This window comes from Nonomuraea rosea (genome assembly GCF_039539705.1).
Taxonomy (GTDB): domain Bacteria; phylum Actinomycetota; class Actinomycetes; order Streptosporangiales; family Streptosporangiaceae; genus Nonomuraea; species Nonomuraea rosea.
This window is the reverse complement of sequence record NZ_BAABDQ010000013.1, coordinates 248,079-302,100: the sequence shown is the minus strand read 5'-3', so window position 1 is coordinate 302,100 and position 54,022 is coordinate 248,079. Positions and strand designations below refer to the sequence as shown.

The 54,022-nt window shown below is 69.7% G+C and carries 60 protein-coding genes, 1 tRNA gene and 1 riboswitch (2 of these 62 only partly in view); of the genes, 29 read left to right on the top strand and 32 right to left on the bottom strand.

Annotation, left to right across the window (positions count from 1 at the left end):
* Positions 1-116 carry the start of a HAMP domain-containing sensor histidine kinase gene (locus tag ABEA43_RS29450; RefSeq protein ID WP_345566797.1) on the bottom strand. The gene continues 1,345 nt to the left of window position 1, outside the view, so the window shows 116 of its 1,461 coding nt (coding positions 1-116); the start codon lies at positions 114-116; the stop codon falls past the left edge of the window.
* 6 nt (positions 117-122) lie between these two features.
* Complete coding sequence (locus ABEA43_RS29445; RefSeq protein ID WP_345566796.1) at positions 123-806, bottom strand: response regulator transcription factor; 684 nt, start codon at positions 804-806, stop codon at positions 123-125.
* A 176-nt stretch (positions 807-982) separates the two neighbouring features.
* On the opposite strand from ABEA43_RS29445, the gene ABEA43_RS29440 reads away from it, so the two are divergent.
* From ABEA43_RS29440 to ABEA43_RS29430, 3 genes are read left to right on the top strand one after another with little or no spacing between them, the layout of a single operon-like run.
* Positions 983-2,017, top strand: a complete 1,035-nt coding sequence (locus ABEA43_RS29440) for a tripartite tricarboxylate transporter substrate-binding protein (protein ID WP_345566794.1) — start codon at positions 983-985, stop codon at positions 2,015-2,017.
* 1 nt (position 2,018) lies between these two features.
* Positions 2,019-2,480, top strand: coding sequence for a tripartite tricarboxylate transporter TctB family protein (locus ABEA43_RS29435; protein WP_345566792.1), 462 nt, complete (start codon positions 2,019-2,021; stop codon positions 2,478-2,480).
* 20 nt (positions 2,481-2,500) lie between these two features.
* Positions 2,501-4,006, top strand: coding sequence for a tripartite tricarboxylate transporter permease (locus ABEA43_RS29430; protein ID WP_345566791.1), 1,506 nt, complete (start codon positions 2,501-2,503; stop codon positions 4,004-4,006).
* Positions 4,007-4,059: 53 nt separating this feature from the next.
* On the opposite strand, the gene ABEA43_RS29425 is transcribed toward ABEA43_RS29430, so the two are convergent.
* From ABEA43_RS29425 to ABEA43_RS29410, 4 genes are all read right to left on the bottom strand, one after another.
* A complete protein-coding gene (locus ABEA43_RS29425) occupies positions 4,060-4,260 on the bottom strand; it encodes a hypothetical protein (protein WP_345566790.1) in 201 nt (66 codons plus the stop codon).
* A 255-nt stretch (positions 4,261-4,515) separates the two neighbouring features.
* Positions 4,516-4,644, bottom strand: coding sequence for a hypothetical protein (locus ABEA43_RS29420; RefSeq protein WP_345566789.1), 129 nt, complete (start codon positions 4,642-4,644; stop codon positions 4,516-4,518).
* Positions 4,641-5,078, bottom strand: coding sequence for a hypothetical protein (locus ABEA43_RS29415; RefSeq protein WP_345566788.1), 438 nt, complete (start codon positions 5,076-5,078; stop codon positions 4,641-4,643). The genes ABEA43_RS29420 and ABEA43_RS29415 overlap by 4 nt, the downstream gene beginning before the upstream one ends.
* Positions 5,079-5,160: 82 nt before the next feature.
* Positions 5,161-5,535 (bottom strand): nitroreductase family deazaflavin-dependent oxidoreductase, encoded by a 375-nt coding sequence (locus tag ABEA43_RS29410; protein WP_345566786.1) that lies wholly within the window; start codon positions 5,533-5,535, stop codon positions 5,161-5,163.
* A gap of 101 nt (positions 5,536-5,636) precedes the next feature.
* Between ABEA43_RS29410 and ABEA43_RS29405 the strand changes: the two genes are divergently transcribed.
* On the top strand, positions 5,637-6,293 hold the full coding sequence (locus tag ABEA43_RS29405; protein WP_345566784.1) for a TetR/AcrR family transcriptional regulator: 657 nt from the start codon (positions 5,637-5,639) through the stop codon (positions 6,291-6,293).
* Here the strand turns inward: ABEA43_RS29405 and ABEA43_RS29400 are convergent.
* Together ABEA43_RS29400 and ABEA43_RS29395 are read right to left on the bottom strand one after the other, a co-directional pair.
* Positions 6,290-7,156, bottom strand: coding sequence for a CPBP family intramembrane glutamic endopeptidase (locus ABEA43_RS29400; protein WP_345566782.1), 867 nt, complete (start codon positions 7,154-7,156; stop codon positions 6,290-6,292). The genes ABEA43_RS29405 and ABEA43_RS29400 overlap by 4 nt on opposite strands.
* Positions 7,157-7,297: 141 nt before the next feature.
* Positions 7,298-7,876 carry a dihydrofolate reductase family protein gene (locus tag ABEA43_RS29395; RefSeq protein WP_345566781.1) on the bottom strand — a complete coding sequence of 193 codons (579 nt, stop codon included), beginning with the start codon at positions 7,874-7,876 and terminating at the stop codon, positions 7,298-7,300.
* A 148-nt stretch (positions 7,877-8,024) separates the two neighbouring features.
* Between ABEA43_RS29395 and ABEA43_RS29390 the strand changes: the two genes are divergently transcribed.
* Together ABEA43_RS29390 and ABEA43_RS29385 are read left to right on the top strand one after the other, a co-directional pair.
* Entirely contained in the window at positions 8,025-8,606 is a 582-nt protein-coding gene (locus tag ABEA43_RS29390) for an RNA polymerase sigma factor (protein WP_345566779.1), read from the top strand.
* Positions 8,599-9,768, top strand: coding sequence for a CU044_5270 family protein (locus ABEA43_RS29385; protein ID WP_345566777.1), 1,170 nt, complete (start codon positions 8,599-8,601; stop codon positions 9,766-9,768). Before ABEA43_RS29390 ends, ABEA43_RS29385 begins: the two co-directional genes overlap by 8 nt.
* Positions 9,769-9,812: 44 nt before the next feature.
* On the opposite strand, the gene katG is transcribed toward ABEA43_RS29385, so the two are convergent.
* The 3 genes from katG to ABEA43_RS29370 are packed head-to-tail and all read right to left on the bottom strand — an operon-like array spanning position 9,813 to position 13,789.
* The gene (gene katG, locus ABEA43_RS29380; RefSeq protein WP_345566775.1) at positions 9,813-12,041 is read right to left on the bottom strand and encodes a catalase/peroxidase HPI; all 2,229 of its coding nucleotides are present in this window, start codon (positions 12,039-12,041) and stop codon (positions 9,813-9,815) included.
* A gap of 33 nt (positions 12,042-12,074) precedes the next feature.
* Complete coding sequence (locus tag ABEA43_RS29375) at positions 12,075-12,512, bottom strand: Fur family transcriptional regulator (protein WP_345566773.1); 438 nt, start codon at positions 12,510-12,512, stop codon at positions 12,075-12,077.
* Positions 12,513-12,568: 56 nt separating this feature from the next.
* The gene (locus ABEA43_RS29370; protein ID WP_345566771.1) at positions 12,569-13,789 is read right to left on the bottom strand and encodes an MFS transporter; all 1,221 of its coding nucleotides are present in this window, start codon (positions 13,787-13,789) and stop codon (positions 12,569-12,571) included.
* Positions 13,790-14,043: 254 nt separating this feature from the next.
* Between ABEA43_RS29370 and ABEA43_RS29365 the strand changes: the two genes are divergently transcribed.
* The gene (locus ABEA43_RS29365) at positions 14,044-15,135 is read left to right on the top strand and encodes a Glu/Leu/Phe/Val dehydrogenase dimerization domain-containing protein (RefSeq protein ID WP_345566770.1); all 1,092 of its coding nucleotides are present in this window, start codon (positions 14,044-14,046) and stop codon (positions 15,133-15,135) included.
* A gap of 9 nt (positions 15,136-15,144) precedes the next feature.
* Here the strand turns inward: ABEA43_RS29365 and ABEA43_RS29360 are convergent, their stop codons facing one another.
* The 3 genes from ABEA43_RS29360 to ABEA43_RS29350 are packed head-to-tail and all read right to left on the bottom strand — an operon-like array spanning position 15,145 to position 17,816.
* Positions 15,145-16,104, bottom strand: a complete 960-nt coding sequence (locus ABEA43_RS29360; protein WP_345566769.1) for a hypothetical protein — start codon at positions 16,102-16,104, stop codon at positions 15,145-15,147.
* Positions 16,101-16,436, bottom strand: a complete 336-nt coding sequence (locus ABEA43_RS29355; RefSeq protein ID WP_345566767.1) for a PadR family transcriptional regulator — start codon at positions 16,434-16,436, stop codon at positions 16,101-16,103. The genes ABEA43_RS29360 and ABEA43_RS29355 overlap by 4 nt, the downstream gene beginning before the upstream one ends.
* 42 nt (positions 16,437-16,478) lie before the next feature.
* Positions 16,479-17,816 carry a hypothetical protein gene (locus ABEA43_RS29350; protein WP_345566765.1) on the bottom strand — a complete coding sequence of 446 codons (1,338 nt, stop codon included), beginning with the start codon at positions 17,814-17,816 and terminating at the stop codon, positions 16,479-16,481.
* Between the two features lie 172 nt (positions 17,817-17,988).
* Here ABEA43_RS29350 and ABEA43_RS29345 point away from each other — a divergent pair, with 172 nt between their 5' ends.
* From ABEA43_RS29345 to ABEA43_RS29315, 7 genes are all read left to right on the top strand, one after another.
* Complete coding sequence (locus ABEA43_RS29345) at positions 17,989-19,812, top strand: flavin-containing monooxygenase (RefSeq protein ID WP_345566764.1); 1,824 nt, start codon at positions 17,989-17,991, stop codon at positions 19,810-19,812.
* 48 nt (positions 19,813-19,860) lie between these two features.
* Positions 19,861-20,313, top strand: a complete 453-nt coding sequence (locus ABEA43_RS29340; protein WP_345566763.1) for a hypothetical protein — start codon at positions 19,861-19,863, stop codon at positions 20,311-20,313.
* A 183-nt stretch (positions 20,314-20,496) separates the two neighbouring features.
* On the top strand, positions 20,497-21,141 hold the full coding sequence (locus tag ABEA43_RS29335; RefSeq protein ID WP_345566761.1) for a TetR/AcrR family transcriptional regulator: 645 nt from the start codon (positions 20,497-20,499) through the stop codon (positions 21,139-21,141).
* A gap of 3 nt (positions 21,142-21,144) precedes the next feature.
* Positions 21,145-21,573 carry an acyl-CoA thioesterase gene (locus ABEA43_RS29330; protein WP_345566760.1) on the top strand — a complete coding sequence of 143 codons (429 nt, stop codon included), beginning with the start codon at positions 21,145-21,147 and terminating at the stop codon, positions 21,571-21,573.
* A gap of 157 nt (positions 21,574-21,730) precedes the next feature.
* Positions 21,731-22,123: a hypothetical protein gene (locus ABEA43_RS29325; RefSeq protein ID WP_345566759.1), complete on the top strand. Its 393-nt coding sequence runs from the start codon at positions 21,731-21,733 to the stop codon at positions 22,121-22,123.
* A gap of 132 nt (positions 22,124-22,255) precedes the next feature.
* Complete coding sequence (locus ABEA43_RS29320) at positions 22,256-23,419, top strand: sensor histidine kinase (RefSeq protein ID WP_345566758.1); 1,164 nt, start codon at positions 22,256-22,258, stop codon at positions 23,417-23,419.
* Positions 23,410-24,051 carry a response regulator gene (locus tag ABEA43_RS29315; RefSeq protein ID WP_345566756.1) on the top strand — a complete coding sequence of 214 codons (642 nt, stop codon included), beginning with the start codon at positions 23,410-23,412 and terminating at the stop codon, positions 24,049-24,051. Before ABEA43_RS29320 ends, ABEA43_RS29315 begins: the two co-directional genes overlap by 10 nt.
* Positions 24,052-24,058: 7 nt before the next feature.
* Here the strand turns inward: ABEA43_RS29315 and ABEA43_RS29310 are convergent, their stop codons facing one another.
* Entirely contained in the window at positions 24,059-24,490 is a 432-nt protein-coding gene (locus ABEA43_RS29310) for a VOC family protein (protein ID WP_345566755.1), read from the bottom strand.
* Positions 24,491-24,520: 30 nt separating this feature from the next.
* Here ABEA43_RS29310 and ABEA43_RS29305 point away from each other — a divergent pair, with 30 nt between their 5' ends.
* Both ABEA43_RS29305 and ABEA43_RS29300 read left to right on the top strand, forming a co-directional pair.
* Entirely contained in the window at positions 24,521-25,312 is a 792-nt protein-coding gene (locus tag ABEA43_RS29305) for an MBL fold metallo-hydrolase (protein WP_345566754.1), read from the top strand.
* Between the two features lie 43 nt (positions 25,313-25,355).
* Positions 25,356-26,315, top strand: a complete 960-nt coding sequence (locus tag ABEA43_RS29300; RefSeq protein ID WP_345566752.1) for a GNAT family N-acetyltransferase — start codon at positions 25,356-25,358, stop codon at positions 26,313-26,315.
* Here ABEA43_RS29300 and ABEA43_RS29295 read toward each other — a convergent pair.
* The 3 genes from ABEA43_RS29295 to ABEA43_RS29285 are packed head-to-tail and all read right to left on the bottom strand — an operon-like array spanning position 26,302 to position 28,899.
* Positions 26,302-26,697 carry a Rieske (2Fe-2S) protein gene (locus ABEA43_RS29295; protein ID WP_345566751.1) on the bottom strand — a complete coding sequence of 132 codons (396 nt, stop codon included), beginning with the start codon at positions 26,695-26,697 and terminating at the stop codon, positions 26,302-26,304. The genes ABEA43_RS29300 and ABEA43_RS29295 overlap by 14 nt on opposite strands.
* A 46-nt stretch (positions 26,698-26,743) precedes the next feature.
* The gene (locus ABEA43_RS29290) at positions 26,744-28,231 is read right to left on the bottom strand and encodes a sensor histidine kinase (RefSeq protein WP_345566749.1); all 1,488 of its coding nucleotides are present in this window, start codon (positions 28,229-28,231) and stop codon (positions 26,744-26,746) included.
* Entirely contained in the window at positions 28,228-28,899 is a 672-nt protein-coding gene (locus tag ABEA43_RS29285; RefSeq protein ID WP_345566748.1) for a response regulator transcription factor, read from the bottom strand. The genes ABEA43_RS29290 and ABEA43_RS29285 overlap by 4 nt, the downstream gene beginning before the upstream one ends.
* A 136-nt stretch (positions 28,900-29,035) precedes the next feature.
* Here ABEA43_RS29285 and ABEA43_RS29280 point away from each other — a divergent pair, with 136 nt between their 5' ends.
* On the top strand, positions 29,036-29,545 hold the full coding sequence (locus tag ABEA43_RS29280) for a hypothetical protein (protein WP_345566747.1): 510 nt from the start codon (positions 29,036-29,038) through the stop codon (positions 29,543-29,545).
* 6 nt (positions 29,546-29,551) lie between these two features.
* On the opposite strand, the gene ABEA43_RS29275 is transcribed toward ABEA43_RS29280, so the two are convergent.
* Both ABEA43_RS29275 and ABEA43_RS29270 read right to left on the bottom strand, forming a co-directional pair.
* Entirely contained in the window at positions 29,552-30,628 is a 1,077-nt protein-coding gene (locus tag ABEA43_RS29275) for an Rv3169 family protein (protein ID WP_345566746.1), read from the bottom strand.
* Positions 30,629-30,728: 100 nt separating this feature from the next.
* Entirely contained in the window at positions 30,729-31,124 is a 396-nt protein-coding gene (locus tag ABEA43_RS29270; RefSeq protein ID WP_345566744.1) for a hypothetical protein, read from the bottom strand.
* 263 nt (positions 31,125-31,387) lie between these two features.
* Here ABEA43_RS29270 and ABEA43_RS29265 point away from each other — a divergent pair, with 263 nt between their 5' ends.
* Together ABEA43_RS29265 and ABEA43_RS29260 are read left to right on the top strand one after the other, a co-directional pair.
* A complete protein-coding gene (locus tag ABEA43_RS29265) occupies positions 31,388-31,924 on the top strand; it encodes a peptidylprolyl isomerase (protein ID WP_345566743.1) in 537 nt (178 codons plus the stop codon).
* A 133-nt stretch (positions 31,925-32,057) separates the two neighbouring features.
* Positions 32,058-32,945 carry a rhomboid family intramembrane serine protease gene (locus ABEA43_RS29260; protein WP_345566742.1) on the top strand — a complete coding sequence of 296 codons (888 nt, stop codon included), beginning with the start codon at positions 32,058-32,060 and terminating at the stop codon, positions 32,943-32,945.
* A 34-nt stretch (positions 32,946-32,979) separates the two neighbouring features.
* Here ABEA43_RS29260 and ABEA43_RS29255 read toward each other — a convergent pair whose 3' ends face one another.
* On the bottom strand, positions 32,980-33,225 hold the full coding sequence (locus ABEA43_RS29255; protein ID WP_345566826.1) for a cell division protein CrgA: 246 nt from the start codon (positions 33,223-33,225) through the stop codon (positions 32,980-32,982).
* Between the two features lie 99 nt (positions 33,226-33,324).
* On the opposite strand from ABEA43_RS29255, the gene ABEA43_RS29250 reads away from it, so the two are divergent.
* The 3 genes from ABEA43_RS29250 to ABEA43_RS29240 are packed head-to-tail and all read left to right on the top strand — an operon-like array spanning position 33,325 to position 34,710.
* Positions 33,325-33,981, top strand: coding sequence for a class E sortase (locus ABEA43_RS29250; RefSeq protein ID WP_345566740.1), 657 nt, complete (start codon positions 33,325-33,327; stop codon positions 33,979-33,981).
* 1 nt (position 33,982) lies between these two features.
* Entirely contained in the window at positions 33,983-34,141 is a 159-nt protein-coding gene (locus ABEA43_RS29245; RefSeq protein ID WP_345566738.1) for a hypothetical protein, read from the top strand.
* Positions 34,138-34,710 (top strand): anthranilate synthase component II, encoded by a 573-nt coding sequence (locus ABEA43_RS29240; protein ID WP_345566736.1) that lies wholly within the window; start codon positions 34,138-34,140, stop codon positions 34,708-34,710. Before ABEA43_RS29245 ends, ABEA43_RS29240 begins: the two co-directional genes overlap by 4 nt.
* 207 nt (positions 34,711-34,917) lie before the next feature.
* Here the strand turns inward: ABEA43_RS29240 and pknB are convergent, their stop codons facing one another.
* From pknB to ABEA43_RS29205, 7 genes are all read right to left on the bottom strand, one after another.
* Positions 34,918-36,768, bottom strand: coding sequence for a Stk1 family PASTA domain-containing Ser/Thr kinase (pknB, locus tag ABEA43_RS29235; protein ID WP_345566734.1), 1,851 nt, complete (start codon positions 36,766-36,768; stop codon positions 34,918-34,920).
* A gap of 83 nt (positions 36,769-36,851) precedes the next feature.
* Positions 36,852-38,210: a serine/threonine-protein kinase gene (locus ABEA43_RS29230; protein ID WP_345566732.1), complete on the bottom strand. Its 1,359-nt coding sequence runs from the start codon at positions 38,208-38,210 to the stop codon at positions 36,852-36,854.
* A gap of 21 nt (positions 38,211-38,231) precedes the next feature.
* The gene (locus ABEA43_RS29225; RefSeq protein WP_345566730.1) at positions 38,232-39,689 is read right to left on the bottom strand and encodes a peptidoglycan D,D-transpeptidase FtsI family protein; all 1,458 of its coding nucleotides are present in this window, start codon (positions 39,687-39,689) and stop codon (positions 38,232-38,234) included.
* Positions 39,686-41,074, bottom strand: coding sequence for an FtsW/RodA/SpoVE family cell cycle protein (locus ABEA43_RS29220; protein WP_345566729.1), 1,389 nt, complete (start codon positions 41,072-41,074; stop codon positions 39,686-39,688). The genes ABEA43_RS29225 and ABEA43_RS29220 overlap by 4 nt, the downstream gene beginning before the upstream one ends.
* Positions 41,075-42,379 carry a Stp1/IreP family PP2C-type Ser/Thr phosphatase gene (locus ABEA43_RS29215; protein ID WP_345566727.1) on the bottom strand — a complete coding sequence of 435 codons (1,305 nt, stop codon included), beginning with the start codon at positions 42,377-42,379 and terminating at the stop codon, positions 41,075-41,077.
* Positions 42,376-42,846, bottom strand: a complete 471-nt coding sequence (locus tag ABEA43_RS29210) for an FHA domain-containing protein FhaB/FipA (protein ID WP_345566726.1) — start codon at positions 42,844-42,846, stop codon at positions 42,376-42,378. The genes ABEA43_RS29215 and ABEA43_RS29210 overlap by 4 nt, the downstream gene beginning before the upstream one ends.
* A gap of 17 nt (positions 42,847-42,863) precedes the next feature.
* Complete coding sequence (locus tag ABEA43_RS29205; RefSeq protein WP_125640997.1) at positions 42,864-43,604, bottom strand: FHA domain-containing protein; 741 nt, start codon at positions 43,602-43,604, stop codon at positions 42,864-42,866.
* A gap of 199 nt (positions 43,605-43,803) precedes the next feature.
* Between ABEA43_RS29205 and ABEA43_RS29200 the strand changes: the two genes are divergently transcribed.
* Positions 43,804-43,886, top strand: a tRNA-Leu gene (locus ABEA43_RS29200).
* A 451-nt stretch (positions 43,887-44,337) separates the two neighbouring features.
* Here the strand turns inward: ABEA43_RS29200 and ABEA43_RS29195 are convergent.
* Both ABEA43_RS29195 and ABEA43_RS29190 read right to left on the bottom strand, forming a co-directional pair.
* A complete protein-coding gene (locus ABEA43_RS29195) occupies positions 44,338-45,351 on the bottom strand; it encodes a hemolysin family protein (protein ID WP_345566725.1) in 1,014 nt (337 codons plus the stop codon).
* Positions 45,348-46,694 (bottom strand): hemolysin family protein, encoded by a 1,347-nt coding sequence (locus ABEA43_RS29190; RefSeq protein WP_345566724.1) that lies wholly within the window; start codon positions 46,692-46,694, stop codon positions 45,348-45,350. Before ABEA43_RS29190 ends, ABEA43_RS29195 begins: the two co-directional genes overlap by 4 nt.
* Positions 46,695-46,937: 243 nt before the next feature.
* On the opposite strand from ABEA43_RS29190, the gene ABEA43_RS29185 reads away from it, so the two are divergent.
* Positions 46,938-48,206 (top strand): LCP family protein, encoded by a 1,269-nt coding sequence (locus ABEA43_RS29185; protein ID WP_345566722.1) that lies wholly within the window; start codon positions 46,938-46,940, stop codon positions 48,204-48,206.
* A 65-nt stretch (positions 48,207-48,271) separates the two neighbouring features.
* On the opposite strand, the gene ABEA43_RS29180 is transcribed toward ABEA43_RS29185, so the two are convergent.
* Complete coding sequence (locus tag ABEA43_RS29180; protein WP_345566720.1) at positions 48,272-48,925, bottom strand: GOLPH3/VPS74 family protein; 654 nt, start codon at positions 48,923-48,925, stop codon at positions 48,272-48,274.
* Positions 48,926-48,948: 23 nt separating this feature from the next.
* Between ABEA43_RS29180 and ABEA43_RS29175 the strand changes: the two genes are divergently transcribed.
* Both ABEA43_RS29175 and ABEA43_RS29170 read left to right on the top strand, forming a co-directional pair.
* Positions 48,949-49,554 carry a TenA family protein gene (locus ABEA43_RS29175; RefSeq protein WP_345566718.1) on the top strand — a complete coding sequence of 202 codons (606 nt, stop codon included), beginning with the start codon at positions 48,949-48,951 and terminating at the stop codon, positions 49,552-49,554.
* Between the two features lie 30 nt (positions 49,555-49,584).
* Positions 49,585-50,463 (top strand): Fpg/Nei family DNA glycosylase, encoded by an 879-nt coding sequence (locus tag ABEA43_RS29170; RefSeq protein WP_345566716.1) that lies wholly within the window; start codon positions 49,585-49,587, stop codon positions 50,461-50,463.
* Positions 50,464-50,466: 3 nt separating this feature from the next.
* Here the strand turns inward: ABEA43_RS29170 and ABEA43_RS29165 are convergent, their stop codons facing one another.
* Complete coding sequence (locus ABEA43_RS29165; RefSeq protein WP_345566714.1) at positions 50,467-51,882, bottom strand: MFS transporter; 1,416 nt, start codon at positions 51,880-51,882, stop codon at positions 50,467-50,469.
* 122 nt (positions 51,883-52,004) lie between these two features.
* Here ABEA43_RS29165 and ABEA43_RS29160 point away from each other — a divergent pair, with 122 nt between their 5' ends.
* From ABEA43_RS29160 to ABEA43_RS29150, 3 genes are all read left to right on the top strand, one after another.
* Entirely contained in the window at positions 52,005-52,397 is a 393-nt protein-coding gene (locus ABEA43_RS29160; RefSeq protein ID WP_345566712.1) for a winged helix-turn-helix transcriptional regulator, read from the top strand.
* Positions 52,394-52,717 (top strand): rhodanese-like domain-containing protein, encoded by a 324-nt coding sequence (locus ABEA43_RS29155; protein WP_345566710.1) that lies wholly within the window; start codon positions 52,394-52,396, stop codon positions 52,715-52,717. The genes ABEA43_RS29160 and ABEA43_RS29155 overlap by 4 nt, the downstream gene beginning before the upstream one ends.
* Positions 52,718-52,771: 54 nt before the next feature.
* A riboswitch (TPP riboswitch) is annotated at positions 52,772-52,886 on the top strand.
* Positions 52,877-54,022: the 5' portion of a purine-cytosine permease family protein gene (locus ABEA43_RS29150; RefSeq protein WP_345566708.1), read on the top strand. 189 nt of this gene lie beyond the right edge of the window; the window shows 1,146 of its 1,335 coding nt (coding positions 1-1,146); the start codon lies at positions 52,877-52,879; its stop codon lies off the right edge, out of view. Its footprint overlaps the riboswitch before it by 10 nt.

Genomic DNA, 54,022 nt, shown 5'->3' with positions numbered 1-54,022 from the left:
TCGACGTACGTCTCCTGCATCTCCCGCTCGGCCACCGAGACGCTGAGCGGCACCCCGAGCGCCGCGACGAGCAGCACCGCGAGGGGCACCAGGACGATGAGCAGGCGGCGGCGCACGGCGCGTCAGCCGATCAGCTCCGGCTGGTCGGCCAGGAGCCGATAGCCGACCCCGTGGATCGTGCGGATGAGCACGGCCGGCCCGAGCTTGTGCCGTAACGCCGCGATGTGGGTGTCGAGGGTGCGGCTGGAGGACTCCCAGGTCGCGCCCCAGATCTGGTCGAGGATGACGTCGCGGCTCACCACGTTCGGGGCTCGCCTGGCCAGGAGCAGGAGCAGCTCGAACTCCTTGCGGGTCAGCGCCACGGGCGTGCCGGTGACGGTGACCTCGCGGGTGCCGACGCCGATCCGCATCGGGCCGAGGACGAGCGGCTCGTCCGGGTGGGTCAGGGCACGGGCCACCCGGGTGCGCCGCAGGACGGCGTCGATCCTGGCCAGCAGCTCCGGGATGCCGAACGGCTTCACGATGTAGTCGTCGGCGCCGGCGCGCAGGCCGCGAACCCGTTCGTGCTCCTCCGATCGCGCGGTCACCGCGATGACGGCGGTCTCCGGACGGTCACGCAGCTTGCGGATCACGTCGAGTCCGTCGCCGTCGGGCAGGCCGAGATCGACGAGGACCACATCGGACGGCGCGGCACGCACGGCCTCCGCGGCGGTGGCGATGCGGTGAACCTCGAAGCCCGCTTGGGCCAGGACGGTCATCAGACCCCGCGCCACGCGGTCGTCATCTTCGATGATGGTGATCCGCATACCGGCGGATTGTACGGGCCGGATCGGCGCTCGTGTGAGCTCTTCAGTTCTTGGGATTCTTCTGACATATACCGCATTCCTTGGGATTACTCTGACACCATCCGCGTCCCTGCCAGCCGAGACTGAGGCCGAGCACTCACCGACAAATGCGCATGCGCTGACGAGGAGGCCGCGATATGAGAACGACCAGCAAGTACCGCGCCGCACAAATGATCACTGCGATCGGCGTGGTTTCGCTCATCGCCGCCTGTTCCGGAAACGGCGGCACCGCCGGCGGAAGCGCCACCAGCACAGCCAGTGCCGGCGGCTATCCGGACCAGAACATCACGTTCGTCGTCCCGTTCAGCGCCGGCGGCCCCACGGACACCGTCACCCGCATGATCGCCGAGCCGATGGCCGCCAAGCTCGGCGGCAAGATCGTCGTCCAGAACGTCGAAGGCGCGGGCGGCACGGTCGGCGCCGGTCAGGTCGCGCGGGCCCAGCCCGACGGCTACACCGTGCTCATGCACCACATCGGCATGTCGACGGCTCCCGCCCTGTACAAGAGCCTGGGCTACAAGCCGCTCGAAAGCTTCGAGATGGTCGGGCTCGTCACCGAGGTGCCGATGACGATCGTCGCCCGCAAGGACTTCCAGCCCGCCACGCTCCAGGACCTCGTCACCTACGTGAAGGCGAACGCGAACAAGGTCACCCTGGCCAACGCCGGCATCGGCGCGGCGTCCCACCTGTGCGGCCTGCTGTTCCAGACCGCCGCCGGGGTCAAGCTCCAGGAGGTCCCGTACGAGGGCACCGGGCCCGCGCTGACCGACCTCGTCGGCGGCCAGGTCGACTTCATGTGCGACCAGACGACCAACACCAGTGGCCAGATCACCGCGGGCGAGGTCAAGGCATACGCGGTCACCACGCCGGAGCGGGTGAAGAGCCTGCCCGACGTGCCCACCACGACCGAGGCGGGGCTGCCCAAGCTCCAGGTCAGCGTGTGGCACGGCCTCTACGTACCGGTCGGCACGCCGAAGGAGGTCGTCCAGAAGCTGTCGGAGGCGCTGAAGGTGGCACTGGCCGACCAGAAGGTCATCGACCAGATGGCCAAGCTCGGCACCGCGCCGGTCCCGCCCGAGAGCGCGACCCCGGAGGCGCATCGGGCCAAGCTGCAGGAACAGCTCGGCACCTGGGCGAAGGTCATCGCCGACGCCGGGGTCAAGGCCTCCTGAGATGAAGCGCCGCCGGTCCTTCCCGGACGTCCTCGCCGGGGGAATCTTCGTCCTGATCGGTGGCGCATTCGTGGTGGGGGCGCTCGGCTACGAGCTGGGCTCCCCGCTGCGGATGGGCCCCGGCGCCTTCCCGCTGCTGGTCGGCGCGACCGTGGCCGCACTGGGGCTGGCGATCGTCGTCAAGGGACTCGTCGCGGGCGAGGTGGTCGCGTTCGGGACGATCCCCTGGCGTGCGGTCGGCCTCATCGTGCTCGCGCTGCTGTTCTTCGGATTCACCGTCCGGGGCCTCGGATTCGTACCGGCGTCGGCGGTGACCACCCTGCTCACCGCACTGGCCAGTACGCGCGTACGACTGCTCACGGCCCTGGCCGTGACGGCCGGGCTGACCTTGGCCAGCACGCTCATCTTCGTCGTCGGACTTCAGGTGCGGATCCCGCTATGGGGCCCGTGGCTGGGATTCTGACGCGGCATCCGGATTGAGGCATGGAACTTCTCGACAACCTCGCGCTGGGCTTCTCCACCGCCCTCCTGGTCCAGAACGTCCTCTACTGCTTCGTGGGAGTGCTGCTCGGGACGGCGGTCGGCGTGCTGCCCGGCATCGGGCCGACGGCGACGGTGGCGATGCTGCTGCCGATCACGTTCAGCTTCGAGCCGGTGACGGCGCTGATCATGCTGGCCGGCATCTACTACGGCGCACAGTACGGCGGCTCGACGACCGCCATCCTGATCAACCTGCCCGGTGAGTCGTCGGCGGCGGTCACGGCGCTGGACGGGCACGAGATGGCCCGGCAGGGGCGGGCGGGCGCGGCGCTGGCCGCCGCCGCGGTCGGCTCCTTCATCGCGGGTACGCTGGCGACCGTCGCGCTGGCCGTCGCCGCCCCGCCGCTGGCCCGCGTCGCGTTGCAGTTCGGCCCGGCAGAATACTTCTCGCTGGTGCTGCTCGGCCTCATCGTGTCGATCGCGCTGGCGCGTGGCACGGCGCTCAAGGCGCTGGCGATGATCGCGCTCGGCGTCCTGCTCGGCACGGTCGGCCAGGACCTCTACACCGGTACGCCCCGATTCGTGTTCGACCAGCGCGAGCTGTACGGCGGCATCGACTTCGTGTCCGTCGCCGTCGGCATGTTCGGGGTGGCCGAGATCCTGCGCAACCTGGAGAACGAGGACACCCGCACCGCGGTCATCAGCAAGGTGAAGAACCTCTGGCCGACCCGCGAGGACCGGCGCCGGATGGTCGGCCCGATCCTGCGGGGCACCGGTCTCGGCGCCGCGCTCGGCGTCCTGCCCGGCGGCGGCCACGTGCTGGCCTCCTTCACCTCGTACGCCGTCGAGAAGCGGATCTCGAAGCGGCGGCAGGAGTTCGGGCACGGCGCGATCGAGGGCGTCGCGGGTCCCGAGTCGGCGAACAACGCCGCCGCGCAGACGTCGTTCATCCCGCTGCTCACCCTGGGGCTGCCGGCCCACCCGGTGATGGCGCTGATGGTCGGCGCGTTCATCGTCCACGGCATCACTCCCGGCCCGAACGTCATCATCGACGAGCCGGAGCTGTTCTGGGGCCTGATCGCGTCCATGTGGATCGGCAACGTGCTGCTCGTGCTGCTGAACCTGCCGCTGATCGGTCTCTGGGTGCGCATGCTGCGCATTCCGTACCAGGTGCTGTTCCCGATGATCATCCTGTTCGCCGCGATCGGCACGTACTCACTGGAGTCCAATCCGTACGACGTCTACGCGATCGTGTTCTTCGGGATCCTGGGCTACATCCTGATCAAGTGCGGCTGCGAGCCGGCGCCCCTGCTGCTCGGCTTCGTCCTCGGGCCGCTGCTGGAGGAGAACCTGCGGCGGGCGCTCATCATCTCCCGCGGCGACGCGTCGGTCTTCCTGACCCGGCCGATCTCCGCGGTGCTCCTGGCCCTGGCCGTGGGCGCACTCGTCGTCACGGTCCTCCCGACGATCCGCAAGCGCCGCGAGGTCGTGTTCGCCGAGGACGAATAGGAGCTCCAGGACGAGAGCGGGCGATCCCCTGGCTGGGAACCGCCCGGCTTGTCCTACTTGATGCCTTCGTTGTTCTCCAGGAACGACTGGGTGGTCGCCGTGCCCTGGGCGGCGAGAAAGACCGAACCGCTGGCACTGGCCGGGTAGGTCAGGAACAGGGCGCCGCGCTGCAGGCGGGCGATCCCACCCGTCTTCACCAGCTGCCAGTTCTGCCTGGCGGCGTTGTTCTTCGGCGCGCAGAGCTCGGTGAACACGCTGGTGCCGGAGGCCGTCAGGCGGTAGTCGCCGGCGCCGAGCTCCTGGAGCAGCCGGTTGTGCAGGCGGAACCCGTTCGGCGACGGCTCCTTGCGCCAATCCTGGGAGCCGCGGACTTGAGGCTGAATGACGTGGACATGAGTCTGCCTTTCGCAGGGCTCAGGCGCTGTCGGGAAGACGCGCCTCAGCTTCGTGACTGTCTGCGAAAAGCTTCACTTTCCCCGCTCTCCGGCGGATCGGTGCTTCCTACCGAGTTAACGGCGGCGGCCGCGCATACGTAGGTTGGTGCCGGTGACCAGGAACTTCACCGTGTCGCCGTACAGGCGGGTCAATCTGGGGGCCCGCGTGCCGTACTGGGCGAAATAGTCCTCGACGGCGGTCATGCGTCGCGGCTCCAGATCTGGGTGGCGCGAGGGAGGTCCCGGATGCTGCCGCCTTCAGGCATCATGCCCCACAGGAAGGGGATCAGGTATCGAGGCGGTTCGCCCAGAAGCGGGGCCAGCTCGTCCTCGGCAACGGACACCTGGAAGGTCGAGCCCGGCTGCCCCGAGCGCCATCCCTGCTCCAGGGCCCGCCGGATGCATCGGGCGACGAGGACGGGCCGGACCGTGATGGTCCGCTCGCCCTGCCAGTTGTCCGGCCGGGCGCAGGGGAGCGACACCACAAGGACGCTTCCCGGATCTTCGGCCTGCTCGACGGCGAACGTGAGAGGGCTCGCGCTCTTGTCCGGGCTGAAGGACGGCTTGTGGCCGACCCGCCAGCGGAAGACGGCCCCATCGACGGTGATGAGCCGCGAGCCCTTCTTCGGCATCGCCACGGTCGCCTCCAAAGCTGAGTGATGCGGACGTCCGGCCAGCGTAACCGCCGCTCAGGAGCAAGATCGAACCATTTTCGCAGCGTCAGGCCGCGACCAGGTCCATCCGCAGGAACTCGGTGATGCGCAGCACCCGCGGCGGGCGGGCCGCCGAGGCGGGGAGCGCCTGGAACGCCTCGTCTTTCCCGACGAGGCGTGGAGCGGCGAGCTCGATCTCCTTCCCGTCGGCCCGGAGCCGTGCACCGTCGGCCGCCAGGATGTTCTGCACCCAGTCCGAGCGCGAGCCGTACACCAGAACGAACAGGTAGCCGCCCTCGACGGGAAACGCGTCGAGCGGCGTGCGGTACGTCGCGCCGGAGACGCGACCGACGTGAATCAGCACGGGATACTTCCCGCCCTTGATCGCGAGCGGGTTGAACACCCTCTTGTTCACGTGCCCCCACCACCTGGGCATCGGCATCGGAATCTCCTTAGGCAGCTTACGCATGTAAGGTTGGCTTACGCTCGTAAGACTGGCTTACGCTCGTAAGGTTGTCAATCCCTCATCCGCAGGAGCCCGTCGTGCCGCCACCATCGCAACCGCTCAGCAGAGGTCTCGTGCTGGAAGCCGCGATCCGGGTCGCCGACCGCGGCGGCGTGGAGGCGATCACGATGCGGCGGGTCGCGCAGGAGCTGGGCGTGGAGGCGATGTCGCTCTACCACCACGTGCCGAACAAGGACGCGATCCTCGACGGCGTGGTCGACATGGTGTTCGCGGCGATCAAGCTACCCGGCGTCGAGTGCGACGACTGGCGCGACGCGATCCGTGCGCGCGCTTCCTCCGCACGCGCGGTCCTGTCCCAGCACAGCTGGGCCCTCGGCCTCATAGACTCCCGCCGCAACCCGGGGATGGCGACGCTCCGCCACCACGACGCCGTCCTCGGAGTCCTCCGGGAGGCGGGGTTCTCGCTGACGATGGCCGCGCACGCCGTCTCGCTCCTCGACAGCTACATCGACGGGTACGTCCTCCAGGAGGCGAACCTGCCCCTGACGACGCCGGCCGAGGTCGGGGACGTGGCCGGCGGCATCCTCGATCACCTGCCGGCGGACGAGCTGCCGTACCTCACCGAGATGATCGTCGATCACGCCCTGAAGCCGGGCTACGACTACGCGAGCGAGTTCGGCTACGGCCTGGACCTGATCCTGGACGCACTCGAAGCCCGCCGCTCGCAGAGTTAGCCCCGACCGGCGGCGCGCCGCGGGCGGGGGCGGATCTGGCCGGTGCGGGCGGCCCGCCGCAGCAGGAAGATGGTGGGCACCAGGCAGACCAGCAGGGCGAACAGGCTGGCCTCCGGCCCGAACGTGCCGCCGGTCAGTACGGAAGGACCGGACAGCGCGGTGTTCAGCAGGCCGTGGGACGGTGTGTCCGAGCCGGAGACCGCGACGCCGAAGAGACCGGCCTGGGCGAAGTTCCAGGCGAAGTGCAGGCCGATCGGCAGCCACAGCGAGCGGGTCACGACGTAGGCGGCGGCCAGCATGGTCCCGCCCGTCAAGGCGATCGAGAGCGTGCCCCACAACGTGGCGTTGCCGTTGACCAGGTGCGTCGCCCCGAACAGCACCGAGGACACGACCAGAGTCACCACAGTGCCGCAGCGCTCCTCGATGACGCGGAACAGGAACCCGCGGAACAGCAGCTCCTCGGTGACCGCGACGCTCGCCATCATGCCGGCGGTGGCGGCGAACCCGCCGAAGGAGCCCCAGGACAGGCTCTGCCAGCCGCCGAACACCGCGATCAGCAGCATCAACGTGATGAACAGCCCGAATCCGAGCAGCGCCCCGCGACGCAGGTGGGACCACCGGCCCGGCTTCGCGAGCTCGGGGATGCTCGGGCGGAGCTCGACGGTCCGCGACAGCCAGTGGTAGCAGGCCACGCCGGCGATGGCCAGGCCGATCCCCACCGGCAGTGCGAGGAACGGGATGGGCGAGACGACCTGGTTGATCCCGGCGGCCGCCACCATCAGGCCGATCAGCGCGACCAACATGACGGGCAACCGGAGGCCGGCCCGCGAAAAGATGCTGCCCTGGTGATCCGTGAGTGTCATGATCCCGTCCCCTTTGGCTGTTGCGACACAAGGGAGATTAGGCAGCGGAGCAGGCCGGTCACATCCCACTGAGACGGACACTGCGGGTAGCTCTGACGGGGGACACGAGGACGGGGGGCATGAGCACGGGACACGAGCTCGCTAGCGGCGTACGCGGTAGAGCAGGTGCAGCACCCGGTCGCCCTGGATGACCACGTGCGGGTCCTCCAGCAGGTGCTGGGCGTCGACGGACCCGAAGTAGCGCTTGCCCGAGCCGAACACCACCGGCACCACGTCCATCGCCACCTCGTCCACCAGGCCGAGGGCGAGCGCCTGCCCGCCGACGTCGCCGGCCGCCACGGCGACGGTGCGCTCCCCGGCCAGCTCCTTGGCCTTCGCGACCGCCTGCGCCACATCGCCGACGAAGTGGTACGACGCCTCGGGGTGCCACCCGTCGGGCCTGGGCCGGTGCGAGACCACGACCACGTGCTCGCCCGCCGGCGGCGACCCCTCCCAGCCGTTGGTGGTGTCGAACAGGTGACGCCCGATCACCATCGCCCCGATGCTCTCCCACATCGGCTTGACGTACTCGGCCGAGATCCGCGAGACCCTGGCGGTGTTACCGGCGGAGAGCTCGGCGTCGCCGTTGAAGTACCAGTCGAACAGCGGGCCGACCTGATCCTTCGCGTCGGCGATGAAGCCGTCCACCGACACGACGTTGTGCATGACCACAGTGCTCATCACATCTCCTGAGTGGTTTCGCTTGCTTTCATGAACGCGTCGATCGCGCGCAGCCGGAATCGACACGGCCCGAGAAATTTCCGCAACCGGCGGACCGGCTTCGGGATAGAGGAGGTATGTCAGCACCTTGGACCCGGAGGAACCGCTCGTGAAGGGACGCACCGCCAAAGCGGTGAGTCAGCAGCTCGACGATGCGGGAATCGTCGCCGCCTCCCTCGCCGACCCCGAGGCGTTCGGCGAGTTGTTCCGCCGCCATGCGCCGCGACTCCACGCCTACATCAAGCGGCGTCTCGGGTGCACTCTCGCCGACGACCTCGTGGCCGAGGCGTTCGCCACCGCGTTCCGGCAGCGGGGGCGATTCGACGGGCGATCGGAGTTCGCCGCGTGGTTATGGGGCATCGCGAGCAATCTGATCGCCAAGCATCATCGGCAGGAGACCCGGATGTACCGGGCGTTCGCCAGAACGGGTGTGGACCCGGCGGAGGACGGCCTCGCCGAGCTGGTCAGCGAACGGATGGCGGCGGCGGCGTACGGGCCCCGGCTGGCGAAGGCGCTCGCGTCCCTCAGCGCCCAGGACCGCGGCGCCGTCCTGCTGCTCGCCTGGGGCGAGCTGTCGTACGCGGAGATCGCGGCGATTCTGGAGCTGCCTCTGGGCACCGTCAAGGCCAAGATCCACCGGGCCCGTACCAAGCTCCGCAAGGCACTCCCCGGGGAGGAGAACGATGGATGAACTCGACGCGTTGCGGCACATGCGGACCACGCTGGCTCGTGAGGAGAGCCCGGAGCGGCTCGCCCTGCGTACCGACTGGCGCTCTGCCCCTCCGCCACGCTCCCGCCGCCGCGTCTGGGTGCCGGCGGTGAGCATGATGGCGACCGCCGCCCTGGTCGCGGCGATCGTGGTCGTGATCTCGCCGGCCTCCGACGTGGGGCCGCCGGTCCTCAAGAGCCCGGGCAACGCGCTGCTGGTGGCCGCCGTCAACGTGCGGAAGGGGCCGACGGGGAAGTACTGGCACACCACCCGCATCGACGGGAAGATCTACGCGGTCGGCGAGAGCGCGGCGGACCACTACAAGGTCGAGTCGCGGATGAGGTACGACGACTGGACCGATCGGACCGGCACGTCGTGCTACGCCCACCAGGACCTGCCCGCGCGCCCGTGGACCGCCCGCGACCGGCAGAAGTGGCAGCAGGCGGGGTCGCCCAAGAAGGTGCGGGTCCCGACCGGGACCGGGGTGGGCACCCTGTTCATGGAAGCCGCGAGAGGGGAGCGGACGTGCCGCACGGCCAGTGATCGGCGAGTCTTCGGCATGACGCCGCAAGACCTGGCCGCGCTGCCGGCCGAGCCCGGGGAGCTGGAGGACGTCCTGCTCGACCTCAAGGGCGATTGGGAGGCGTACGCCCCGAAGGTCACGAAGCGGCCGATCCGCGCCCTGCGGGGCGAGAAGCGGGTCCGAGCGCTGAGCGATGTGGCCGGAGCGCTGCTGACCAGGGCGTTCGTGCCTCCGGCGGTGCGGGCGGCCGCCTTCAGGATGCTCGCCGCCCTGCCCGGCGTCAAAGTCGAGGGCGAGACGACCGACCCTCTGGGCCGTACGGGAGTGGTGGTCTCCCTGCCGCTGGAGACGACCATTCCGCTCGGCCTCTCCACCGCGCCCAGGCAGCTCGGCACCTACCGGCGCCAGTGGATCATCAATCCCGGCGACGGGACGCTGCTGGCCATGCGGGATCTCGTGGCGACGCCGCCGCACGGCTCGCGGGAGTTGCCCCCGGGAGACGACGGCAAGCCGCGCCGGCTGACGGCCGGGAGCCAGCCCGACCGGTTCCACCAGCCGGGCGAAGTGTCCGAGTACGAGACGTACGAGGTCGCCGAGTGGACGGATTCGGCCCCGAACTGAAACGTCCAGGCCGGCCCGTGCGGGGCCGGCCTGGACGTCAAGGATCAGACCAGATCGAAGCGGTCGAGCTCCATCACCTTGGTCCACGCCGCGACGAAGTCCTGCACGAACTTCTCCTTGGCGTCGTCGCTCGCGTACACCTCGGCCAGCGCCCGCAGCTCCGAGTTCGAGCCGAAGACGAGGTCGGCCCGGCTGCCGGTCCACGTGACCGCGCCCGTGGCGTCGCGCGCCTCGAACGTGTTCGCGTCCTCGGACGTCGCCGTCCACGTCGTGCCCAGGTCGAGCAGGTTGACGAAGAAGTCGTTCGTCAGCGTCCCGGGGTTGGCGGTGAGGACGCCGAGCGCCGACTGCGCGTGGTTCGCGCCGAGAACGCGCAGGCCGCCGACGAGGACGGTCATCTCGGGGGCGCTCAGGGTCAGCAGGTTCGCCCGGTCGAGCAGCAGGTACTCGGCCGGCAGCCGGTTGCCCTTCCCGAGGTAGTTACGGAACCCGTCGACGGTCGGCTCAAGCGCGGCGAACGACTCCACGTCCGTCTGCTCCTGCGAGGCGTCCACGCGGCCCGGCGTGAAGGGGACGGTGACGGTGACGCCGGCCTCCTTGGCGGCGTCCTCGACGGCCGCGCCGCCGGCGAGCACGATCAGGTCGGCGAGCGAGACCTGCTTGCCGCCGGTCTGGGCGGCGTTGAAGGACTGCTGGATCCCCTCCAGGGTGCGCAGCACCGTCGCGAGCTGGTCGGGGTCGTTGACCTCCCACCCGCTCTGCGGCTGCAGGCGGACGCGCGCGCCGTTGGCGCCGCCGCGCTTGTCGCTGCCGCGGAAGGACGAGGCCGACGCCCACGCGGCGGACACGAGCTGGGGCACCGACAGGCCGGAGGCGAGAATCTGGGCCTTGAGAGCGGCGACGTCGTCGGCGTCGACGAGCTCGTGCGTCAGCGCGGGGAGCGGGTCCTGCCACAGCAGCGTCTCGGCCGGGACCTCCGGGCCGAGGTAGCGCACGATCGGGCCCATGTCGCGGTGGGTCAGCTTGTACCAGGCGCGGGCGAAGGCGTCCGCGAACTCGGACGGGTTCTCGTAGAAGCGCCGCGAGATCTGGTCGTAGATCGGGTCCACGCGGAGCGAGAGGTCGGTCGTGAGCATCGTCGGGGCGTGGCTCTTCGACGGGTCGTGAGCGTCGGGAACGGTGCCCACGCCGGCGCCGTCCTTCGGCCGCCACTGGTTCGCGCCCGCGGGGCTCTGGAACAGCTCCCACTCGTAGCCGTAAAGGATCTCGAAGAAGCTGTTGTCCCAGGTCACCGGCGTGTTCGTCCAGATGCCCTCAAGGCCGCTGGTGATCGTGTCGCCGCCCTTGCCGGTGCCGAACGTGTTCTTCCAGCCGAGGCCCTGGTCCTCGATCGAGGCGGCCTCGGGGTCGGCGCCGACGTGCTCCGACGGGCCCGCGCCGTGGGTCTTGCCGAAGGTGTGACCGCCCGCGATCAGGGCGACGGTCTCCTCGTCGTTCATCGCCATCCGGCGGAACGTCTCACGGATGTCGCGAGCCGCGGCGAGCGGGTCGGGGTTGCCGTTCGGGCCCTCCGGGTTGACGTAGATGAGACCCATCTGCACCGCGCCGAGGGGGTTCTCCAGCTCGCGGTCGCCGGTGTAGCGCTCGTCGCCGAGCCAGGTGGACTCGGGGCCCCAGTAGACGTCCTCGTCGGGCTCCCAGACGTCCGCACGGCCGCCGGCGAAGCCGAAGGTCTTGAAGCCCATCGACTCCAGGGCGACGTTGCCGGAGAGGATCATCAGGTCGGCCCAGGAGAGCTTCTGGCCGTACTTCTTCTTGACCGGCCACAGCAGGCGGCGCGCCTTGTCGAGGTTGCCGTTGTCGGGCCAGCTGTTGAGGGGGGCGAAGCGCTGCTGGCCGGCGCCGGCGCCGCCGCGGCCGTCGCTGATCCGGTACGTGCCCGCGCTGTGCCACGCCATCCGGATGATGAACGGCCCATAGTGCCCGAAGTCGGCCGGCCACCAGTCCTGCGAGGTCGTCAGGACCTCCGCGATGTCCCGCTTCACGGCAGGAAGATCGAGGGACTTGAACGCCTCGGCGTAGTCGAACTCCTCGCCGAGCGGGTTCGCCACGACGGGGTTCTTCGCGAGGATCCTCAGGTTGAGCCGCTCAGGCCACCACTGGCGGTTGCCGCCGCCCTGAGTCGGGTGCAGCGCGCGCTCATGCGCGACCGGGCAGCCACCCTCGCCCTCCGACTTCGGGTCTGTGACGATTGCATCATGGTTCTCAGTCATGAGAATCCTTCCGAACTAGGGGGATAACGGCCCTCAGGAACTGCGGGCGGTTGAACAGTCGGGACACCGGCCCCAGAAGATGACCTCGGCCTCGTCGATCGTGAAGCCGCTGTCGTTGGACGCATGCAGGCAGGGCGCATGGCCGACCGCGCAGTCGACGTCGGCGACGGCACCACACGACCGGCACACGATGTGGTGGTGGTTGTCGCCCACGCGTCCCTCGAAACGAGCGGGGCTGCCGGCCGGCTCGATGCGGCGCACGAGGCCGGCCGCGGTGAGGGCGTTGAGCGCCTCGTACACGGCCTGCAGCGAGATGTGCCCCACGCGCTCACGCACTCCGGAGGCGAGCGCCTCGACGCCGAGGTGGTCACCGGCCCGGACGGTTTCGAGCAGCGCGACGCGTGCGGCCGTCACCCGAAGGCCGACACCGCGCAACTCCTCAGCGGGGGTCGGAGTCCTGGATGCGGTCATGGCTCCCAACGTAGCCTCATAAACACGAATCATACAAGATAATGAACGATACAATTCTACGGCCGCCGGACCGCCGGCAGGGTGAGAACCGAGGCGGAGAGGACGGCGCTCGCCAGGATCCACGTCAGCGGGAGGCCGAAGGCGCCGGCGGCGAGACCGGCCGTGGTGGCCCCGAGCGCGGTGGCCCCGCGGGCGACGGAGCGGGCGCCGGCGGTGACCCGGCCCAGGAGGTGCGGCGGAGAAAGCCGCTGGCGGGCGCTGAGGACGATCACGTTCAGGACGGCCGTGGCGGCGCCGTTCAAGGCGATCAGGCCCGCCGCGAGCGGCCACCATGTCGTGACGGCCAGGCCGAGGCAGGTGGCCGACAGGGTCGCGACGGAGGCGACCAGCGCGAGGCGGTGACTCAGCAGGCCGAGCAGGGCGGGGGCGGCGTTCGCCGCGGCCAGGCTGCCCACGCCGCCGGCGATCAGCAGCCAGCCGTAGGAGGAGCCGGGCAGGCCGAGCACGGCCGAGGTGTGCAGGACGAGGAGCGAGAACACCCCCTGGTTGGCGAAACAGGTGGCCGACATCACGACGACCAGCAGGCGCAGGGTCCGATGGCGGGTCAGGTAGCGCAGGCCCGTCATCGTCGACCTGAGCAGGCCCGCCGGGGCCGGGCCGGTCGCCGTGCCGAGGGTGACTCTGGAGATGAGCGCGGCCGAGGCGGCGAAGCTGACCGCGTCCAGCAGGAACGCCGCGGGCGCCCACATCGTCCAGAGCAGCAGTCCGAGCGGCGGGCCGGCCAGGGTCGCCCCGATGGCCTGCACGGTCACCAGTCGCGCGTTGACCCGCTCGAAATCGCGGTCGGTCACCAAGGACGGCGCCAGCGCGTGGTTGGCGGTCTCGAAGAACACCTCGGCCACGCCCGCCGTCAGCGCCACCACGAGCAACATCGCTATCTCGGGCGGCCGGAACAGCGTCACTCCGGCGAGCAGGAGCATGATGGCGGCGCGCGTCACGTCCGCGGCCACCATCACCCGGTGCCGGCTGAATCTGTCGACCGCCGCGCCGATCACCGGGGCCAGCACCCAGGGCAGCCGGGTGGCCGCTGTCACGGCGGTGATCTGGACCGGGTCCGGCGTGGCCGCCACCGCCGAGAGCGGCAACGCGACCAGGCGTACGCCGTCGCCGACGGCGCTGAGACATCCGGCGACGGACACCCGCCAGGCGTTCGCCCCCAGCGAGCCCCGCCGGGGGAAAGGGAGCGAGCGGAGACCGCGAAGGATGGTGGGGCGCACGTCCGCCTCCCGATGAGCACGCCGCCTGCCGATGGCCACGCCGCCTCCCGACGAGCACGCCGTCAGCCGGCGAGCGGCGGCGCGGCAGCACGACCAGCGTCCCATCGCGGCCGCACCCGTGCCAGGCCGTCGAAAGGAGCCGGCAGGCGGTTGTGGTGAGCGGGCACGGCATGGCGTACTGGGCATATCGCGCTATTGAGACGCCCGAAAAAGACGCACATGACCGACTCCTGGGGGCGCACATCATGAAGGTCGTGGAACTCACCTCGGTCGACGGCTTCGTGGCCTTCGACCTCGACTGCGAGACGAGCGCGGGCGGCACGCGGCTCGCTCCCGACGTCACGTCCGTGGAGGCGCGGCTGCTGGCGCGCGCGATGACGTACAAGCTGGCCGTGCTCGGTCAGCGGATCGGCGGCGCGAAGGCGGTGCTGCGGGGCGGGGCGGAGGAGCGGGCCGCCGTGGTGGCGAAGTACTGTGCGGAGATCCGGCCGCTCGTGGCGAGCGGGTCGTTCCTCACGGCCTCCGACCTCGGTACGCGGACCCAGGACTTCGCCTCGCTGCCCGGCTACCGGGCGGATTCGATCATGCACCAGGAGATCGACGGCGAGCTGGTGGACACCGTCGTGACCGGGCTCGGCGTGGTCGCCGCCGCGGACACGGCGCTCGGCGGCCTGGCGGGCCGTACGTTCGCGGTGGAAGGGTTCGGCAAGGTGGGCGGCGGTGTCGTGCGCGAGCTGGCGCGGCGCGGCGGACGGCTGGTCGCCCTGTCCACCATCCACGGCTGCGTGGCGGACGAGTCGGGGCTGGACGTCGCGGCGCTGTTCGAGCTGCGTGCCGAGCACGGCGACGGCTGCGTCCTGCGGCTGGGCCGGCCCGTCCTGCCTCCTGGGAGCCTGTACGAAGTCGCCGCCGACGTCGTGGTCCCCGGTGCGCGGACCGGCGTCCTGCACCAGGGGCGGGCGAAGACGGTACGCGCGAGAGTGATCGCCCCGGCCGCCAACGTCCCGTACACCGCCGGTGGCCTGCGCACCCTCGTGGCGCGCGGCATCGTCCCGCTCGCCGACTTCGTGTGCGGCGCCGGCGCCACCATCGGCTACCTCGCGGAACGGGCGGGCGAGGTGACCGACGCCGCGTCGACCGGCGCGCTGGTGGACGAGAGGGTCAGCCGCCTGACCGAGGCGAGCCTGGAACACCCGGGCGGCCCGTTCGCCGGCGCGGGCGAGCTCGCGGAGGCGTTCCTCGGCACGTGGTGCGCGCCCGCCGAGCTCCCCGACGGCCCACCGCTCGCCCCGGAGCCAGTAGGCACGCCGCCCGCCCCTGAGCCCATGCGCACGCCGCCCGCTTAGCGGGACAGGTCACAGCCTCGGCGGCCGGCGGCGCCGCTTCATCGGGATGTGCCAGCGCTTGCGCAGCCACTCGACCCCCACGTAGAACCCCACCATGCCGGGCAACGTGTAGAACGCCGAGCCCCACCCCTGCGCCAGATACACGTTGTACGCCGCCGCGATCATCGACGGCCCGAGCACACTCCACGTCCGCCATTCCGAGGCGAGGACCCACGACACGGTACGCCGTACGCGATAGAACCGGCCCCGCCCCGACAGCGCCAGCCGCAGTTCGAGCACCCGGCGCAACTGGTGGACCGAATACCTGAGCTGCACGGACGACGTCGCCTTGAGCCTGGCCAGCTCGTACAGCTCGGCGTGCAGCTCCTCGGCGTACCGGCTGCGGTGCATCGCGGGCAGCAGCCGGGTCATGACCTCGACCAGCAGCTCGGCCGAGCGGGCGATGTTGTTCCGCTTGGCGATGACGTGCGCCGGCTCCTGGTGGGAGAGCCACTTGGACAGCTCGTACACCAGCCGCACGGCCTGACCGAGATCACGGTCCAGCTCGCGGGCCCGGAGCTGGACGTCGCCGAGCGTGCGCGCCAGCGTCCGCGCGGGCTCCAGGATCCGGCCGCACGCGCGCGCCCCCGCGAGCGCGCGTGCGCGCCGGCGCGCGCCGCCGATGACGCGCTCGTCCGCGAGCCCCCGCGTCAGGATCCTGGCCTGGTCGAGGCCACGGTCCAGCGCGGCGAGCGGGGTGGTGGTGAGATCGGGGATGCGGGCGTCCTCCAGCGTGCCGGCCAGCCTGAGCGCGCGACGACGGGCGCGGTCGAGCAGCAGGACGGCCTCGCGGGAGTACGCCAGCTCGCGGCTGCGCTCCAGGTCGAGAACGAGCACACCGGCGTGGACACGGGCGCGCTCCAGGACCCGGGTGAGGTCGAGGACCCCGGTGCGCTGCAGAATGTCGGCGTCGCCCCGTAAATCCGTCACACCGCACCGTCCGCGAAGCCGGGCCGCACGATCGGCAGTCTGCCGATCTTGGTGTGTGCCGTGGCGAGCGCGTTGCGCGCAAGCTCGGCACCGTCCGCAGTCAGCCGGTAGTAGCGACGGCGGGGACGGCCCTCTTCGCTCGGGTCGATGTCTTCGAACCTCGACTGGAGCCAGCCGATGCCCTCGAATCGGGCGAGTATGGGGTGAATCGTGCCGCTGGCCAGGCCGGCGGCGTCGCAGATCTCCAGTCCGTACATCTCACGCGTGGGATTTTCGAGGAGAGCACGGAGGACGAGCTGCGTCGGCAAGGTCATGCGCGGATTCGCACCCATGCTCTAACTCTAGCTAGGGGCTAGGTAGAGAACAAGTTACCGTCAGGCCACGTTCAGCGCTTCCTGTTCGGGCTCGGCCGGCTCTTGCCGGGACGGCGAGCGGGCGGCGATCGCCAGCCCCAGCGCCAGGAAGATCAGCGGGATCGCCGGGATCACGTAGCGCACGTCGAAGGCGGCCAGGAACGGCGGCGAGACGACCAGCGCGAGCGCCGCGACCCCGGGCAGCAACGCGTCCCATCGCCGCCTGACCAGCGCGGTCACCAGCGCGCCGCCCAGTGCCAGCATGAGCAGCGGGAACGGGACATATCCGAAGCGCTGGTACGCGCGCAGCCAGCCGGCGAACGGCTCGACGACCCGCGTCGCGGCCGGTCCCCCCTCGTAGGACTCGGCGATGCCGCGCACGGACTCGCTCAGCGGGCGCTCGGCCGCAGGCAGCTTGTACGGCGTCTTCTCGGCCGCCCCGGTACGCTCCCAGCGCAGCAACTGCCCGAGATCGGTCGAAACCGCGCCCAGGTACGCCCCAGGCTGCGCCAGAATCGCCGCCCTGCCGAACTCCCCGGCGAGCTTGTTGCGATTGGCCGCCCCCGGCACCTTGAGCAGCGGCGAGAAGCTCTCCCACAGCCAATAGGGCGGATAAGGACGCTCGGCCACCGGCATCGTCGGGCAGAGCACGGCCAGCCGGTCAGGAGGTTTGATGACCGCGCAGTCGGCGAAGCTCATGGTCCTGGACCACAGGAAGTTCCCGTCCGCCTCGGTCAGCGCGAACTTGCCCTTCTCCACCTTCGTCCACGTCGCGTACGCGCCCAGCGGGATCGCCCCGGCCACCAGCAGCGCCAGCAGCGGCCGCCAGCCGTATCGCCTGATCAGCAGGTACGCGGCGGTCAGGATCAGCAGCGGCAGCCCGACCGTCCTGGTGATCCCGGCCAGCCCGAGCAGCAGGCCGCCGATCGCCGCCGTGGCCGGGGTGACCCGCCACACGACGAGCACGATCGCGGCCGTGACCAGCACGATGAAGACGGCGTCCGCCATGATCATGTGTTCGAGCAGCACCAGGAACTCGTCGAACAGCAGCGGGGTCACCAGCAGCGTGGCTCCCCAGCCGGGCAGGCCGCGCCGCCGCAGCAGCGCGTAGACGGCCACCGCGAGCGCCAGCCCCAGCAGGTGCTGCAGGACCGTGACCACCGTGAGGCTGTGCGCGGGCCGCAGCAGGGCGAGCAGCAGCGAGTATCCGGAGGGCCTGGTCGTGCCGGGGGAGAGCTCTTCGCGCAGGAAGGCGAACGAGTCGCCGTAGAAGAGCAGCGCGGGAGGGAACCCGAGCACGGCGAGCACACGCAGCCCGATCGCGGGCAGCATGGCGATGACCAGGGCGCGATGAGCCAATGCGATTCAGCTTCCTCGTGTGTCCGGCATTTCACCATAGTGCCGGTGCCCGGTACTCGGGTCACTGACGACGGTGCCGGGCCGGGCTTGCCGGAGGCCATAACCGAATGACATTCTGAAATTGAGCTCGGTTTCGAGCGTCCCGGCACCCCGTCCCCGTTCCGGAGGATGCATGACTGCCGCCGATCTCCCAACAAGCCGTCCAGCCATCGACAAAGAGTCCCTTCGTACGAAATATCGCGAAGAGCGGGACAAGCGGCTCCGCCCGGACGGCAACGACCAGTACCTGCGCCTCACCGGCCGCTTCGCGCACTACGCCGAGGACCCGTACACGCCGGTGACCGAACGGGAGCCGAAGACCGACCACGTGACGGTCGCGTTCATCGGCGGCGGCTTCGCCGGCCTGGTCACCGGCGCGCGGCTGAAGGAGGCCGGGGTCGGCGACGTGCGCATCGTGGAGAAGGGCGGCGACTTCGGCGGCACCTGGTACTGGAACCGCTATCCGGGCGCGCAGTGCGACACGGCCTCGTTCGTGTACATGCCGCTGCTGGAGGAGACCGGCCACATGCCGACCGAGAAGTACGCGCACGCGCCCGAGATCCTTGAGCACTGCCGCCGCATCGGCAAGCACTTCGGCCTGTACGACGACGCGCTCTTCCACACCGAGGTGCGGAGCCTCGAATGGGACGAGGCCTGCTCCCGCTGGATCGTGCGGACCGATCGCGGCGACGCCTTCACCGCCCAGTTCGTCGCCATGGGCATCGGCCCGCTGCACGTGCCCAAACTGCCCGGCATCCCGGGGATCGAGGAGTTCGGCGGGCACAGCTTCCACACCAGCCGCTGGGACTACGCCTACACGGGCGGCGACCCCTCAGGCGCGCCCATGGACCGGCTGGCCGGCAAGCGGGTGGCCCTCATCGGCACGGGCGCGACGGCCGTGCAGTGCGTGCCGCACCTGGCAAGGGCATGCGCGGAGCTGTACGTGTTCCAGCGCACGCCGTCATCGGTGGACGTGCGGGACAACCGGCCGACCGACCCGGGCTGGTTCGCCGGCATCGCGACGCCGGGCTGGCAGCAGCGCTGGCTGGAGAACTTCACCTCCAACCAGACCGGCGGCCCGGCGGAGGACGACCTGGTGATGGACGGCTGGACCGACATCTCCCGCCGGGTCCGATCAAGGATCATGGCGCTCCCGCCGGAGGACTTCACCCCGGAGAAGATGCAGGCCGCCTACGAGGACTCCGACTTCGAGAAGATGGAGGAGATCCGCGCCCGCGTCGACGCGATCGTCGCGGACCCGGAGACGGCGCACAAGCTCAAGGCCTGGTACCGCCAGCTCTGCAAGCGCCCGTGCTTCCACGACGAATACCTGCAGGCCTTCAACGTTCCCGGCACACACCTCGTCGACACCGACGGCAAGGGCGTGGAGCGGATCACCGAGCGGGGCGTCGTCGTCGCCGGCCGCGAATACCCGGTCGACTGCGTCATCTACGCCTCCGGCTTCGAGGTCGGCACCGACTACACGCGCCGGGCGGGCTACGACCTGATCGGCCGCGACGGGGTCAGGCTGTCGGAGCACTGGTCCGACGGCATGCGTACGCTGCACGGCATCCACGCGCACGGCTTCCCGAACGCCTTCCTCGTCCAGCCCACGCAGGGCGCGAACCTGATCTCCAACATCCCGCACAACCTGACCGAGGCCGGCCGGACCATCGCCGTGACCGTCAGGCACGCCCTCGACCACGGGTTCGACGAGGTCGAGGTCACCCAGGAGGCGGAGGAGGCGTGGGTGGAGCTGCTGCTGTCCGGCCCCGGCATGCTCCTGGGCTCGCCGGACTGCACGCCCGGCTACTACAACAACGAGGGGCGGGACCTCGGCCTACGAGGCCGGCTCAACGTCGGGTATCCGCAGGGCGCGATGGCGTACTTCGCCTACATCGACCAGTGGCGGACGTCGAAGGCGTTCGACGGGCTGGAGTTTCGCAAAGCCCGGTAACGCCGTGAAACTCGGGGGATCGGGCGTTGAATAGTAGTTTCGTCCAGCATGAGTTACGACCTCTACTTCGCGCGCCGGGAACCCGGCCAATCATGGGATCAGGTGCTGGAGGCGCTTGACACGCGGGAGGAGCCGCCGCCCGCCGACCCGGTGGCCTGGGACAGCGTGGTCACGCAGACCCGCGAGCTGCTCGGCGAGGTGCGGATCGTCGCATACCCGCCCAACTGGGAGCTCGATCACGAGTCGACCGGCATCTCGGTGAACCACTGGGAGGGCGACTGGGAGATGAGCGTCCCCTACCGGACCCACGGTGACGACGCGCGCCAGGTGATCGATCTGCTGTACCGGGTGGCGGCGATCGTCGAGCGCGCGTCCGGGCTCGAATGCTTCGACCCGCAGCTCGGCCGGCCGCTCGCGGAGATCGCCGACCGGGAGCCGGCGGTGGCGATGTTCGACGCGGTCGCCGACCGATTCGGCCGCCGCTCGGGCACGCCCACGTGAAACCGCCGGCGTGCGCGCTCCACGTGAAACCGCCTGCGCGCACGCTCCACGTGAAACCACCAGCCCGCACGCTCCACGTGAAACCGCCTGCGCGCACGCCTGCGTGAAAGCGCCTGCAATGGAACAGCCGGGCCTCACAAGGACGCCTACAAGACCGATCGGTCGTTCATGTAGGCTGGCCGTGTGACGGACACCCGAGAAGACGGCCGCCTGGTCCGGGGCCGGCGCAGCCGGGAGGCGATCCTCGCCCAGGCGGTCGCGCTGGCCTCGGTGCAGGGGCTCGACGGCCTGACGCTGAGCCGGCTGGCCACCGCCGCCGGCGTCAGCAAATCCGGATTCTTCGCACACTGGCGCGACAAAGAGGAGCTGCAACTCGACGCCATCGAGTGGGCCGCCCGCCAGTGGGTCGACGAGATCATCAAGCCGGCGCTCCAGATCCCGCCGGGCGTGCGCCGCCTCCTGGCCCTGCACGAGGCCCGCCTGCGCTTCTACACCGCCAAGGTCCTCCCCGGCGGCTGCTTCTTCTTCGCGGCCCAGGTCGAGTTCGACGACCGCCCCGGGCCGGTGCGCGAGCGCGTCGCCCGGGCGCTGAGCGAGTGGCTCCACCTGATCGAGCGGCTGGCGCGCGAGGCCGTGGAGCTGGGCGAGCTGCGCGGCGACACCGACGCCGCCCAGCTCGCGTACGAGATCGACGCGCTCGGCGAGACCTCGATCACGCACGCCCGCCTGCTCGGTGACGACACCACCGCCTACGACCGGGCCCGCCGCGCCGTGCTCCAGCGGCTGCGCGACCTGACCACCGACCCCACACTCCTCCCGGAGGACTGAACGTTGCCCGAAACCCGCCCCGTGCAGGTCCACTTCGACGATCTCGACGCCATGGGCCTGCTGCACAACTCGCGCTACGCCCTGCTGGTCGAGCGCGCCATCTCCGCCTTCTGGGCGGAGCAGGGGTGGAACTTCGACCCCGCCGTCTCCCGCTTCAAGGACATCTACCTCGCCGTACGCGAATTCAAGATCACCTACAACGCTCCCATCGCCGGCGCGGGCGAGGTGCTGGTCGACTTCTGGATGGACCGCATGGGCCGCACCAGCGGCGTCTACGGCTTCCGCGTCCTGTCGCCCGACCGGTCGATCGTGCATGCCGAGGGCTACCGCGTGAACGTCAACCTCGACCCCGCCACGTTCCGCCCCGCGCCGTTCAGCTCCGAGCTGCGCGCCGCCGCCGAGCCCCTCCTGCTCCCCGCCGCCGCAAGCTGACGGGAGCTGCCCGGAGCTGCCCGGAAGCTGCCCGGAAGCTGACCGGGACGTTCGACCAACGTGTCCCGGCGTGCGCGCGCCGATCCGCCCGGGTAAACCAGCCAATGTGACAAATGGAAGCCGGAAGCCCCTGCACCAAGGCGACGACCGTCTTTACGTGCGCTACCAAGTCCGCTATTGCGGGCGGCTCGGCGTACCGGTGGGCATCTTCGCCGCCTGTCATCACCTCCGGCGGCAGGGCCGCCTCACCTCCGCGGACGACGAGCTCTTCACCGAGGTCGACGACTGGTTCATCGCGCGGCTGCCCTATCCGCCCTTCTACGCGGACGGCAACAGCATCCGGGCGGTGCCCTGGTTCAAGCCCGCCGCGGCCGAGCTCATCACCGCCCTCGCGCCGCTCGAAGCCCTCCTGCGCCGCTACAGCGTCGCGTACGACGTCGTACGCTCGCCCGACCCCGGCACGATCATCTACGAGGACGTCTTCCAGATAGGCGTTCTGCCCTACGCCAGGGTGACCGGCGAACCGCACGAGAGCGTCGCCGCCGGCTGACGCCCCAAAGGCACCGAAAAGGGCGAACCCAGCACCGAATAACCAGACCCAGCGCCGAATAACCGGGCCCAGCCCCGAAAAGGTAAACCCTGCACTACTGCCCGTCCGCCCGCCCCCGGATACGGTCACAAGGTGCTCAACAGGACAGCGCTGGAGGCGCTCACCCAGCGGCCGTTGCCGTTCCTCGGGTCGGCCTGGCCGTGGCGCTGCGCGGCGTACCTGCTGGCCAGTGCCTTGCCCGGCGCGGTCGTGACGATCGTCGTCGTGGCCGCGGGCAGCGCATTCGAGGTGACGCCGCTGAGCGTGGTCGCCGGGCTGGCCGTCCTGGCACCGGCCATCCCGCCCCTGGCCGGGTTCGAGCGCCGCCGGCTGCGGCTGGTGGACGGCGTTCCGCTGCCCGACGCGCACGACCGGCGCAGGCGGGAACTCGGGCTGGCCGTCATGACGGTGTTCGCGCTGTGGTGGATCGACCTGGTGATGGTCGCGTTCACCGTCGGCGGCCCGCTGCTCCTGATGCTCTCGCCGGTCGTCCAGCCGGAGGGGGAGCCGGCTCTCGTCTGGTCCGCCTGCGTAGCGGGCGTGTTGTTGCTGCCCGTGGCCGCGTACACGATCACCGCCTGGGGTGGCGCCAGAGGCGTCCTGGTCCGGGCGATGCTCGCGCCGCAGAGCTCCGAGCTCGGCGAGGTGCTGCGGTCGCGGGCGCGGCTGGTGGACGCGTACGAGACGGAGCGCCGCAGGATCGAGCGGGACCTGCACGACGGCGCGCAGCAGCGGCTGGTCTCCCTGTCGATGCGGCTCGGCCTGGCGCGGCTGGACCTGCCCGATGACTCGCAAGCGGGCCGGCTGCTGGACCAGGCCCACGAGGAGGCCAAGCAGGCGCTGGCCGAGCTGCGCGAGCTGATCAGGGGCGTGCACTCGCAGGTGCTCACCGAGCGCGGGCTGGCCGCGGCGGCGGACGACGTGGCCGGCCGTTCGCCGGTGCCCGTGGACGTCGACGTCACGCTGCCCGGGAGGCTGCCCGCCGCGGTGGAGGTCACCGCGTACTACGCGGTCAGCGAAGCCCTCGCGAACCTGGCCAAGCACAGCGGGGCCGCCAGAGCCTCCGTCACCGGCAGGGTGGACGGCGGCACGCTGGTCGTCGAGGTTCGCGACGACGGGACGGGCGGCGCGGACCCGGCCAAGGGGTCGGGGCTGACGGGCCTGGCCGACCGGCTGGCCGTGGTCGGCGGAAGACTGTCCCTGTCCAGCCCGCTCGGCGGGCCGACCCTGGTGCGAGTGGAGATCCCGTGCGCGTAGTGATCGCGGAGGACGCCGTGCTCCTGCGGGAGGGCCTGGCCGGGCTGCTCGAACGCTTCGGCCACACCGTGCTCGCGTGCGTCGGCGACGCTCCCGCGCTGCTCGCCGCCGTCGCCGAGCACCGGCCGGAGGCCGTGGTGACCGACGTGCGGATGCCGCCCGGCTTCACCGACGAGGGCCTGCGGGCCGCGCTCCAGCTGCGCGAACGCCATCCCGAGCTGGCCGTGCTGGTGCTCAGCCAGTACGTCGAGCAGACCTACGCGGCCGAGCTGCTGGCCTCCGGCGGCGGCGCGGGCATCGGCTACCTGCTGAAAGACCGGATCGGTGACGTACGCGAGTTCGCCGGCGCGCTCGACCGCGTGGCGGCGGGCGGCACGGTCGTCGACCCCGAAGTGGTGCGCCAGCTCCTGCGGCGGCGGCGCGACCCGCTGGCCCGGCTGACCCCGCGCGAGCACGAGGTGCTCGGGCTGATCGCCGAGGGGCGCTCCAACGCGTCGATCGGCAGGGAGCTGGTCGTCACCGAGGCGGCGGTGGCCAAGCACATCGCGAACATCTTCGCCAAGCTCGACCTCCCACCGGCCGCCGACGGGCACCGCAGAGTGCTGGCGGTGCTGGCCTACCTGCGTGGTTGATGGGCGATCAGGTGAGGCAGAGCTCGTTGCCCTCGGGGTCGGCGATCGTCACCCACCAGTTGGGCCCCTGGCGGCCGCGGTGCAGCACGGTCGCGCCCTTGGCGGTCAGCCGGGCCACCTCGGACTCGATGTTGTCGGCCCCCACCCTGATGTCGAGGTGCACCCGGTTCTTGACCGTCTTGGGCTCGGGAACGAGCTGGAACAGCACCCGGGGGGCGCGTTCGAGGCCGTCGGGGTGCCGGATGGCGGTGCCCGCCTTCCACACCAGCGCGCCGTGATGCCGGGTCGTGTCGTCGTCGGTGGCGTAGCCCTTCTCGATCATCCCGCGGATGAACGTCTCGTCCTGTGGCTCCACCCGCCATCCGAGCGCGTCGGCCCACCAGTCGGCGAGCGGGTGCGGGTCGCTCGTGTCGATGACGACTTGGAAGTCATATGCCATGGGACGATCCTAAAAGTAGGGTTCGTTGGCATGAACGAGTGGCAGGAGGTTGGCGACCGGGTCTACGTCCGGCGCCATGAGTCCTTCGACATGAACGTGGGCCTGGTCGTGGGTGACGGGCACTGCCTGGTGCTCGACACGCGCACCTCGCACCGGGAGGCGGCGGACCTCATCGCGGCGATCAGGCGGATCACACCGACCCCGTGGACGGTCGTCAACACGCATTCCCACTTCGACCACTACTTCGGCAACGCGCTCTTCCGCCCCGCCGAGATCTGGGGCCACGTCAGGTGCGCCGAGGAGATCGAGCAGTACGGCGCGGAGCAACGGGCGGCCGTCATGGAGAGCCGCCCGGACCTGCGTGAGGAGGTGGCGGAGGTGACGATCGTGCCGCCCGACCACACCTTCGCCGTCACGGCCGCCCTCGACATCGGCGGCCGCATCGTCGACCTGCGGCATTTCGGGCTCGGGCACAGCAGCAACGACGTCGTCGTGCACGTCCCCGACGCGGGCGTGGTGTTCGCCGGCGACCTGGTCGAAGAGGGCGCGCCTCCGGCGTTCAGCGACTCCTACCCGCTGGACTGGCCGGCCACCACGGCGGCGATGCTGGCGGAGATGCCGGAGCAGGTGATCGTGCCGGGGCACGGCGCGGTCGTGGACCGGGCGTTCGCGCAGGCGCAGCACGCCGAGCTGGACCTGGTGGCCGAGCTGGCCAAGCGGGCCCACGTGGAGGGCCTGCGCGACGTGATCAAGCTGTTCCCGTACCCGGAGGACGTGTCCCAGCAGGCCATCGAACGAGCGTTCCGACAGCTCGACGCCTAGGCGGTTTGAGGCGGTTCGCCGGGTTCGCCTAGGCTGCGGATCCATGGAATGGGGACCGCTGACCCGGCAGGACGTCCAGCCGCTGGCCGAGCTCTGGGCCGCGACAGAGGCCGCGGACAGGACGGGCGTGATCTACGCTCCGGGCGACGTCGCCGAGCAGCTGGCCCATCCCCTGATCGACCTGTCCGCGGGCACGCTCGCGGCCAGGGACGGCGAGCGGATCGTGGCCGTCGGCTACCTCCCGGTCCGGCCGTCCGCCGGCGACGCGCACCTCATGCGCATGTGGGGCGGCGTGCACCCGGATTACCGCAGGCGCGGGCTCGGCCGGCAGATCCTGGACTGGGCCGTGCGGACGGCGCCCGAGCTGAGCGCGAAGGTCTTTCCCGGACTGCCGCTGGAGCTCCAGCTCGACGTCTTCGACGGCCAGGCCGGGCTCGTCCCGCTGGCGGAGGCGTCCGGGTTCGCCCCCGTACGCTGGTTCGCGCGCATGGAGCGGAGCCTGTCCGGCGACCTGCCCGCGATCAGGACGCCGGACGGCCTGTCCGTGGTCACCTGGACGCCCGAGCTGAACGAGGGCGCCCGTCACGTGCGCAACGCGTCGTTCCTCGATCACTGGGGCAGTGTGTCGCACACGCCCGAGAGCTGGGTGAGCTTCACGACGGGGTCGCGGAACTTCCGTCCCGACGCCTCGTTCGTGGCCCTGGCCGGCGATCGCGCGGTAGGCGTGCTGATCACGCACTTCTTCGACGCCAAGTCCGCCCGCCTCGGCGACCGCCAGGCCTGGATCCAGATCATCGGCACGCTGAAGGAGTGGCGCGGCAAGGGCGTGGCGAGCGCGCTGATCGCGCACGCCCTCACCGCCTTCGCCTCTCAGGGGTACGAGAGCGCCGGTCTCGGCGTCGACGCCGACAACCCCAGCGGGGCCGTCGGCGTCTACTCCCGCGCCGGCTTCGAGGTCACCGAGCGCAGCACCTGCTACGCCCGGCGGATCACGCCAGCCTGATCTTCCCCTTCGAGATCTTGATCTTCTTGCGGGTGAGCGGCCGCTTGGCGGGGCCGGTCACCACCGCTCCGGTCGTGGCGCTGAACTTGCTGCCGTGACACGGGCAGTTGATCGTGCCCCGGCTCACGCTCGCCACCGTGCAGCCCTGGTGGGTGCACTTGGCGCTGAAGCACTTGTAGACGCCCTTCTTCGGGTGGGTGATCACGTACTTGTTCTTGACGATCTTGCCGCCACCGAGCGGGATGCTCTTGGTCGTGGCCAGCAGCGGGCCGGCCGCCGCCAGCTCCGATTCGGCCTCCGCCTCCGCCCGGCCCGGCCACAGGAACACGACTCCTGCGCCCGCGGCACCACCTCGGGTGATCAATGCACGGCGTGTGAGCATGATTGCCTCCTTCAACCATCCACACGTTCGCGGATCATCTGGTGGTTCATATGTGTTTCAAGGGAAATTTCGCGACGAATCCTGAATCGGCGTACACCAGCGTTCCGTCATGCAGCACCGCGATGTCCCGCGCGATCGGCAGCCCCAGCCCCGCGCCGCCCGCGTCCCTGGCCCGCGCCTCATCCAGCCTGGTGAACCGGTCGAACACCGCCTCGCGCTGCTCGGGCGGGATCCCCGGGCCGTCGTCCTGCACATGCAGCACCGCCTGCCCCTCCTCGGCGTGTACGCGTACCCGTACGGTCGAGGCGGCGTGGCGCACCGCGTTGTCGGCCAGGTTGGTCACCAGGCGGTCGAGATGCGCGCGGGAGCCCTTCATCACGACGTCGGGCTCGATGTCCAGCTCCACCCGCACCTCCGGCCGCCGCCGGGCCCGCAGGGACTCCTCGGCCGCCACCTGACCGAGGTCCAGCTCGCTGGCCCGCAGCGGCTCGCCGGCGTCCAGCTTGGCCAGGATGAGCAGGTCGGCGGCCAGGGACTGGAGGCGTTCGACGTCGGCCAGGGCCTCCATGGTGAGCTCGCTCTGCTCGGCCAGCTCCAGGCGGGCGCGCAGGGTGGCGATGGGGCTGCGCAGCTCGTGCGCCGCGTCCGCCACGAACCGCTTGTGCGTCTCCACGGCGGTCTCCAGGCGGTCGAGCGTGCCGTTCACGGTGCTGGCCAGCGCGGCGACCTCGTCCTTGGAGCCCGGCACCGGGACGCGCTGGTGCAGGTCGCGGGCGGTGATGTCGGCCACCTTCGTCCTGATCGCCGCGACGGGGGCCAGCGCCCGGCCCACCGAGTACCACGTCATCAGCGCCACCACGAGCAGCACAGCCGGCACGCTGGGCAGCAGCGCGCCGTACAGCGTCCGCAGCGCCTGCTCCGCCCCCGCCAGCGGGACCCTCGACCAGACCATGGCGGGACCGCTGACGGTGGCCACCTGCACCCCCGCGACCGCGTACTGGTCCGGCTCGGCCCACTCGGTGGTCGAGTCGGCATCCTTGCTGGTCAGCATGACGTCGGGATCCGCGACCCGGGCGGCAGTGCCGTCGCTCAGGTAGACCAGCCCGCCCTTCTCCTCCACTGAGATGGCCGTGGCCCCGCCCTTCACGGACGTCTTCTCCGCCTGCCCGCTGCTGTTCTTCTTGATGTCCACGGACGCCGCGGGGTCACCCGCAGGCCTGGTGAGCATCGGCTCGCTGGGGAGCCGTTCGGCCGGCCTGATCTGCAGGGTCTCGGCGAACGGGACCGCGGCCGTGGCCTTCCTGACGGCCTCGGCGTCGGCGCTGCTCTCCAGGGTCCCGCGCAGCGCCACCACCAGCACCAGGGCCGTGAGGCCCAGCGCGAGGGCCACCACGAGCGTCGCCGCCGCGGTCGCCCGCAACCGCACGGACGACAGCCCAGCGGACATCCGCCCCCAGCTCACCGCGGGTCGAGGCCGCGCAAGCCCGCGCAGCCGCCCCGCGCCGCGCAGAGCCGCCGACCACAGCCTTCTCATGCCGCCTCCAGCCGGTAGCCCGCTCCGCGGACCGTCATGAGCGACGTCCTGCCGAAGGGCCCGTCGATCTTGCGCCGCAGCGCGCTGATGTAGACCTCGACGATGTTCGGATCGCCGTCATAGGAGAAGTCCCACGCCTGGGCCAGCAGCTCGCTCTTGGAGACCACCTCGCCCGGCCGGCGCGCGAGCGCGTGCAGCACCGCGAACTCCTTCGGCGTCAGCGAGATCTCCGCCTCGCCCCTGCGGCACCGCAACCCCGCGGGATCGATCACCAGGTCGCCCACCGTGATCGAGACCGGCCGCTCGGTCCCGCCCCGCCGCACCAGCGCGCGCAGCCTGGCCAGCAGCACCACGTACGAGAAGGGCTTGGCCAGGTAGTCGTCGGCCCCGTTGTCGAGCGCCTCGGCCTCGTCGTAGATGCCGTCCTTGGCGGTAAGCATCATGATGGGCGTCCAGTCGCCGCCCTCGCGCAGCTTGGAGCAGACCGCGTACCCGTTCATCCTGGGCAGCATCACGTCCAGGACGATCACGTCGTACGTGTTCTCGGTGGCCATCCACAGCCCGTCGCGCCCGTCATGGGCCACGTCAACCGCGAAGCCCTCGCCCGCCAGCCCGCCCTTGACCAGGTCGGCCAGCCGCTCCTCGTCCTCCACCAGTAGCACTCGCACATGACCAGAGTGCCTCAGGCCACCTAAAGCCAACCTGAAGATCATTTAGGGGCTCTTCAGGATCACTTCAGGTACACGGGAGCATTGTCGTAGACGTCCGACTGACTCCAGTGAATTCGCCCAGTAAGGAGATTCCATGTTCAAGCGACGTCTCGCGGTGCTCGGCGCGGTCGCCGTACTCGCCATCACCGGCCTCGCCGGCTCCGCCATGGCCGACGAGACCCCCTCGCCCGCCGCCGGTGCGAAGGTGACCTGCACGACGTCCGACGGCAAGACCATCGAGATCGCCGAGGCCCTGCCCGCCAAGCTCAAGGACGGCAAGTTCGTCTCGCCCGACGGCAAGGTGACGCGAGTCCAGTCGGGCGATGCGATCAAGGTCCAGAAGCTCCCCGAGGGAGAGACGCCCGAAGGCTTCGCCAAGACGAAGGACTTCGTCAAGGCCGAGGACGGCTCGGCCGAGGCGCTGCCCGCCCTGCCGACCCTGCCGGCTGAGGCCACCGGGACCGCCGCGCCCACCGAGGCCGTGCCCGCCGAGCTCGGCGAGCCCGCCGAGAAGGTGGAGCTCAGCCAGAAGGCCGAGCCGGGTGCGGAGGCGCCCGAAGGCTTCGCCAAGACGGTCAAGATCATCTGCAAGAAGGCCGAATAACCGCGATCAGTCCGTGAACGACGGGTGCGGGCCGAGCGCCCAATACTCGTAGAGCCCGTGGCCGACGAGCCCGTCGTACTCGAAGCGCCCGACGGCGTCCACCAGGCCCCACATCCTGGCGGCGTCGTCGGGCAGCCGGTACGTCACGCCCTGCACGACGGGCCCCAGGCCCTGGTACATCCCGTGCTTCCAGTCCGGCTCCAGCCCGTAGCCGGTGCCGACCATGAGGTGGACCGGCAGCAGCGGCGTGCAGCGCACGTCGAACGGCTTGCCGGAGGGCGGGGTGAAGGTGATCGTGGCTTCGACGACGTCGCGGGTCCCCGGCGCGTAGACCGGCCGGTAGTCCGGTCTGCCGAGATACTCCTCCTCCCGCCCGTCGGACCAGACGCGTACGGCCTCCTCCAGCATCCGGCGGCCGCGCTCGTCCTCCTGGATGATGCAGAGGATGGCGTGGTCCTCGAACCGCATCGGCGTGTAGAGCCAGTAGAACGTGCCGGCGTTCTTGGTCTGGATGCCGGGCGGCTCCGGCTCGCCGACCGGTCTGATGCCCCAGGAGCGGTCCCTGGTGCCCTGCCAGCGGTCGGGAGTGACCGGTATGTCCTCCTCACCGATCCTGATGTTTCCGGACCAGCGGCCCGTCTGCGCCAGGCGTACCGAGTCGAACATGACCCGCTCCTGCCACCGCAGGAAATGCCGGGGCTCCAGCGTGGCCGGGATCGTGCCCTCCCAGAGGAGGTCGAAGGACAGGCCATGCTCGTTCGGCTCCAGGACCACCCTGAGCCGTTTGAGCCCTTCGACGACCTCGACGCGGAACGGGCCGATCCGGGTGTTCATCCGGTCGGCTCCGAGCTCGCGGGAGGCCCGTACGACGCGGTGCAGGCTCCGGTGGCGTACGCAGGCGAAGGCGTCGGTGACGCCGAGGTTCGGGTACTGGCCGAGGCCGACGATCAGCATGAGCTCGTCGGTGCCCGCGTGGCAGTTGAAGTAGTACCGGTCGTAGAAGTTGCGGTCGGAGGTGGCCACGTGCCGCATGACCTGGGCAGCCTGGTGCACGGGAAAGTCGTCGAGGGGAGACAGTGCCATGCTCGGGTTTGTAGCAAGCGCTTGGTAAAGCGTCAACCACCGGAGACGCGGAAGCGCGCCCCCGATCGGATCGGGGGCGCGCTTCTGCGCTTCGGCGAGATCAAGACATCTTGCGAGAAGTCTCGTCCGCCTTGTTCGACACATTGGCCGCCATCCGGTCCGCGGACGTAGCAGTGCTGTCCGCCTTTTCGCTGACCCAGCGTGACGCATCGGAAGCGGAGTCCTTCATGTGCTCGGTCCACTGCTGGGCGTTGCGGCGGTAGAACAGGTAACCGATCGTGCCGACCGCGAGACCCGTCATCAGGACGAGCACCGGCCATCGCCGTGAATGCGATGGTTTGGGATCGACTCTCTTGGCCGCCGCGGACAGCATCGAGCTGACCTTGGGGGCGACTTGGTCCTCGAACCCGTGCGCCGCGGACTCCAGCCGCGGTGCCGCCCAGTATCGGGCGTCTTCAATGCGCTGGGCGGCGACCACCTTGGCCTGATCCGCCATGGGCGCCATCCGGTGGCCGGTTCGTACGGCCCGGGCCTTCATTCGGCCCATCCACGTGGCGGGTACCTCTATGACCACGCGGCGTCTTCTTTGTGTCAGGGACACGACAACCTCCCCTGTCGTTGGGGCCCCGAGCCTGACCTTCCCTGGACAAGGCGGCTCAATCATGGCCACTCGTGGGAGGATGGCTCCGAAGGCCCAACGGCCATAGTCCTCAAAACATCACAAAACCAACCCTGTGCATAGAGGGGGGCAGCTGTCTCGTGGCTGAGAAGCTGATCGCAAATCTGAAGACGAACCACGGCACCATCAAGGTAGAACTTTTCCCCAACAAAGCCCCGAAAACGGTGCGAAACTTCGTTGAGCTGGCCGAAGGCACTCGCGAATGGACCCACCCGGGCACTGGCGAGAAGGGTAAGGGGCCTTACTACAACAACACGATCTTCCACCGGATCATCTCCGGTTTCATGATCCAGGGCGGCGACCCTCTGGGCCAGGGCATCGGCGGCCCCGGCTATGAGTTCGACGACGAGATCCACCCGGATCTCTTCTTCAACCGTCCTTATCTGCTGGCCATGGCCAACGCGGGCGTCCGCTTCGGCAAGGGCACCAACGGCTCGCAGTTCTTCATCACGCTCGTCCCGACGCCGCACCTCAACACCAAGCACAGCATCTTTGGCGAGGTGATCGAGGGTCAGGACGTGATCGACGCCATCGGCAAGGTTCAGACGGACCGTCGCGACAAGCCGGTGCAGGACGTCGTCCTGGAGTCGGTCACCATCGAGCGCGTCCAGGTCTGACCCGGCGGGCCGGGCGGCCACCATGTGTCACTTCCGTGGCGGCGGCGCCGTCACGGAGGCCGATGGCGCAGGTCACGGTCATGGCCGCAAGCGCGACACGCGGAGCGGTCGCGCAAGCCATAGGCTTTCGGTCATGACCAGCCAGCCGCCCAGCCCGCCCCCTCAGCCCGAGCAGCCGGCTGAGGCCGTGCCCACGTGCTACCGGCATCCCGACAGGGAGACCTGGGTCCGCTGCCAGCGTTGCGAGCGCCCCATCTGTCCCGACTGCATGCGTGACGCGGCGGTCGGCTTCCAGTGCCCGGAGTGCGTGGCCGAGGGCAACAAGGGCATCCGCCAGGCCAGGTCGGTCTTCGGCGGGAGCATCGTCCGCACCACCTACGTGACCTGGGGCATCCTGGGCCTCATCGCGCTGGTCTTCGCCGGTCAGCTGCTCACGGGCGGAGCGCTCACCCGGGAGCTGGCGATGTGGCCGATCGGCGTCGCCCTGGGCCAGTACTACCGGCTGGTCACCTCCGCCTTCGTGCACGACGGCAGCAACTTCCTGCACATCCTGTTCAACGGCTGGGCCATCTTCGCCATCGGCCCCTACCTCGAACGAGCCTTCGGGCATGTCCGCTTCGCGGCCCTCTACCTGCTCAGCGCGCTGGGCGGATCGGTGCTCAGCCTCTGGCTGGACCCGATCAACACACCGACGGTCGGCGCCTCGGGAGCCGTCTTCGGGATGTTCGGCGCCGTGTTCGTGGTCGGGCGCAAGCTCAACCTGGACGTGCGGGGCATCGGCGTGGTCATCGCACTCAACCTGGCCATCACGTTCGTGCTGCCCGCGATCTCCGGGCTCCGCATCAGCTGGACCGGCCACGTCGGCGGCCTGATCACGGGCACGCTGCTAGGCGCCGCGCTGGCCTACCTGCCCGCGAAGAACCGAACCCTCTGGCACGTGCTGGCGATCGCTGGAGCGCTGGTCCTGCTGGTGGCGCTTGTGCTGGTGCGCGCTCCAGCGATTGTCGCCCTCCTGCACTGACTTCCCCAGGCTGTGGAAAAGGCTGTGGAAAGAACTAACGCCAGCGGGTGGAAAGCACCACACCGAAGATGATGAAAACAAACCCGATCAGCAGGTTCCAGTTCTGGAGGTCGCTGAAGAAGGGCGCCTGCGGTGCGACGTAGTAGATCGCGATCCACAGGATACCGATGATCCATGAGACGACCATCGTGGGCGCCAGCCAGCGCGGGCTGACCTTGACCTGCTGGGACCTCTGCGGCGGGGTGTAAACCGCCTTCTTGCGAGCCTTGGACTTGGGCACTGGATAACTCCTGCTGAGGGCCTGGGCTTCCGGATCGTCCACAGGCTCTTCGTTAAGCGTAGTTGAAGCGTGCCCCAGGATAGTCGCCACGCGCATGACATGGCGATCCCCAGCGGCCGCAACCTCGCCGAATACGCTGATCGGATGCGGGCCACGCTCCGGGCCGTGGGGGAGACGAGCATCACCGCGGGCCTGATCCTCATGCTGTTCTGCGCGTACCTGCTCTGGGGCACCGGCGCCTACACCCAGAGCCAGCAGCTCCTGCTCCAGCGCGAGCTGGCGGCCAAGCAGGCGGGCCGCCTGGCGAAGATCGAGCTGGGCCGGGCCGTCGCCCTGCTGCGCATCCCCAGGCTGGGCCGCGACTACCGGTACGCCGTCGTCGAAGGCATCGACGCCGAGCACCTGAAGAAGGGCCCCGGGCACTATCCCGGCAGCGCCATGCCCGGCCAGATCGGCAACTTCGTGCTGTCGGGCCACCGCACCACGTACGCGGCGCCGTTCAACGAGCTCGACCAGCTCGAACGCGACGACGAGATCGTCGTGGAGGCCCGCGAGGCGCGCTACACCTACCGCGTGACCTCCCAGGACATCGTCGAGCCCGACCAGATCGACGTGCTCGCCCCCGTGCCCGGCAAGCCCGGCCTCCGGCCCATCCGCGCCTTCATCACGCTGTCCACCTGCCACCCCGAGTATTCGGCGGCCGAGCGCCTCATCGTCTACGGAGTGCTCAAGGAGACCGAGCCGAGGAAGGAATGACATGTACGCCTGGCTCTGGCGGAGATTGCCCGGTAACGGGCACAGGAAGGCGCTGGCGGCCCTGGTGCTGGCCGTCGCGGCGGTGGCCGTACTCTGGTATGTCGTGTTCCCGCTCTTCGAGCCCGTCGTGACCCTTGACGAGGTGACCGTAAGGAAATGAGCCGCGTGCTGGTCGTGGACAACCACGACAGCTTCGTCCACACCATCGTCCAATATCTGCGGCAGCTGGGTGCGGACTGCGACGTGCGCCCGCGCGACGACGTACGCGTGGGCGACGCCGACGGCTTCGACGGCCTGCTCATCAGCCCGGGGCCGGGCACCCCCGAGGCGGCCGGCGTGAGCCTGCCCCTGGTCCACCACGCCGCCGAGCAGCACAGGCCGCTGCTCGGCGTCTGCCTCGGCCACCAGGCCATCGCCGTCGCCTACGGCGCCACCGTCTCCCGGGCGCCCGAGCTCGTGCACGGCAGCACCAGCGCCATCGTCCACGACGGCAAGGGCGTGTTCGAGACGTTGCCCTCGCCGGTGCGGATGACTCGCTACCACTCGCTCGCCGTGCTGCCGGAGACCGTCCCCGAGGTGCTCGACGTGACCGCCCGCACCGAGGACGGCGTCATCATGGGCCTGCGGCACCGCCGGGCGCCGATCGAGGGCATCCAGTTCCACCCCGAGTCCGTGCTGTCGGAGCACGGCCACCGGCTGCTCGAGAATTGGTTGCGCGGAATCGTGTAACAAAAGCCTCGCATAGTGCGACATACAGATGAGCGTCCCCGCCGTTGCCCCCGAGCGGCGGGGGCGCTTTTGTCTGCCCGAGGGCACACGCGAGGCTGGGATCCTCATGAGGCCCCGAGCGGCCCTGTACGGCCTCGTGCCGCCTCATGAAGCCGAAAGGCCGCACACCCCCCGAAAGGGATGTACGGCCCTCAGCGTGCGTCTGGCTCAGCCGTTGATACCGCCGTCGTCGATCGGGTTGTCCTCGGTCGGCTCCTCGTCCGGGAAGCCCGTCTGGTCGTCGGTGGGCTCGTCCGTCGGGAAGTCCGACGTGGGCGGCGGCGCTTCCTCTTCAGGACCGCTGGACACCACGATCGTGATCGTCGTGTTGGCCGGCTGCTTGGCGCCCTCGGCCGGGTTCTGGGTGATGACCGTGCCCGCGGGCTGAGCATCGGCCTGCGTCACGACCCTGGTCCGGAACCCGGCCGCCTTGATCTGGGCGGTCGCGTCCTCCTGGGTCAGCCCGACCACGCTCGGCACCTCGCCCAGTTCCTTGGGGATGTAGAGAGTGACGGTGCCGTCCTTCTCGATCTCCTCGCCGGCCTTGGGAGTGGTGGCGATGACCGTGCCCTGCGTCTTGGTCGAGCTCCGCGTCTTGGTGATGCCGCGCAAGCCGGCGTCCGCCAGCGCCTTCATCGCCTCGTCCTGCGAGAGGCCGATGAGGTTGTCGGGCACCTTGACCTTCTCCGGGCCCTTGGACACGAACAGCTGGACGGTGGAGGCCTTCTCGACCTTGGTGCCCTCGGCCGGGTCCGTCCTGATGACCGTGCCCTTGTCGACCTCGGAGCTGGGCTCCTGCACCACCTTGACGGTCAGGCCCAGCCCCTTGAGCTGCTCCTCGGCGTACGCGCGTTGCTGCGTGGCGAGGGACGGGATGGCGACCGTCGTGTCCGTCGGCGCGCTCTTGGAGCCGAACACCAGATAGCCGACCGTGACGAAACCACCGATGATCAGCAGCGGAATGATGATCCACAACGCTGTCTTGACCGCGTTGCCGCCACCGCCGCCACTGGCCCTGCGCCGCCCGCCACGACCGCCGCCGTCGCCCTCGCCGTACTCGTACGGGGGGATCGCGCCGCTGCGCTGCGTGGCCGGGTTCTGGCCGGCCTGGGTGGCCGTCATCATGCGGGTGCCCTGGCCGTAGTTGCCGTTCATCGCCATCGTCTGGGCGTCGACCGGCATGCCGGACATCGCCCGCTGGATGTCGGCGCGCATCTCGGTCGCGCTCTGGTAGCGATGGGCCGGGTCCTTGGCCATGGCCTTGAGCACGATCGCGTCGGCCCACGGCGGGATCTCGGGGTCGATCTGCGAGGGTGGGATCGGCTCCTCGCGGACATGCTGGTAGGCGATCGCGACGGGAGAGTCGCCGGTGAACGGCGGCTGCCCGGTGAGCAGCTCGTAGAACAGGCACCCAGTGGAGTAGATGTCGCTGCGCGCGTCGACCCGCTCGCCCCGCGCCTGCTCAGGCGACAGGTATTGCGCGGTGCCGATCACCTGCGCGGTCTGCGTCATCGTGGCGGCCGAGTCGGCCATCGCACGCGCGATGCCGAAGTCCATCACCTTGACGTCGCCGGCCCGGGTGATCATCACGTTGGCCGGCTTGATGTCGCGGTGCACGATGCCGCCGCGGTGGCTGTAGTCCAGCGCCCGCAGGATGCCGTCGACCAGCTCCGACGCGCGCTCGGGCAGGAGGCGGCGATCCTGGCGCAGCAGGTCGCGCAGCGTCCTGCCGTCGACGTACTCCATCACGATGTACGGAACCGGCGCACCCTCGCTGTTGTCCTCGCCGGTGTCATAGACGGCGACGACGGCCGGGTGGTTCAGGGATGCCGCGGACTGCGCCTCCCGGCGGAACCTGGCCTGGAAGGTGTGGTCTCGCGCCAGGTCGGAGCGGAGGGTCTTGATCGCGACTATTCGGTCCAGCCGGATGTCTCGGGCGCGATACACCTCGGCCATGCCGCCGCGCCCGACGACACCGTCGAGCTCGTAACGACCTCCGAGTAGCCGAGGCTGAGTCATTTCCTGCACTGTCCCTTACCGTTCATCTTGGGTACCGGCCTGCTCGGGGGGCCGCCGGTGTCCATCATCGACCCCGTAGCGCATCACGTCCCCTCCTTCGGCGGGTTTGTGTCACCCGGGTCCGGCGAGGCGGTAGGTGTCGGAGTTGTCGGTGTAGTGGTGGGCGTTGGGGTCGGCGTTGGTGTGGGGGTACGGGTGGTCGGTGTCGGTTTCGGTGTCGGCTTCTTGGTAGGAGTGGCCGACTTGCTTACCGTAGCCGACCGCGAGGGTATCGGCCTCGGTGACGTTACGGGAACCACAGGCGGACGCTTGGTCCGCGTCTTCGTCTTGGAGGGCCTCGGCTGCTGCTCGGGCGTCAGAACCGCCGACTCGGACGGCTCGGCCACCTCGGGCGGCGGCGCGGCGGTGTCGCGGGAGGCGAACGTCACGGCGGCCAGCCCCACCGCGGCCACGCAGCCCGCGGCGGCGACCAGCGCCAGCGTCCTGCCTCCAGAACGGCGCCTGCCCGCTCCGGGCGACGCCTGCAGCGTGGCGGGGGCGAGGTTGTCGGTCTCCTGCTCGTCCTCCGGCGACGGCTCGCGCACGCGGAAGCCGCCCGGGTCGGTGAGCATGCTGAGCTCGGCGCCCTGCACGGGCCCCGCCAGTGACTCGCGCAGCACGTAGGCGCGATCGGCCAGCTCCAGCGCCGTGGCGGGCCGCTGCGCGGGCTCCTTGGCCAGCAGCGCCATGACCAGCTCGCGCACGGCCACCGGCACGTCCACGCCGAGCGGCGGCGGCCGCTCGTTGAGGTGCAGCAGCGCGATCGCCACCTGGCTGTCCGCCCGGAACGGGGTCCGGCCGGCCAGGCACTCGTAGGCCACCACGCCCAATGAATAGAGGTCGGTCGACGGGGTGAGCTGGAAGCCCTGCGCCTGCTCGGGGCTGACGTACTGGGCCGTGCCGAGCACGGTGCCCGTCTGCGTCACCGGCGCCGCCTCCAGGGCCCGCGCGATGCCGAAGTCCGTCACCTTGATGACGCCCTCGGAGGTGACCAGCAGGTTGCCCGGCTTGATGTCGCGGTGGATGATCCCGGCGGAGTGGGCCGCGTGCAGGGCCTTGGCGGTCTGGTGGACCACGTCGAGGGTCACCTCGGGCCCGAGCGGGCCGTTGCGCGCCAGGATGGCCGACAGCGGCTCACCGTGGACGAGCTCCATCACGAGGTAGGCCAGGTCGTCCTGCTCGCCGTAGTCGAAGATCTGGGCGACACCCGGGTCGGCCAGGGCCGCGGTGATCCTGGCCTCGTTGCGGAACCGCTCGCGGAACGTCAGATCGGCGTAGATGTGACTGCGCAGGATCTTCACCGCGACCTCGCGCCCGAGCAACTCGTCACGGGCACGCCACACCTCACCCATACCGCCGGTGGCGATGCGGGCGAGCAGCAGATAGCGGTTACGGAGCCGCATGATCCAGCAGGTTACCGGCACTCACTTCAGCATCGCCTCCAGGACGGCCTTTGCGATCGGCGCGGCGGTGTGGCCGCCGGTGGCCTCCGCGCCGACGTTGGCCGCGCCGGACTCGACGATGACCGCCAGGGCCACCTTCGGGTTCTCGGCGGGCGCGAAAGAGATGAACCAGGCGTGCGGAGGCTGCTTGTCCGCCGTCTCCGCGGTGCCCGTCTTGCCCGCTACTTGGACGCCTGGCACCTGCGCCAGGTTGGCCGTGCCGTTGTTGACGACGCTCGTCATCATCTCGCGCAGCTTGCCGGCCGTCTCGGAGCTGACGGCCTCCGTCAGCTCCTCCGGCTGCGCCTGGTCGATCGTGTCGCCCTTGGCGTCAGTGATCTTGTTGACCAGGTACGGCTTCATCACCGTGCCGTCGTTGCCGATGCCCGCGGCGATCATGGCCATCTGCAGCGGCGTCATCTGGTTGCTCCGCTGCCCGATGGAGGCCATCGCGACGGCCGCCTGGTCCTCGCGGGGGCCGAAGCTGCTCTGGGCCACGCTCATCGGGACGGCGATCTGCTCGCCCATGCCGAACTTGGCCGCCTGCTCCTGCATCTTGTCGTAGCCCAGCTCCATGCCCATCTTGCCGAAGGGCGTGTTGCAGGACTTCTCCAGCGCGTAGACAAGTGTGACCTGGCCGCTGCCGCAGGCCGCGCCGCCGTAGTTGGGCAGGCTGAGGTTCGTGTTGGGCAGGGGCAGGCGCTGGGGCGCCTCCACGGAGGTGGTGGGCCCGCGCGAGGAGTCGTCCTCCAGGTAGGCCGCCATGGTGACCACCTTGAACGTCGAGCCCGGCGGGTAGGTGCGCGCGATGGTGCGGTTGAGGAGCGGCTGGCTCTTCTCCTTGGCCAGCTCGTCGTAACGCGCGAACACCTGCGGCTTGCTGGTGCCGGACAGCTCGGCGGGGTCGTACGTGGGCAGCGAGACCATGGCCAGGATCGCGCCGGTCTTCGGGTCGAGCGCCACCACGGCGCCCCGCTTGCCGCTCTCCCGCAACGCGTCGTAGGCCGCCTTCTGCGCCTTGGGGTTGATCGTGACGTCCACGCTGGCGCCCTTGGTGGGCTCGCCCGTGAACAGGTCGATGCTCCGCCTCAGCAGCAGGTCCGCGCTGGAGCCGTCGAGCAGTTTGTTCTCGGACGCCTCGATCGCGCTCGCGCTCTCCGGCGAGAAGAAGCCGGTGACGTGCGCGTAGAGCTTGCCCTCCGGGTATTTCCTGACGAACTTGAATTCGTTGCTGTCGGTCTCGATCGACTGCGCGATGACCTTGCCGCCGGCGGTGATGCGACCGCGCTCGATGGCGTAGCGGTCGTAGTAGTTGCGCGTGTTGCGGGCGTCGGAGCGCAGGCCCTCGGCGCGTACGGTCTGCAGGAAGTTCGCGTTGATCATCAGGAGTGCGAACATGACCAGACAGGCCACGGCCACGCGCTTCAGAGTGCCGTTCATCGCTGGAACACCTGCGTCAGTCCTTCGTTCTGGATCGCCTGGGGCGGGGGCCGTCGGGCCGCATCTGACATGCGTACCAAGAGGGCGATAAGGATCCAGTTAGCCAGCAGTGCCGATCCACCCTGTGACATGAACGGGGTGACCAGGCCGGTCAGTGGGATGAGGTTCGTCACGCCGCCGACGATGATGAACACCTGCCAGGCGAGAATGAACGACAGGCCGCTCGCCAGCAGCTTGGAGTAGGGGTCGCGAGCCGCCAGCGAGGTGCGCAGCCCGCGCTCCACGATCAGCGCGTAGATCATCAGCAGCGCCATGATCCCGGTCAGCCCGAGCTCCTCGCCGGTGGCGGGGAAGATGAAGTCGGAGAAGGCCAGCGGGATCAGGTCGGGGTGGCCCTGGCCGAGCCCCGTGCCGAGGATGCCGCCCGCGCCCAGCCCGAACAGGCCCTGCATGATCTGGTAGCTGCCGCCGTACTCGCGGTCGTAGTAGGCGCTGCTGCCCGGGTCGAGCCAGACGTCGAACCGGTCGCCCACGTGACTGAAGATCTGCCCGGCCAGGAACGCCCCGCCGACGAAGAGCAGGATCCCGATCAGCACCCACGACGTGCGCTGCGTGGCGACGTAGAGCATCACCACGAAGCCGCCGAACAGCAGCAGCGACGAGCCCAGGTCCTTCTGCATGACCAGCACGCCGATGGCGACCGCCCAGGTGATGATTACGGGACCGAGGTCGCGCGCCCTGGGCAGGTCGATGAACAGCAGCCGCCGCCCGGCCAGCGCCAGCACGTCGCGCTTGGCCACCAGGTAACCGGCGAAGAAGACCACCAGCGCGATCTTGGCGAACTCCGCCGGCTGGATGCTGGCGGCGCCGAACCCGATCCAGATGCGCGCGCCGTTGATCTCCTTGCCCAGCCCGGGCACCAGCGGCGAGATGAGCAGGACCACGCCGACCAGCCCGGCCGTGTAGGTCAGCCGCTGCAGCGTCCGGTGGTCACGCAGCACCAGCAGCGTCACGGCGAACAGCACCACGCCCGCGCCGGTCATGATGATCTGGCTGGTGGTCGAGGCGCCGGACTGCAGCTTCGCGCCGGAGTTCTCCAGCCGGTAGATCATCACCAGGCCGAGGCCGTTGACCAGCGTCACCAGAGGCAGGATCAGCGGGTCGGCCCACGGGGCGAACTTGGCCAGCACCAGGTAGGCGGCCAGCATCAGGCCGCCCAGGCTCAGGCCGTAGGTCAGCATGCTCGCGGGAATCGTGTCGTTCATGGCCAGGCCCACGTTGGCGTACGCGCCCATGACCATCAGCACGGCCAGAGCGAGCATGATCAACTGGGCCCCGCGGCGCTTGGCCGGCATCGGGACCGCAGAGGCGGCTACTTCGCTCATCTATTGCTGTTTCGTTTTGGTCGCGGTCGCGGATGCCGACGCGGTGGGTGTCGGCGTCGCGGTCGCGTCAGGGGACGCGTCGGTCTTCTGATCCTGGGAGAACTTCAAACCGTTGATCCTCGTGATGCCCTCGGCGACGGTGGCGACTTCGATGCCGCTCTTGATCACTGCCTGGTCCGCCTCGGACAGCTGGGAGAGCTGCCTGCCGGTGGACTTGGAGACGTGGAAGAGCTGGAACGGACCCACCTCTTTCTGGATTCCCTGGTACACGACCACCTCGTCGCCCGCAGCACCGACGAAGAACTGGTCTTGAGTCCACTGGTATCCAAAGTAACCGCCGACGCCGACGGCGACTATGCCGATGCCGAGCACGGTGACCAGCACGGGCCACACACGACGACGCTTGCCCGGGCGCTTGGCCGCGTTCGCGACCGGCTCCTCGAACTCGTCATCGGTGATCACCGGCTGAGGTGCGGTCACCGCGCCGAGTCGCCCCGGCGAGGTCTCCTGGGGACTCCCGTGCAGCCGCGTCATGCCCGCTGCGCCCACGACGGACGGCTCGGCCGGAACCGGTTGCCCGTCGGTGATCTCCAGCACGTCGGCCAGCACGCAGGTGATGTTGTCGGGCCCGCCACCTCTGTTCGCCAGATCGATGAGCTGGCGGACGACCTCTTCCGGGTCGTCGATGTTGGTGAGTGTGGCGTGCAGCGTCTCTGCGCTCACCACACCCGACAGGCCGTCGGAACACAGTAGGTAGCGATCGCCCACCTGCGCCTCGCGGAGCGTCAGGTCGGGATCGACCTCACCGCTGCCGTCGAGTGCGCGCAGCAGGATCGAACGCTGCGGATGCGTGGCCGCCTCTTCCGGTGTGATGCGCCCGTCGTCGACGAGCTGCTGCACCAGCGTGTGGTCATGGGTGATCTGGTAGAGCTCCCCGCGCCTGAGCAGATAGGCGCGCGAGTCGCCGACGTGCACCAGAGCGACCTGGGTGCCGTGCCAGAGCATGGCTGTGAGAGTCGTGCCCATGCCTTTGAGGCTGGGATCCCGCCCCACCATCTCATGCAGCTTGCGATTGGCGTCGCGTACCGCTGCCTCGATGGCGTTGAGCAGGTCGCCCCCCTGTTGGGCCTCTTCGAGAGTGGCCATGGCGGCGATGGCGACTGAGCTCGCCACCTCGCCGTGTGCGTGCCCGCCCATGCCGTCGGCGACGGCAAGCAGGCGGCCGCTAGCGTACGCCGAGTCCTCGTTTCCTTCGCGGAGGAGGCCGACGTCCGAGCGGGCGGCGTAGCGGAGTGCGATGGTCATTTGCGCAATTCAATGACTGTCTTGCCGACGCGGATCGGAACACCGAGCGGCACCGGGGTCGGACGGGTGACTTTCGAGCGGTCGAGATACGTGCCGTTGGTCGAACCGAGATCTTCCACGATCCACTGACCGTCCTGGGGGAAGAGCCGGGCATGCCGGCTGGAAGCGTAGTCGTCGGTGACTACCAGCGTGGCGTCATTGGCCCGGCCAATGGTGATGGGCGTCTCCGTGAGGTTAATGGTGGTGCCTTGCAGTGGGCCACCTGTAACGATGAGCTGGCGTGGCTCGCCCTTTTTACTCTTGGGCTTGGCCACGGGTTTGGCGGGTTTGACACCCTTACGTGCTCCAGCGGGAGCAGTGCGTGAGCCGAACAAGTCAGTCCGGATCACGCCGACTGCGGCAATGACGAAAAACCACAGCACCGCCAGGAAGGCTAGCCGGATCAGCAGCAGCGTGAGCTCGGACATGGACCGTTTGTCTACCCCTAATCGCGCCGGAACACCAGAGTCGTGCGCCCCAAGGTCACTCGCGTGCCGTTCTGGAGCTCGATCCTGCGTACCGGCTGGCCATTGACGAAAGTGCCGTTGGTCGATCCGAGGTCGACGAGCGCGACGAGCTGCCCTTCGACGCGGAGCTCCGCGTGATGACGCGAAACACCTGGATCGACCAGACGAAGATCGCAGTCGGTGCCCCTGCCGAGCAAGGTCACCGGAGTGGTGAGCTCGTAGGAACGGTCACCCTGCGGGTCGTCCTGAGTGGAGACGAGCAGCCTGGGCCGCCCGTTGAACGCGCCGGGCCTCGACGGGGGCAGGTCGCTCGCCGGCTGGCGAATCTCATCCTGCTCGACCGTCGCGCCGCGGATGACGCCGGAACGGATGCGGAACAATCCCACAGCCAGGTCCCCGGCGGTCTCGAAACGGACCCGGACCGGTCCCACGAAGGAGTAGCCCTGTTCTTTGGCGTACTCCCTGGCGAGGTTGGCCAGCTCATGGCTGATGCTGTCGGCGTAGACCTCTAGCCGTTCGCTGTCGGTCGTGGACAGCTCAACCACGAAGTCGTTGGGCACGAGCGTACGACCTTGAGCGACGATCGCCGCACGCTCATCCATCTCCCGCTGAACCGCGCTGGCGACCTCGACCGGCTGAAGGTCAGATTTGAACGCCCGCGCAAAGGCCCCCTCAACCAAGCCTTCGAGCCTTCGCTCGAAGCGCTGAAGGACTCCCACCGGGTACCTCCCTTCCTCCGTGCATATGATCGCGGCCCCCAGACGCTTCCGGCGCCCGGTTCCCGCTCGTTCCACGTCACGGCGTCCCTGGCGCTCGTCGGCTGTCGCGCCCAGCTCCTCCGCTCCCGTGTCTTATGCGATCGTATCCGGGTTCAGTACCAGTGGCTGTTCCGTGCTAATGTTCTTTCCGCACCCACCAGGGCGGGTGGCGGAACGGCAGACGCGCACGGTTCAGGTCCGTGTGTCCGAAAGGACGTGAGGGTTCAAATCCCTCCTCGCCCACTCGGTGACTGGGGACTCTTGGTCGCCTTTCCCTTCGGGGTAAGGCTCCCTCGGGTCCCTTCGCCATATCTGCCCGGGGGATGACCCCCGGACCCCCAGGGGGAAACCCTTCCGGGGGAGCTCCCATCGGAAACCCTCACGGGCGGGGGTCCCCTTCGGCTCTGCTCGTCTTAGTGAAGCGCAGACCCACATTGGCGAAGTGAGCTCCGGATCGCAAGGGTCCGGGGCCTTTTTTCCTTCTGTTCTGTGGTCTGGTGCTGCGCGGGTTAAGGCCGCCCGGTGAACGTACGTCTTCTTGGTTGCATGTTGCTTTCGGGCCGCTTGCTGGTTGGTGATGTGTTTTAGGTCACATTACCGATTTCTATTGGTCCCGTCCCGTGACCCCAGACCCGGGTCGCTTGGCTCCAGGCCTTGCCCTGGGCCCCGTTCGCGGGGCCCAGGGGTCCTGGGGTCAGGCGGCTGTTTTGGTGTCCAGTAGTTCGCCCAGGAGGTCGGTGAGGCTCACCATGCCGATGACGTTGTCGGCTTGGTCGATCACCAGGGCGAGGTGGGAGCGGGACTCCTGGAGGGCCGTCACGGCTTCCGGCACCTGGGTCACGCACGCCAGCCTGGGGATGGGGCGGGCCAGGTCGGCCGCTGTGCTCGACGGGTTCAGGAGGGCGTCCCGCGCGTGCAGGACTCCCTGGATCGAGCCTGCCGTGCCCACCAGGAGGCGCAGGTGGTTGCTGCCCGCGGCGGTCGAGCGGATCTGGGCCGCGTCCGCCGCTGGAGGCACCATGACGGCCTGGCCGATGGGGACCATGAGACGTTCGATGCCCTCGTTGTCCAGGCGCAGCGCGCGGGTCAGGAGGTCGTGTTCCTCCCGGTCCAGCAGCCCCATCCGGCCCGACTCACCGACCAGCATGGCGAGCTGGCGCGGCGTGCGGGTCGTCGCGAGCTCGTCCCGCGGCTGTACGCCGAACAGGCGCAGTATGACGTTCGTCAAGCCGTTCAGTGTCGAGAGCAGGGGGCGCATCAGCCACGTGAAGGCACGGAACGGGACCGTCAGGATCATGGCGGCGCGCTCCGGGTGCGTCAGCGCCCAGGACTTGGGGGCCATCTCCCCGACGACCATGTGCAGGAACGTCACCAGGGCCAGGGAGAACGTGAGCGCGATGGGCAGGCGCAGCGACTCCGGGATGCCCACGGCCGCGAAGACCGGCTCCAGGTAGTGCTCGATCGCCGGCTCCGTGACCTGGCCCAGGCCCAGGGTGCACAGGGTGATGCCGAGCTGGGCGCCCGCCAGCATCATGGAGAGCTGGCGCCCGCCGCCCACCGCCGACTTGGCGGTGAACCTGACCAGGCGGTTGCCGCCCGTGGCCATCTCCTCCAGGCGATGACGCCTGGACGACACGAACGCGAACTCGGCCGCCACGAACAGGGCGTTGAACGCCAGCAGCGCGACGCTGATGAGGATCATCGTCATCGGGCCGCCTCCGCGTGCTGGACCGGCGCGACGCGCACCCATTCGGGCACGCGGCGGTTGAGCGACATCACCGTCAGCTCGGCCTGGCCCTCGTCGGGGTCGTCGGCGAACGGGTCGATGTGCGCGGCGACGGGAACGGTCACCGTGTCCCCGGGGTTGGGCATCCGGCCGAGCCTCGCCAGGACCAGCCCGGCGAGCGTGTCGTAGTCGTCGCTCTCCGGCAGTGCCACGCCGGTGGCGCGCTCGACCTCGTCGAGCCTCAACCGGCCGGGCACCTCCCAGATGCCTTCCGGCTGCTCGACCACGCCCGCGGGCTCGGGGTCGTTCTCGTCCATGAGCTCGCCGACCAGCTCCTCCGCCAGGTCCTCGACGGTGATCACACCGGCCAGGCCGCCGTACTCGTCGATGACGCAGGCGATGTCGTCCTTGGCGGACCGCATCCTGTCCAGTACGGCGGGCAGCGGCACGGAGTCGGGCACGAGCAGCGCCGGGCGGGTGATGCCGGCGATGTCGCCCTCGTCAAGCCCGGACGAGAGCAGCTCGCGCACACCCGTGACGCCCATCACGTCGCCGTCGTCGCCGACCACCGGGTAACGGGAGTGACCGCATTCGCGCATGACCTGGATCAGGTCGGAGATGGGCTGCGAGCCGCGCAGCGCGACCACGCGGGGGCGCGGCACCATGATCTCCTCAGCGGTGCGGTCGCCGAACTCCAGCGCACGTTCGAGCAGCTCGGACAGCTTCGGCGGCAGCTCGCCCGCCTGGGTCGACTCCTCGATGATGCGGGAGAGCTCCTCCGGCGTGGCGCCGTGCTCGATCTCCTCCACGGGCTCGATGCCGACGCGCCTGAGCAGCCCCGTGGCCGCCGAGTCGAACAGCCGGACCACCGGCCCCACGACCGCGAGGTAGACCAGCGTCGAGCCGGCCAGGAACTTCGCCACCGGCTCCGGCCTGGCGATGCCCAGGTTCTTCGGCGCCAGCTCGCCCAGCACCATCTGGATCACGGTCGCGACGAACACGCCCGCGGCGACGGAGATCCCCGTGATCATGGCGTCGGACATGCCCGTGCCGATCAGCCACGGCCGTACGATCGTGGCGATCGCGGGCTCGGCCAGGAAACCGACCAGCAGGGCCGTGACCGTGATGCCGAGCTGGGCGCCGGAGAGCATGAACGACAGCCGGGAGGTCACTTGAAGCGCCTTCTCGGCGGCGGCGTCACCGGCGGCGGCCTGCTCACGCAGGATGCCGCGGTCAGCGGCGACGAAGGCGAACTCCTGGGCGACGAAATAGCCGGTCGCGGCCGTCAGGAGGAAAAGGGCCAGAAGCCCCAGATAGGCGCTCACCGCAGTGAGCTCTCAGAGGAACCCGTGCCTGAGCACGGGCAAAGACTCCACGGGTCCGACGCGGACACGATCTTCCCTTCGATAGAGGTCGTCCAAAACCTTAACGACGCTGCTGGCGTCTATGTTTCCGAAGTGACTCTCAGCTAGTTCTGCGTACTTTTCCGTGGGAAAAGCTTGGCGGAGTGTCTTCACTGCTCTGGGGTTCGACGTAGCGTCTATGGCAACCGAAGGGAAGAAGGCGAAGTGTCTGAGGACGATCGGACGCGGGCCATGCGCTCGCCGGGCGACGGCCGCCCGCTGCCTCCACGGCCCGGTGACGGCCAACGCTCAGGCGGTGCTCCCGCGCACCGCGTCCCGTCCGCGGGGCCTGGCGCGCCCACGCACAAGCTCCCAGCCGCCACGCAGATCCCGGAGCCGGCGCCGCAGACCGCCTCCCCGAGCGGATCGCCCAGGCCGGGCGGTCGCGTGTACGGCAAGGAACGTTCCGGCAGCAGCCCTGTCAGGCCGCTGAGGTCGCCTTCGGACAAGGAGCCCAGAGGGCCGCGCAAGCGGGTGCGGGTGCGGGGCAAGACGATCCTGATGATCATCGCAGGGCTGCTCGTGGTGCTCCTGGTGGCGGCCGTGGGCCTGTTCTTCTGGATCGACTCGCGGCTCGGCGGCATCGATGCCGCGCTCGAAGACTACGAGGGCCGCCCCGCGGACACCCCGGGCACCAACTGGCTGCTGGTCGGCTCCGACAGCCGCAAGGGCCTGTCGGCCAACCAGCGCAAGAAGCTGGCGACGGGCCGCTCGGCCGGGCAGCGTACGGACTCGATGATGCTGCTGCACATCCCCGAGGGCAGCGACAAGCCGACGCTCGTCAGCCTGCCGCGTGACTCCGCCGTCACGATCCCCGGCAAGGGGCGTGACAAGCTCAACGCCGCCTACGCGGCCGGCGGGCCGAAGCTGCTGGTACGCACCATCGAGACGGTCACGGGCGTGCACGTCGACAACTACATGGAGATCGGGTTCGCCGGCTTCGTGGACATCGTGGACGCCGTCGGCGGGGTCGAGATCAACGTGCGCGCCGACGTCGACGACCCCAAGGCGGGCCTGAAGCTGAAGAAGGGCACCCAGATGCTCAACGGCTCGCAGGCGCTCGGATACGTACGCACCCGCAAGGGCGGCGCGCTGCCCGACTTCGAGCGGACCAAGCGGCAGCGGCAGTTCCTCGGCGCGGTGGTGAAGAAGGCGGCCAGCCCGGGAGTCCTCATCAACCCGTTCACCTCGATCCCGCTGGCGATGAGCGCGACCGACGCAGTCGCGGTCGATTCGAGCACGGGGGCGTTCGACATGCTCTCGCTGGGGCTGGCCATGGGCGACAGCCCGGTGACCACGGTGGTGCCGTTCGGCGGCAACGAGATCGCGGGCGGCGGCACGGCGGTCAAGTGGGACAGGGTCAAGGCCCTGGCGCTGTTCGACGCGTTGAAGAACGACAAGCCGGTGCCCAAGGAGATCATCGACGCCGGCTGAGTCCGCTGCGCACGGCCTCCCGCGCCGAGCGGGGGCCGTGCCCTGTGTCAGTGCTACGTGCCAGTTCAGCTCGACGTGATCGCGCCGGCCACGGCGGCCGAGGTGATGGCGGCCGTCATGGCCGAGTTGATCGCGGCGATGGTCTTGGCGACCGCGTCGGCGGCCCAGGCGCCCTCGGCGATCTCCTGGATGCGCTCCTTGCTCGCGCCGGGGAACGCCTTGCGGTCGAGCTTGGCCGCATGCATGATCGCGATCAGGACGGCCGTGCGGGCGTCCGGGTCCGCCCCGCCGAGCGCGCTGGAGACCCGCTCCCTGACGTTCGCCTCCACGCTCGGGTCGGCCTCCGGCCAGCGCGTGGTGGGGAAGATGCCGAGGATCTTGCCGCGCTCCTCGGCCAGCACGCCCGACTCGGCCAGCCGGGTGAGCAGCCGCCTGCGCAGCTTGCCCGACTGCAGCCGCTGGACCCACCAGGCGGGCTTCCTGGCCTTGCCCTCGGCGGCGATGCGGGCCAGCGTGGTGTCCAGCTCGTCGTCGCCGAGCGGAGCCGGGCTCGTGAGCGTCAGCTTCTTGTCCGACAGCTCCACCCGCTCGGCCACCGCCAGCTCGGCGATGATCGCGCCCGCGAGCGCGGGGTCGAGCTGCGTCGCGCTGATGAGCTGCTTGCCCTCCTCCTCGGAGTAGGCGAGCAGAAGGAGCTCTTCGGCGATCGTCACAGTCATGCTTCGACACTAACCTCCCAGCCATGACTATCTCGGATGAGTTGCACGCGATCGGCCGGCCGCTGCTCAAGGCGCAGCTCGAACATCCCACCGTGGCCGGCATCGCGCGGGGCGACCTGGCCGAGCCGGTGTTCAGGTCGTGGCTGGAGCAGGACTACCTGTTCCTGCTGGACTACGTGCGGGTGTTCGCCCGGCTGGCCTGGCAGGCGCCCGCGGCGCATCTGGGCGACCTGGTGGACCTGGCGCACACGACGTACCACGACGAGCTGAGCCTGCACAGGACGATGTCGGCGGAGTTCGGGGCGGATCTGGAGGGGGCGGTGAAGGGGCCGGCGTGTGCGGCGTACACGGCGTTCCTGCTGGAGTCGGCGGCGACCTATGGGGAGGGGTTGGCGGCGCTCTATCCGTGCATGTGGGGATATTCGAGTCTTGGGCAGATTTTGGCGGAGAATCCGCCCGCCGAGCCGCGGTACCGGGCGTGGGTGGACACGTACGCGGATCCGGGGTTCGCGGCGCTGACCGCGCGGATCGGGCAGCTGATCGACGAGGCGGCGCCGGACCGGGGCAGGGCGGAGGCGCTGTTCGCGGAGGGGATGGCGCACGAGCTGGCGTTCTGGAGCGTGCCGTAGTCATCGGGGCGCGCGCCGTACTCTGGTGGCATGCCGGAACTTCCCGAAGTGGAGTCTCTGACCGGCTTCCTGCGCGAGCGGGCGGTCGGCCGTACGGTCCTGGGGGTCGACGTGGTCGCCTTCCAGGCGCTCAAGACGTTCGATCCGCCGGTCACCGCGCTCGGCGGGCTGACCGTCACCGGTGTGTCGCGGCACGGCAAGTTCATCGACCTCGACTGCGACGGCCTCCACCTGATCTTCCATCTGGCCCGCGCCGGGTGGCTGCGCTGGCGTGACGACCTCTCGGGCGCGAAGCCCGTCCGTCCCGGCAAGGGGCCGCTGGCGGTACGCCTCAGGCTGGCGCCCGACGAGGAGGGGCTGGCTCCCGGGTTCGAGCTGACGGAGGCGGGGACGCAGAAGCGGCTGGCCGTCTATGTCACGAAAAATCCTGACGATGTCCCCGGCGTCGCCGCCCTCGGCCCCGACCCCCTCGACGAGTCCTTCACCGTGGCCGCGCTCAAGCGCATCGTGGGCGGCAACCGTACCCAGATCAAGGGCCTGCTCCGCGACCAGAAGATCATCGCCGGCATCGGGAACGCCTACTCGGACGAGGTGCTGCACGCGGCCAAGATGTCCCCGTTCAAGATCTCGGCGACGCTGACCGACGCGCAGATCGCCGATCTGCACGAGGCCATCATCACCACGCTCAGGGACGCGGTCGAGCGCGCGCACGGGCTGGCGGCCAAGGACCTCAAGGCGGAGAAGAAGTCGGGGCTCCGGGTCCACAACCGGGCGGGGCAGCCCTGCGACGTGTGCGGCGACACGATCCGTGAGGTGTCGTTCGCCGACTCCGCGCTGCAATACTGCCCCACCTGCCAGACCGGCGGGAAGCCGCTGGCCGACCGGCGGCTCTCCCGGCTGCTGAAGTAGCGCTCAGGCGCCGACGGACACCCGCTCCTCCGCCCGCGGGCGCCCGGCCCTGGAGCGCAGCCCGGCGACGGCTATGAGCGCGGCGAACAGCGTGGCCGTCACCGGCACCACCAGCGCCGTGCGCATGGCGGCCAGCCCGGCCTGGGCCGAGGTCGCGTCACCGAGCGCGGCCACGTTGACCGCGGTGACCACCGACAGGCCGAGCGCCGCCCCGAACTGGAACGAGGAGTTGATGAGGCCGCCGGCCAGGCCCTGCTCGTGCTCCGCGATGCCGTCCGTGGCCACGATGGTGAGCGGCCCGTAGACGAAGGCGAACATCAGGCCGATCAGCAGCATCGACGGCAGCATGGCCGCGTACGCCCAGTCCAGGCCGACGCCGAGGAAGAGCGCGTACGCCAGCAGGCCCGACAGCAGCCCGCCGAGCACGACCTTGGCGTTGCCGTACCGGTTGACCAGCCAAGGGGTGAGCGTCGGGGCGAGCACCACGTCGGCGGCGGCCGCGAGCAGCGCCAGCCCCGTCTCGATGGTCGACCAGCCGCGCAGCTCCTGAAGGTAGAGCGTGACCAGGAACTGGAAGCCGAAGAACGAGGCCGTGAGCAGGGCCGCCGTCAGGTTCGCCCGGACCAGCGCGGCCGATCTGAAGATGCCGAAGCGGACCAGCGGGCTGGCCGAGCGGCGTTCGATGGCGACGAACGCCCCCAGCAGCGCCAGGCCGCCGGCGAAGACCCCGATGGTCAGCGGCAGGCCGTCGGCCGGGTGCTCCAGGCGTACCACGCCGTAGACCAGCAGCATCATCGCGCCCGTGACGCTCGCCGCGCCCGCCACGTCGAAGCCCGCGACCGGCGGCCGCTCGGCGGCGGGCTCCTTCAGCAGCGGGATCGCGGCCAGAAGGATCACCAGCGACAGCAGGACGGGCGCGAAGAACACCCAGCGCCAGCCGAACGCGGTCAGCACGCCACCGGCCACCAGCCCCAGCGCGAAGCCCGCGGCCGCGGTGCCCGCGTAGATCAGCAGGGCCTTGTTGCGCTGCCTGCCCTCGGGAAAACTGGTGGTGACCAGGGAGAGCCCGGCGGGCGTCATGAACGCGGCGGCCACCCCTGTCACGAACCTGGCCACCAGCAGCACCCAGCCCTCGTTCGCGAAGCCGCCGAGCCCGGAGAAGACCAGGAACACCCCCAGCCAGAGCAGGAACATCCGCCGCCTGCCCAGCAGGTCTGCCGCCCGCCCGCCGAGCAGCATGAACCCGCCGTACCCGAGCACGTACGCGCTCACCACCCCGCTCAGCAGCCCCGTGGACAGCCCGAGGTCGGCCCGGATGGCCGGGAGGGCGACGTTCAGCATGCCGACGTCGATGCCCTCCAGAAATATGGCCCCACACAAAACGATCAGTACGCCCCACGAGCGGGCAGGCATCGCCATGACAAAACCCCCGGTTACCTTTAGGCAGGTCGGTTCTCTCTTGTAACCGTCCACATCATGCGGCAACATGGAATCTCGTGGAAGACGGCACTTTGGAATCACTCGGTTACTGCGAAGGCACCATGGACGACGACGACTACGACGTGCGCCAATGGGACGTCCGCGAGGGCTGCGAGGTCCGCCAGATCCTCGACCGCATCGCGGACAAGTGGTCGCTGCTCGTCATCGCCCTGCTCGACTGCCAGAGCCTGCGCTTCACCCAGCTCCGCCGCGAGATCGACGGCGTCAGCCAGCGCATGCTGAGCGTGACCCTGCGCCAGCTCGAACGCGACGGCCTGGTCACCCGCACGGTCCACCCCGTCGTGCCGCCCCGGGTGGACTATGCGCTGACGCCGCTCGGCCGCACCCTCCACCAGACCATCAAGTCCCTGGTCACTTGGACCGAGGAGCATCAGGAGGAGATCGCCGAGGCGCGTGTTTCCTACGATGCGCGACGCGCGACAATGGAGTCATGACCGTTCCTGAGATCGAGGCCAGTGCCATTCCCGCCGACGCCTATCTGCTCGACGTCCGTGAGCAGGACGAATGGCTGGCGGGGCACGCGCCGGAGGCCGTGCACATCCCCATGACGCAGATCCAGGGCCGGGTCGAGGAAGTGCCCGGCGACCGTACGATCTACGTCGTCTGCCGGGTGGGCGGCCGGTCCTTGCAGGTCGCGGCGTGGCTCAACCAGCTCGGGCGCGACGCGGTCAACGTCGGCGGCGGCATGCAGTCGTGGGAGTCCGCGCAGCGTCCGATGGTCAGCGAGACCGGCCAGGAGCCGTTCGTCGCCTGAAGTCACCCACTATGGCGGTTTCGCCGCCATTGAGGCATCATGAGGTCGCTAACTACAGATCGTCGCGGGAGCTCGGGGTCGCCGGGCTGAGAGGGCAGCAACTGGTCCGCTGCCGACCGCCTGAACCTGTCCGGGTAATGCCGGCGTAGGGAGTGTGCGATGTCGCATGCCGTCGACGAAGTTCCGCTGACCCTCGAAGGACGGCCACCGAAGACGCTGGGCGTGCTCGACCAGGGTGCGCTCTGGGCGAATCTCGGTGTCAGCCTGCTGGGCTTCTCCGGGGCGCTGTTCCTGCTCGACCCGCTCGGCAATGCCCCGCTGAGCCTCGCCGCCGCCCTCGCGGCGGCGGTGGTCGGCAGCCTGATCGGCACGGCCATGGTGGGCCTGTCCGCCATCCCCGGCACACGGACCGGGCAGCCGGCGATGGTGCTGCTGCGCGGGCTGTTCGGGGCGAAGATCTCCTACGCGCCCACGGTGCTGAACATCGTGCAGATGCTCGGCTGGGGCGCCTTCGAGCTCTGGGTGATCGCCAAGGCCGCGACCGCGATCTTCGGGTCGGTGCCGTACCAGGTGTGGGTGATCGTGGCGGGGGTGCTCACCACGGCGCTCACGATCTGGCCGCTCGGCTCGATCCGCCTCCTGCGCCGGTACGTCACCGTCGGCGTGATCGTGTCGCTGATCTGGTTCGGCTGGTTCTTCCTGACCGAGGCCCAGCCGCAGACCGGGGGGTCGTGGACGGCGTTCGCCCCGGCCGTGGACTACGTGATCGCCCTGTCGGTGTCGTGGGTGCCGATGGCCGCCGACTTCGCCAGGCACTCCAGGTCGAGCAGGGCCGCGTTCGCCGGCGTGGTCGGCGGTTACACGCTGGCGCAGGTGGCCTGCCTGGGGCTGGGCGTCTACGCGGTGGCGATGGCCGGCGCGGGCGCGGTGCAGGCCGACAGCACGGCGGTGTTCGCGCCCTTCGTGGCGGTGCCGCTGGGCGCGCTGTTCTTCGGCATCCTGGTGCTGCGTGAGACCGACCAGTCCTTCGCCAACGTCTACTCCACCACCGTCTCGCTGCAGAACCTGATGCCGCGCGTGGACCGGCGCGTCTTCTCGGTCGCGATCGGGATCCTGACGGTCGCGATCGCCCTCGTGGTGGACGTCACGTCGTACGGCGCGTTCCTGGGCGTGATCGGGGCGGTGTTCGTGCCGATGTTCGCGGTGCTGGCGGTCGACTATTTCCTGCTCGGCGGCTCCCACCGCTGGAACACCGCGGAGAACGCGCCCTCGCGCTGGTCGATGCTGGTGCCGTGGGCGCTCGGC

Bases quoted from the DNA above. Each gene is read 5' to 3' on its own strand.
- ABEA43_RS29445 (WP_345566796.1), bottom strand. From the start codon at position 806: ATGCGGATCACCATCATCGAAGATGACGACCGCGTGGCGCGGGGTCTG.
- ABEA43_RS29440 (WP_345566794.1), top strand. From the start codon at position 983: ATGAGAACGACCAGCAAGTACCGCGCCGCACAAATGATCACTGCGATC.
- ABEA43_RS29435 (WP_345566792.1), top strand. From the start codon at position 2,019: ATGAAGCGCCGCCGGTCCTTCCCGGACGTCCTCGCCGGGGGAATCTTC.
- ABEA43_RS29430 (WP_345566791.1), top strand. From the start codon at position 2,501: ATGGAACTTCTCGACAACCTCGCGCTGGGCTTCTCCACCGCCCTCCTG.
- ABEA43_RS29420 (WP_345566789.1), bottom strand. From the start codon at position 4,644: ATGACCGCCGTCGAGGACTATTTCGCCCAGTACGGCACGCGGGCCCCC.
- ABEA43_RS29410 (WP_345566786.1), bottom strand. From the start codon at position 5,535: ATGCCGATGCCCAGGTGGTGGGGGCACGTGAACAAGAGGGTGTTCAAC.
- ABEA43_RS29400 (WP_345566782.1), bottom strand. From the start codon at position 7,156: ATGACACTCACGGATCACCAGGGCAGCATCTTTTCGCGGGCCGGCCTC.
- ABEA43_RS29395 (WP_345566781.1), bottom strand. From the start codon at position 7,876: ATGAGCACTGTGGTCATGCACAACGTCGTGTCGGTGGACGGCTTCATC.
- ABEA43_RS29385 (WP_345566777.1), top strand. From the start codon at position 8,599: ATGGATGAACTCGACGCGTTGCGGCACATGCGGACCACGCTGGCTCGT.
- katG (WP_345566775.1), bottom strand. From the start codon at position 12,041: ATGACTGAGAACCATGATGCAATCGTCACAGACCCGAAGTCGGAGGGC.
- ABEA43_RS29375 (WP_345566773.1), bottom strand. From the start codon at position 12,512: ATGACCGCATCCAGGACTCCGACCCCCGCTGAGGAGTTGCGCGGTGTC.
- ABEA43_RS29355 (WP_345566767.1), bottom strand. From the start codon at position 16,436: ATGGGTGCGAATCCGCGCATGACCTTGCCGACGCAGCTCGTCCTCCGT.
- ABEA43_RS29345 (WP_345566764.1), top strand. From the start codon at position 17,989: ATGACTGCCGCCGATCTCCCAACAAGCCGTCCAGCCATCGACAAAGAG.
- ABEA43_RS29340 (WP_345566763.1), top strand. From the start codon at position 19,861: ATGAGTTACGACCTCTACTTCGCGCGCCGGGAACCCGGCCAATCATGG.
- ABEA43_RS29310 (WP_345566755.1), bottom strand. From the start codon at position 24,490: ATGGCATATGACTTCCAAGTCGTCATCGACACGAGCGACCCGCACCCG.
- ABEA43_RS29305 (WP_345566754.1), top strand. From the start codon at position 24,521: ATGAACGAGTGGCAGGAGGTTGGCGACCGGGTCTACGTCCGGCGCCAT.
- ABEA43_RS29300 (WP_345566752.1), top strand. From the start codon at position 25,356: ATGGAATGGGGACCGCTGACCCGGCAGGACGTCCAGCCGCTGGCCGAG.
- ABEA43_RS29295 (WP_345566751.1), bottom strand. From the start codon at position 26,697: ATGCTCACACGCCGTGCATTGATCACCCGAGGTGGTGCCGCGGGCGCA.
- ABEA43_RS29290 (WP_345566749.1), bottom strand. From the start codon at position 28,231: ATGAGAAGGCTGTGGTCGGCGGCTCTGCGCGGCGCGGGGCGGCTGCGC.
- ABEA43_RS29280 (WP_345566747.1), top strand. From the start codon at position 29,036: ATGTTCAAGCGACGTCTCGCGGTGCTCGGCGCGGTCGCCGTACTCGCC.
- ABEA43_RS29275 (WP_345566746.1), bottom strand. From the start codon at position 30,628: ATGGCACTGTCTCCCCTCGACGACTTTCCCGTGCACCAGGCTGCCCAG.
- ABEA43_RS29270 (WP_345566744.1), bottom strand. From the start codon at position 31,124: ATGGCGGATCAGGCCAAGGTGGTCGCCGCCCAGCGCATTGAAGACGCC.
- ABEA43_RS29260 (WP_345566742.1), top strand. From the start codon at position 32,058: ATGACCAGCCAGCCGCCCAGCCCGCCCCCTCAGCCCGAGCAGCCGGCT.
- ABEA43_RS29250 (WP_345566740.1), top strand. From the start codon at position 33,325: ATGGCGATCCCCAGCGGCCGCAACCTCGCCGAATACGCTGATCGGATG.
- ABEA43_RS29245 (WP_345566738.1), top strand. From the start codon at position 33,983: ATGTACGCCTGGCTCTGGCGGAGATTGCCCGGTAACGGGCACAGGAAG.
- ABEA43_RS29240 (WP_345566736.1), top strand. From the start codon at position 34,138: ATGAGCCGCGTGCTGGTCGTGGACAACCACGACAGCTTCGTCCACACC.
- pknB (WP_345566734.1), bottom strand. From the start codon at position 36,768: ATGACTCAGCCTCGGCTACTCGGAGGTCGTTACGAGCTCGACGGTGTC.
- ABEA43_RS29230 (WP_345566732.1), bottom strand. From the start codon at position 38,210: ATGCGGCTCCGTAACCGCTATCTGCTGCTCGCCCGCATCGCCACCGGC.
- ABEA43_RS29225 (WP_345566730.1), bottom strand. From the start codon at position 39,689: ATGAACGGCACTCTGAAGCGCGTGGCCGTGGCCTGTCTGGTCATGTTC.
- ABEA43_RS29220 (WP_345566729.1), bottom strand. From the start codon at position 41,074: ATGAGCGAAGTAGCCGCCTCTGCGGTCCCGATGCCGGCCAAGCGCCGC.
- ABEA43_RS29215 (WP_345566727.1), bottom strand. From the start codon at position 42,379: ATGACCATCGCACTCCGCTACGCCGCCCGCTCGGACGTCGGCCTCCTC.
- ABEA43_RS29210 (WP_345566726.1), bottom strand. From the start codon at position 42,846: ATGTCCGAGCTCACGCTGCTGCTGATCCGGCTAGCCTTCCTGGCGGTG.
- ABEA43_RS29195 (WP_345566725.1), bottom strand. From the start codon at position 45,351: ATGACGATGATCCTCATCAGCGTCGCGCTGCTGGCGTTCAACGCCCTG.
- ABEA43_RS29180 (WP_345566720.1), bottom strand. From the start codon at position 48,925: ATGACTGTGACGATCGCCGAAGAGCTCCTTCTGCTCGCCTACTCCGAG.
- ABEA43_RS29175 (WP_345566718.1), top strand. From the start codon at position 48,949: ATGACTATCTCGGATGAGTTGCACGCGATCGGCCGGCCGCTGCTCAAG.
- ABEA43_RS29170 (WP_345566716.1), top strand. From the start codon at position 49,585: ATGCCGGAACTTCCCGAAGTGGAGTCTCTGACCGGCTTCCTGCGCGAG.
- ABEA43_RS29165 (WP_345566714.1), bottom strand. From the start codon at position 51,882: ATGGCGATGCCTGCCCGCTCGTGGGGCGTACTGATCGTTTTGTGTGGG.
- ABEA43_RS29160 (WP_345566712.1), top strand. From the start codon at position 52,005: ATGGACGACGACGACTACGACGTGCGCCAATGGGACGTCCGCGAGGGC.
- ABEA43_RS29155 (WP_345566710.1), top strand. From the start codon at position 52,394: ATGACCGTTCCTGAGATCGAGGCCAGTGCCATTCCCGCCGACGCCTAT.